General features: G+C 71.0%; 42 protein-coding genes and 3 pseudogenes. 16 read left to right on the top strand and 29 right to left on the bottom strand.

The genetic code is table 11. The features are described from left to right. Positions 1-257: 257 nt before the first annotated feature. Positions 258-404, top strand: a pseudogene (locus I8N67_RS44700) (hypothetical protein); the annotation flags it as partial. A 322-nt stretch (positions 405-726) separates the two neighbouring features. Here the strand turns inward: I8N67_RS44700 and I8N67_RS29255 are convergent. Together I8N67_RS29255 and I8N67_RS29250 are read right to left on the bottom strand one after the other, a co-directional pair. Beyond that, the gene (locus I8N67_RS29255; RefSeq protein ID WP_200307222.1) at positions 727-2,655 is read right to left on the bottom strand and encodes a pectinesterase family protein; all 1,929 of its coding nucleotides are present in this window, start codon (positions 2,653-2,655) and stop codon (positions 727-729) included. A gap of 417 nt (positions 2,656-3,072) precedes the next feature. Continuing rightward, positions 3,073-5,331: a helix-turn-helix transcriptional regulator gene (locus tag I8N67_RS29250; RefSeq protein WP_200307221.1), complete on the bottom strand. Its 2,259-nt coding sequence runs from the start codon at positions 5,329-5,331 to the stop codon at positions 3,073-3,075. Between the two features lie 334 nt (positions 5,332-5,665). Here I8N67_RS29250 and I8N67_RS44920 point away from each other — a divergent pair. Then, a pseudogene (locus I8N67_RS44920) lies at positions 5,666-5,939 on the top strand (transposase); the annotation flags it as partial. Between the two features lie 52 nt (positions 5,940-5,991). Here the strand turns inward: I8N67_RS44920 and I8N67_RS29245 are convergent. From I8N67_RS29245 to I8N67_RS29235, 3 genes are all read right to left on the bottom strand, one after another. After that, on the bottom strand, positions 5,992-7,041 hold the full coding sequence (locus I8N67_RS29245; RefSeq protein WP_200307220.1) for a Zn-dependent alcohol dehydrogenase: 1,050 nt from the start codon (positions 7,039-7,041) through the stop codon (positions 5,992-5,994). A 4-nt stretch (positions 7,042-7,045) separates the two neighbouring features. Next, positions 7,046-8,230, bottom strand: a complete 1,185-nt coding sequence (locus tag I8N67_RS29240; protein ID WP_200307219.1) for an acyl-CoA dehydrogenase family protein — start codon at positions 8,228-8,230, stop codon at positions 7,046-7,048. Positions 8,231-8,412: 182 nt separating this feature from the next. Continuing rightward, on the bottom strand, positions 8,413-9,327 hold the full coding sequence (locus I8N67_RS29235) for an SDR family NAD(P)-dependent oxidoreductase (RefSeq protein ID WP_200307218.1): 915 nt from the start codon (positions 9,325-9,327) through the stop codon (positions 8,413-8,415). A 105-nt stretch (positions 9,328-9,432) separates the two neighbouring features. On the opposite strand from I8N67_RS29235, the gene I8N67_RS29230 reads away from it, so the two are divergent. Then, on the top strand, positions 9,433-10,374 hold the full coding sequence (locus I8N67_RS29230) for a cyclase family protein (RefSeq protein ID WP_200307217.1): 942 nt from the start codon (positions 9,433-9,435) through the stop codon (positions 10,372-10,374). 715 nt (positions 10,375-11,089) lie between these two features. On the opposite strand, the gene I8N67_RS29225 is transcribed toward I8N67_RS29230, so the two are convergent. The 4 genes from I8N67_RS29225 to I8N67_RS29210 all read right to left on the bottom strand — a co-directional run bounded on the left by I8N67_RS29225 (position 11,090) and on the right by I8N67_RS29210 (position 15,496). Further along, the gene (locus I8N67_RS29225) at positions 11,090-11,605 is read right to left on the bottom strand and encodes an ATP-binding protein (RefSeq protein WP_307835402.1); all 516 of its coding nucleotides are present in this window, start codon (positions 11,603-11,605) and stop codon (positions 11,090-11,092) included. Positions 11,606-12,110: 505 nt separating this feature from the next. Further along, positions 12,111-12,995: an acyl-CoA dehydrogenase family protein gene (locus I8N67_RS29220; protein WP_200307216.1), complete on the bottom strand. Its 885-nt coding sequence runs from the start codon at positions 12,993-12,995 to the stop codon at positions 12,111-12,113. A gap of 129 nt (positions 12,996-13,124) precedes the next feature. Continuing rightward, positions 13,125-14,285 (bottom strand): acyl-CoA dehydrogenase family protein, encoded by a 1,161-nt coding sequence (locus tag I8N67_RS29215; protein ID WP_200307215.1) that lies wholly within the window; start codon positions 14,283-14,285, stop codon positions 13,125-13,127. Beyond that, complete coding sequence (locus tag I8N67_RS29210; RefSeq protein WP_200307214.1) at positions 14,285-15,496, bottom strand: amidohydrolase family protein; 1,212 nt, start codon at positions 15,494-15,496, stop codon at positions 14,285-14,287. Before I8N67_RS29210 ends, I8N67_RS29215 begins: the two co-directional genes overlap by 1 nt. 214 nt (positions 15,497-15,710) lie before the next feature. Here I8N67_RS29210 and I8N67_RS29205 point away from each other — a divergent pair, with 214 nt between their 5' ends. After that, on the top strand, positions 15,711-17,207 hold the full coding sequence (locus tag I8N67_RS29205; RefSeq protein ID WP_200307213.1) for a class I adenylate-forming enzyme family protein: 1,497 nt from the start codon (positions 15,711-15,713) through the stop codon (positions 17,205-17,207). Between the two features lie 12 nt (positions 17,208-17,219). On the opposite strand, the gene I8N67_RS29200 is transcribed toward I8N67_RS29205, so the two are convergent. Together I8N67_RS29200 and I8N67_RS29195 are read right to left on the bottom strand one after the other, a co-directional pair. Then, the gene (locus I8N67_RS29200) at positions 17,220-17,732 is read right to left on the bottom strand and encodes an EF-hand domain-containing protein (protein WP_200307212.1); all 513 of its coding nucleotides are present in this window, start codon (positions 17,730-17,732) and stop codon (positions 17,220-17,222) included. Positions 17,733-17,929: 197 nt separating this feature from the next. Next, positions 17,930-18,334 (bottom strand): STAS domain-containing protein, encoded by a 405-nt coding sequence (locus I8N67_RS29195; RefSeq protein WP_200307226.1) that lies wholly within the window; start codon positions 18,332-18,334, stop codon positions 17,930-17,932. Between the two features lie 563 nt (positions 18,335-18,897). On the opposite strand from I8N67_RS29195, the gene I8N67_RS29190 reads away from it, so the two are divergent. Continuing rightward, positions 18,898-19,479, top strand: coding sequence for a sigma-70 family RNA polymerase sigma factor (locus I8N67_RS29190; protein ID WP_200307211.1), 582 nt, complete (start codon positions 18,898-18,900; stop codon positions 19,477-19,479). Next, positions 19,476-20,903 (top strand): zf-HC2 domain-containing protein, encoded by a 1,428-nt coding sequence (locus tag I8N67_RS29185; RefSeq protein ID WP_200307210.1) that lies wholly within the window; start codon positions 19,476-19,478, stop codon positions 20,901-20,903. The genes I8N67_RS29190 and I8N67_RS29185 overlap by 4 nt, the downstream gene beginning before the upstream one ends. Before the next feature lie 257 nt (positions 20,904-21,160). Here I8N67_RS29185 and purU read toward each other — a convergent pair whose 3' ends face one another. Continuing rightward, positions 21,161-22,042 carry a formyltetrahydrofolate deformylase gene (gene purU, locus I8N67_RS29180; RefSeq protein WP_200307209.1) on the bottom strand — a complete coding sequence of 294 codons (882 nt, stop codon included), beginning with the start codon at positions 22,040-22,042 and terminating at the stop codon, positions 21,161-21,163. Positions 22,043-22,153: 111 nt separating this feature from the next. Then, positions 22,154-22,654, bottom strand: coding sequence for an SCO4402 family protein (locus I8N67_RS29175; RefSeq protein ID WP_200307208.1), 501 nt, complete (start codon positions 22,652-22,654; stop codon positions 22,154-22,156). Between the two features lie 128 nt (positions 22,655-22,782). On the opposite strand from I8N67_RS29175, the gene I8N67_RS29170 reads away from it, so the two are divergent. Next, the gene (locus I8N67_RS29170; RefSeq protein ID WP_200307207.1) at positions 22,783-24,087 is read left to right on the top strand and encodes an ABC transporter substrate-binding protein; all 1,305 of its coding nucleotides are present in this window, start codon (positions 22,783-22,785) and stop codon (positions 24,085-24,087) included. Between the two features lie 52 nt (positions 24,088-24,139). Here I8N67_RS29170 and I8N67_RS29165 read toward each other — a convergent pair whose 3' ends face one another. Further along, positions 24,140-25,678, bottom strand: coding sequence for a hypothetical protein (locus I8N67_RS29165; protein ID WP_200307206.1), 1,539 nt, complete (start codon positions 25,676-25,678; stop codon positions 24,140-24,142). Between the two features lie 165 nt (positions 25,679-25,843). After that, positions 25,844-27,226, bottom strand: coding sequence for an NsdA family TPR-like regulatory protein (locus I8N67_RS29160; RefSeq protein WP_200307205.1), 1,383 nt, complete (start codon positions 27,224-27,226; stop codon positions 25,844-25,846). Positions 27,227-27,576: 350 nt separating this feature from the next. Here I8N67_RS29160 and I8N67_RS29155 point away from each other — a divergent pair, with 350 nt between their 5' ends. Both I8N67_RS29155 and I8N67_RS43060 read left to right on the top strand, forming a co-directional pair. Continuing rightward, a complete protein-coding gene (locus I8N67_RS29155; RefSeq protein ID WP_234046472.1) occupies positions 27,577-28,260 on the top strand; it encodes a bifunctional DNA primase/polymerase in 684 nt (227 codons plus the stop codon). Between the two features lie 275 nt (positions 28,261-28,535). Continuing rightward, positions 28,536-28,751 carry an LAETG motif-containing sortase-dependent surface protein gene (locus I8N67_RS43060; RefSeq protein ID WP_307835401.1) on the top strand — a complete coding sequence of 72 codons (216 nt, stop codon included), beginning with the start codon at positions 28,536-28,538 and terminating at the stop codon, positions 28,749-28,751. A gap of 73 nt (positions 28,752-28,824) precedes the next feature. On the opposite strand, the gene I8N67_RS29145 is transcribed toward I8N67_RS43060, so the two are convergent. Together I8N67_RS29145 and I8N67_RS29140 are read right to left on the bottom strand one after the other, a co-directional pair. Beyond that, a complete protein-coding gene (locus I8N67_RS29145) occupies positions 28,825-29,742 on the bottom strand; it encodes an alpha/beta fold hydrolase (RefSeq protein WP_200307204.1) in 918 nt (305 codons plus the stop codon). Between the two features lie 857 nt (positions 29,743-30,599). Beyond that, positions 30,600-31,292, bottom strand: coding sequence for an iron-dependent transcriptional repressor DtxR (locus tag I8N67_RS29140; RefSeq protein WP_200307203.1), 693 nt, complete (start codon positions 31,290-31,292; stop codon positions 30,600-30,602). A gap of 353 nt (positions 31,293-31,645) precedes the next feature. Between I8N67_RS29140 and I8N67_RS29135 the strand changes: the two genes are divergently transcribed. From I8N67_RS29135 to iscB, 4 genes are all read left to right on the top strand, one after another. Then, entirely contained in the window at positions 31,646-32,407 is a 762-nt protein-coding gene (locus I8N67_RS29135; RefSeq protein WP_200307202.1) for an SIS domain-containing protein, read from the top strand. A gap of 215 nt (positions 32,408-32,622) precedes the next feature. After that, complete coding sequence (locus tag I8N67_RS29130; RefSeq protein ID WP_200307201.1) at positions 32,623-34,095, top strand: PAS domain-containing protein; 1,473 nt, start codon at positions 32,623-32,625, stop codon at positions 34,093-34,095. Between the two features lie 85 nt (positions 34,096-34,180). Beyond that, complete coding sequence (locus I8N67_RS29125) at positions 34,181-34,834, top strand: maltokinase N-terminal cap-like domain-containing protein (RefSeq protein ID WP_200307200.1); 654 nt, start codon at positions 34,181-34,183, stop codon at positions 34,832-34,834. Between the two features lie 351 nt (positions 34,835-35,185). Beyond that, the gene (gene iscB / locus I8N67_RS29120; protein WP_200307199.1) at positions 35,186-36,823 is read left to right on the top strand and encodes an RNA-guided endonuclease IscB; all 1,638 of its coding nucleotides are present in this window, start codon (positions 35,186-35,188) and stop codon (positions 36,821-36,823) included. A gap of 289 nt (positions 36,824-37,112) precedes the next feature. Here iscB and I8N67_RS29115 read toward each other — a convergent pair whose 3' ends face one another. Beyond that, the gene (locus I8N67_RS29115; RefSeq protein ID WP_200307198.1) at positions 37,113-38,213 is read right to left on the bottom strand and encodes a citrate synthase 2; all 1,101 of its coding nucleotides are present in this window, start codon (positions 38,211-38,213) and stop codon (positions 37,113-37,115) included. Between the two features lie 220 nt (positions 38,214-38,433). Here I8N67_RS29115 and pdxH point away from each other — a divergent pair, with 220 nt between their 5' ends. After that, positions 38,434-39,063 carry a pyridoxamine 5'-phosphate oxidase gene (gene pdxH / locus I8N67_RS29110; RefSeq protein WP_200307224.1) on the top strand — a complete coding sequence of 210 codons (630 nt, stop codon included), beginning with the start codon at positions 38,434-38,436 and terminating at the stop codon, positions 39,061-39,063. A gap of 52 nt (positions 39,064-39,115) precedes the next feature. On the opposite strand, the gene I8N67_RS29105 is transcribed toward pdxH, so the two are convergent. The 11 genes and pseudogenes from I8N67_RS29105 to I8N67_RS29055 form a co-directional block, all read right to left on the bottom strand. Continuing rightward, positions 39,116-39,724: a TetR/AcrR family transcriptional regulator gene (locus I8N67_RS29105; protein WP_200307197.1), complete on the bottom strand. Its 609-nt coding sequence runs from the start codon at positions 39,722-39,724 to the stop codon at positions 39,116-39,118. Further along, positions 39,712-40,449 (bottom strand): enoyl-CoA hydratase family protein, encoded by a 738-nt coding sequence (locus tag I8N67_RS29100; RefSeq protein ID WP_200307196.1) that lies wholly within the window; start codon positions 40,447-40,449, stop codon positions 39,712-39,714. The genes I8N67_RS29105 and I8N67_RS29100 overlap by 13 nt, the downstream gene beginning before the upstream one ends. Beyond that, a complete protein-coding gene (locus I8N67_RS29095; RefSeq protein WP_200307195.1) occupies positions 40,446-42,014 on the bottom strand; it encodes a 4-coumarate--CoA ligase family protein in 1,569 nt (522 codons plus the stop codon). The genes I8N67_RS29100 and I8N67_RS29095 overlap by 4 nt, the downstream gene beginning before the upstream one ends. Positions 42,015-42,134: 120 nt before the next feature. Further along, positions 42,135-43,301 (bottom strand): acyl-CoA dehydrogenase family protein, encoded by a 1,167-nt coding sequence (locus I8N67_RS29090; RefSeq protein ID WP_200307194.1) that lies wholly within the window; start codon positions 43,299-43,301, stop codon positions 42,135-42,137. Positions 43,302-43,386: 85 nt separating this feature from the next. After that, positions 43,387-45,246 carry an acetyl/propionyl/methylcrotonyl-CoA carboxylase subunit alpha gene (locus I8N67_RS29085; RefSeq protein ID WP_200307193.1) on the bottom strand — a complete coding sequence of 620 codons (1,860 nt, stop codon included), beginning with the start codon at positions 45,244-45,246 and terminating at the stop codon, positions 43,387-43,389. Positions 45,247-45,539: 293 nt separating this feature from the next. Beyond that, positions 45,540-47,138: an acyl-CoA carboxylase subunit beta gene (locus tag I8N67_RS29080; protein ID WP_200307192.1), complete on the bottom strand. Its 1,599-nt coding sequence runs from the start codon at positions 47,136-47,138 to the stop codon at positions 45,540-45,542. Continuing rightward, positions 47,135-49,012, bottom strand: a complete 1,878-nt coding sequence (locus I8N67_RS29075; RefSeq protein ID WP_307835400.1) for an acyclic terpene utilization AtuA family protein — start codon at positions 49,010-49,012, stop codon at positions 47,135-47,137. The genes I8N67_RS29080 and I8N67_RS29075 overlap by 4 nt, the downstream gene beginning before the upstream one ends. Further along, a complete protein-coding gene (locus I8N67_RS29070) occupies positions 49,009-49,806 on the bottom strand; it encodes a TIGR03084 family metal-binding protein (protein WP_200307191.1) in 798 nt (265 codons plus the stop codon). Before I8N67_RS29070 ends, I8N67_RS29075 begins: the two co-directional genes overlap by 4 nt. Before the next feature lie 79 nt (positions 49,807-49,885). Beyond that, positions 49,886-50,302 (bottom strand): annotated as a pseudogene (locus I8N67_RS29065) (GntR family transcriptional regulator); the annotation flags it as partial. A 2-nt stretch (positions 50,303-50,304) separates the two neighbouring features. Further along, the gene (locus I8N67_RS29060) at positions 50,305-50,862 is read right to left on the bottom strand and encodes a GntR family transcriptional regulator (RefSeq protein WP_200307190.1); all 558 of its coding nucleotides are present in this window, start codon (positions 50,860-50,862) and stop codon (positions 50,305-50,307) included. A 54-nt stretch (positions 50,863-50,916) separates the two neighbouring features. Then, a complete protein-coding gene (locus I8N67_RS29055) occupies positions 50,917-51,180 on the bottom strand; it encodes a GntR family transcriptional regulator (protein ID WP_200307189.1) in 264 nt (87 codons plus the stop codon). A 144-nt stretch (positions 51,181-51,324) separates the two neighbouring features. On the opposite strand from I8N67_RS29055, the gene I8N67_RS29050 reads away from it, so the two are divergent. Beyond that, the gene (locus I8N67_RS29050; protein WP_200307188.1) at positions 51,325-51,633 is read left to right on the top strand and encodes a hypothetical protein; all 309 of its coding nucleotides are present in this window, start codon (positions 51,325-51,327) and stop codon (positions 51,631-51,633) included. Next, on the top strand, positions 51,633-51,947 hold a 315-nt coding region (locus I8N67_RS29045; protein ID WP_200307187.1), incomplete at its 3' end, for a hypothetical protein. The genes I8N67_RS29050 and I8N67_RS29045, both read left to right, overlap by 1 nt.

The following is a 51,947-nucleotide window of genomic DNA, read 5'->3' as shown; positions in this document are numbered from 1 at the left end:
TGAGCTCAAGGCTGTAGTGTGATCACCCTCGGAGGCTGCCCCGCCGCTGTCACTACCTGCGGCGTTGTCGCACGATCGAGGGGCGGTCCCCGTGAGACCGCCCCCGCACGATCGAAGTCCCGCTACACTCCCGCCACCCGGCGAAAGACCAGGCCAGACAGCGAAATCCTGCTGGAGTACCAGGGCCTGTACGGAGTCGTGATCTCGATTTCCGTGACCAGCCCTGCCGATCGCGATCGAACTGGTAGGACACATGCGTGGTGCGACGTGAACTGAACCACGACAGTGACCGCGAGTTGATCCACCCCCACCTGTCGATCGGTCAGTACGGCCCCTGCCCGGAGCGCCTGCGCGATCAGATGGAGGGGATCATCTGGTTCCGTACCGGCAGTCCGTGGCGGGACGTGCCGGAGGCGTTCGGCTCCTGGTCCACGGTCTGCGACCGGTTCGCCCAGAGGCGCGACGCCTCCGAAGACGACCGAGGTGGCGACGGGGAAGGACGAGCACGGGCCGATGTTGGACAGGTGCCCGTCGAACTCGACCCCGTTCAGCGCCATGATCGCGGTCGCCTCGCGCAGGGCCTTCAGCTCCCGCTCGGTGACGTCCGGGCTGGGGATGGTCCCGTACTCGTCGCGGAAGAGGTACGCGGCGATCTGACAGCCGGCCTCCAGCACCTTCGCCGGGTCGTGGTGGCCTGCCCGTGGGCCTTGACGAACTCGGCCGCGGTCAGTCGAGCGGGTTCCAGCCGTCGGTGCCGGCCAGGTACTTCTGGGCGGTGTACTCGGCGGCTTCGGCATCAGTCAGTTGTGGTGAGTTCTCGCCGAAGCCTGCTCCGGGGCCGAAGTTGTGGTACTCCCTGAAGCGGCCGAACAACCGCCAGGGCTGGTCGGGGAGCATGTCGACCCAGGGTTGCGCGTCCGCGACGCCCGCCTGGATCTCGCACGAGCGCACGATCGCCTGGGGCCATGCGTCCTCCGTGTTGTTCCACGGCCGGCCGAGGTGCATCGTGTCGTTCGCGACACCACTGGTGCTGATCGTGCAACTGCTGAGCAGGATCCCGTACTTCTTGGACAGGTCGGTGTTCGGCGCCAGCACAGTGCCGTTGGGCCACGAGAGCGCCTGGACCGTGGACCGGTCGATCACCGCGGTGGCGTTGCCGAAGATGAAGTCCACGTCGCCCCGGATGTGGCAGTTGACGAAGTACTGCCGGGCCTGCGACGTGGGCGTCTGTCCCTTGACGTACAGGGTGTCCTGATGGCTCCAGATCGCCACGTTCTCATACACCTGCCGGTCCCCCATGGCGACGACCGCGACGGCTTGGGTCTCGTACGGGCTGATCTCCTGGTGGGCGTTGCGGTCGAACGTGTTGTTGATCGTGAGGTGCCGGACGGTGAGGTTGGGCGCTCTGAAGGTGGCCACGGCGCTGCCCTGGGTGCCCCACTTCGTGCCGGTCGCCGAGTTGATCATCCCGTTGCACCTGGTGTTGTGGATGTAGACGTCCCCTCTATTACCGGTGATGCCCGTGATCGTCAGCCAGGACTTGTTGGTCGGGACGGAGAGGACCTCGTGGTAATCGCCCTTCTCGATGAGGATGGTGTTCGCGCCGTAGTCGGGAGCGGCGTTGATCGCCTCCTGGATGGTCCAGAAGTCACCGGTGCCCTGCGGGTCCACATACATCAGGGCGCCCTCCAGGTTTTTCTTCATGTCCTTGGTGAACAGGTTCGAGTGGTGGACTGTCATAAGCCAGGTTGAGACTGCCGCCGCGGTACCGATGGTGATTCCGGCGATCACGATAGGAGCCTCCAGCGCGACGGCTCCCGCGAGCACCGCGACGAGGAAGACCCTGCTGAGGTTGCCCCAGTTGTTGTGGAACGCCATGTGCGTCGCGGTGAGCCCGAAGGCCACTCCTGCCGCGAATGCCCTGTGAGTGTCCCTCGCCTGCGCCCGGAAGCGACCGGCTTCGGCGACTCCCACGATGATCTGCAGGATTGCCGGCGCCGCGGCGGATATGGAGGGGACAGCCGTGCCGCCGAGGGTGCGCACGGCGTTCTCGAGCGAGAAGGGGGATATGCCCATGTTCGTGCGGGATGCCCCCCGGTTGCCCAATTCGACGTAGGACGCCATCCCGTTGAAGCGCGTGTCCGTGCTCTGTGCCGTGATGTCGGTCAGCGGCGATGCCCCGCCTTCCTGTGCTGCGGGCTCCAGCGTGAAGAAAGTGCGCCATGTCACGGCGCCACCGCTCTCGGTGCCGGCTCGGTATCCCATGAAGTAGAGATCCGAATGGCGCAGGAACACGCGGATGACCTCATCGCCGAAGCTGTAAATGTCAAGTATGACGTACGTCCCGGTTCCATCGATCCGGGTGACGTTGACCGGGGAGGCGGACGAGCCGGGCATATTGGGGTCCGGCGCAGCAAGGAGGGAGCCGGCGGTGACCGCGTCCTTGATGGCCTTGAGCATGTTGGCGTAGCCCCGCGCGTCTGTTTTGGGGTCGCCGCTGATACGCCAGGTGGCGTTCGGGCCCTTGTCCTCGGCGCTGGCCACGGGGGCGGAGGCGAGCACCGTGCCGCCGGCCATCGCGGCGCCGGCCGCCACAGCGATGGCGCGGGCGAGAAATGATCTACGGGGGAGCTGTCCCTGCGTTTCGGTTGTCACGCGAGTTCCTTGTCGTGATGAGCGGCCCGCTGATGGACTGCTATGTGGCGCGGCGATTGGGCTGCGGTGTGGGGTGGTTTCCGATATCGACAGTGATCTTCATGTCCACACGGGGCACTCACGCACTGTCGGCGGCCTGGTCGGCGGTCGCTTCCGGGTGCCGTCTGCGACGGGGGAAGCGGTAACCGGCATCGGTCGGGCGCGGGGTTGTCAACAGGCCCGGTTGCCGACCGCCCTCGGTATGCGGCGGCGGGTTCGGGCGCATCCCCCTGGGCACGGCTCCGAGGCCCGCAGCGCAGGAGAGGGGCCGTGGTGTGTCATGCCGACGAGCATCGGCGCAGGGTCCGCCCCGAGGCCATGGGTACTTATACGCAGTGGGCCTGAGCCCCTGGAAGTGGGTAGTTCTACGGACTTGTCCTACGGGGTGGGTGCCTGGTTGGCTGTCCACCAGGAAGCGATCTGGGCGCGGCACTTGAAGCTGAGCTTGGCCAGGATGTTCTCGACGTGGCGGTCGGCAGTGCGGGGGGAACGTCCTAGCGCTGAGGCGATCTGCTGATTGCTCATGCCCTTGGACACCAGCGCGGCGACCTCTCGCTCCCGGGGGGTCAGCGGGTTGGGGGCGGAGATCGTGACGGGAAGATCGGACCCGGCACGGGCAGGGACCGTGTCGGGGGACTCGGGTCTGATGCGCAGGGCGAAGGTGATGGCGTGGTCGGGGCCGCGGTGACCGGCGCCCTCGGCGAGGGCCTTCTCGTACACGGCCTGGCCCAGGCTTTTGACGATCTCCTCCCCGCACCGGGTGTGCTGCTCGACCATGTGCGGGCCGAACGCGGCGATGGTGGTGCCGGTGTCCCGCCACAAGGTGCCCGCGGCACCGAGCAGACGTGCCGCCTCCTCCCGGTCGCCGCGTGCGGCGGTGACCCAGGCGAGTTCCTCCAACATCAGGGCGACCCGGACAAAGTCGTGGAAGCCCTGCTCCTTCTCCAGCGCGCCCCGGATCTGGGTCCATGCCTCCTCGTGGTCGCCGCGCAGCCAGGCGTCGTAGCCGAGGGTCCACAGGGCATGCGCGTGCGCCAGCCGCTCACCGTGCGCCTCGGCCAGGGCGACGGCCTGCCGACAGCTCTGGGTGGCGCGCGGATCACGGAGGTGGGACTGGACGGTGCCCAGCTGCAGCAGCGCGTAGACCGCGCCGATCTCCTCGCCCGTCTCCAGGTGGGCGGCGGCCGCGGTCTCGAAGAAGGACAGCGCCTCTTCCAACCGGCCGTTGAACATCGCCAAGGTGCCACGCAGACTCACCGCATTGGCGCACACGACCGGGTCGTCCAGCTGCTCGCCCAGCGCCGCGGCCTCGTCCAGCCACCGGTACGCCGCCGCGTGGTCCTGCTGCAGCGCCGCTACCCAGGCCGCGACCCACAACGCCCTCGCCCGCGCCAGGCCGGGTTCGGGAGCGGCAACCAGCGCCTGGTCGAGCCAGCGGCGTCCCTCACCGAGGAATCCGCCCTCGCACCAGTGGAAGCGCAAGGCCGCGGCCAGTGCCAGGGTGGCCTGCGGCTCGCCGCCGCGGTCCAGGGCGACGCGCAGATTGGCGTGCTCGGCGCGCATCAGCGCCAGGCTCTCCAGCTGGCCCGGACCGTAGCAGCCGTCGGCGATGCGTTCGGCGAGGGCGAGGTAGAAGGCGTGGTGCCGTCGCCGCGTCCGCTGTTCCTCGCCGGACTCGGCGAGTCGCTCCCGCCCGTACTGGCGGATGGTCTCCAGCAGCCGGTAGCGCGGCGTGCCCTCGCATTCGGTGGGTACGACGACGGACTGCTCGACCAGTTGGTCGAGCAGATCGAGTACGTCGTGCCGGCCGATGCCGTCACCCGCGCAGACGGCCTCGGCCGCTTCCAGGGCGAAGTCGTCGGCGAAGACCGACAGCCGGTGCCACAGCAACTGCTCGGCGGGGGTGCACAGCTCATGGCTCCAGTCGATCAGCGCGCGCAGCGTCCGCTGATGCGGCCGGGCGACACGGCTGCCGCCCGTGAGCAGCGCGAAGCGGTCCTCCAAGCGGTTGACCGCCTCGCGGACAGTGAGGGTCCGCAGCCGTGACGCGGCCAGTTCGATGGCGAGGGGCAGCCCGTCCAGACCGTCGCAGAGCCGGAGGACCTGGGCGCGGTTGTCATCGGTGACCCGAAACTCCGGGCGTAGGGCACAGGTCCGCTCCGAGAGCAGTTGCACGGCCTCGTCCGGTGCCAGCGGGGGGACGGTGAAGACGTGCTCCCCGCCGATCCCCAGCGCCCGGCGGCTGGTCGTCAGGATGCGCAGCCCGGGGGAAGCCGACAGCAGGGCGTGCACCAGCTCGGCGCAGGCGTCGACGAGGTGCTCGCAGTTGTCCAGCACGATCAGCGGAGCGCGGTGCGCCAGAAAGGCGGCGAGCTGGTCGACGACCGGCCTGACCCCCAGGTCCGGCACCCCCAGGGCGGCCGCAGTAGCGTTCGCCACCAGGGACGGGTTGCGCACCGCTGCCAGATCCACCAGCCATACCCCGTCGGTGAAGTCCTCCGACGACGCGGCGGCCGCCTGCAGCGCCAGCCGGGTCTTGCCCGCCCCGCCCGCGCCGGTGAGCGTCAGCAACCGTGTCGCCCCCAGACGACGGCGCACTTCGTCGAGGTCCTTGTGCCTGCCCACGAACGTGGTCATGGGCGCGGGCAGATTCCCCGCGTCTGTGCTCCGGAGGGTCACGTCCGGTATCCGGATGGTCACTTTCTTTCTCGCCTTCCAGCGGCTCGCAAGTGTTCGGGAGCCGCGCGTACGCCTGTGCGATGGCAGCACTCTTCATCGCGGGCGGTGGGAAATCAGCCAGGCGTTCGACATTGAGCGCCGAGGAACGGACAAGGCTGCCCGTAATATCACTGAAGAGTATCTATCGGACCTCGGATTCCGGGCAGGACCTGTGGTCAAGGTCTCACCTCGACGGGGTGAGATCCTGCCCGGACTGTGTCCGCGGGTCGCACCCCAGGCTCGTCGTCTCGTCCGGTGGCGACTGGCCTTGGGCGCCCTGGATGAACTGGCCGGATGGCATCTGGTGCCGCCGGTGGTCGTGGCGGATGCCGGCTACGGCCGGAACGCGGACTTCCGCGTCGGCCTGGCCGCGCGGGACATCGCGTACGCGGTCGGCATCCGTGGCGCTATCACCATCCAGCCGCATGACGCAGTTCCCGCCGGACTCGCCTCGTCCGGCAACGGCCGCCCGCCGCTGCCCCGTCACCGGCAGCCCGCCGGTGCCCGTGGCGGAACTAGCCAGAGGAAAGTCCCGCCCAGCACCCCCTGGCCACAGATCCGGACTCGGCCACCCGGCAGTCAGAAAGTCAGCACCGCCCGCGCCACCCGCCCCTCCCCCGCGTCCTGCGCCGCCTTCGCGAAGTCCTCCACGGGATACGTGGCCGTGACCAGCTCGTCCAGCAGCAGCCGGCCCTCCCGGTACAGGTCGGCGTAGAGCGCGATGTCCCGCTGCGGCCGGGAGGACCCGTAGCGGCAGCCCAGGATGGACTTGTCCAGGTACAGGGAGGAGACGAGGAAGGAGGCCTCGGCGGTGGCCGCCGGGACGCCCAGCAGCACCGCCTGCCCCCGCCGGTCCAGCAGGTCGACCGCCTGGCGGATCAGCTCGACACGGCCCACGCACTCGAACACGTGGTCGGCCCCCGTGGGCAGGATGTCCCGCACCCCCTCCACGGACGTCAGAAAGTGCGTGGCCCCGAACCGCCGCGCCACCGCCTCCTTCTCCGGATTGGCGTCCACGGCGACGATCCGTACGGCCCCCGCGATCCGCGCCCCCTGGACCACGTTGAGCCCGATCCCCCCGGCCCCGATCACGACGACGCTGTCCCCCCGGTCGACGCGCGCCCGGTTGAGTACGGCCCCCACGCCGGTCAGCACCCCGCACCCGATCAGCGCGGCGGACGGCAGCGGAATGTCGTCCGGTATCCGGACGGCCTGCACGGCCTTGACCACCGTCCGCTCCGCGAAGGCGGAGTTGGCGGCGAACTGGAACAGCTCCCGCCCACCCCGGGAGAACGGCCGCGTGGGCCGCCCGATCGCCCGCCGGCACATGGTCGGCCGACCCCGGCCGCAGTCGGCGCAGGTACCGCAGTTGGCGAGGGTGGACAGCGCCACATGGTCCCCGGGCCGCACATGCGTGACCCCGGCCCCCACCGCCTCGACGACTCCCGCCCCTTCATGCCCCAGCACCACCGGCACCGGGAACGGGATCGTCCCGTCGACGACCGACAGGTCGCTGTGGCAGAGCCCGGCCGCCGCGACGGCCACCAGCACCTCGCCGGGCCCCGGCTCCCGCACCACCAGATCATCGACGACCTCGACCCGTACGCCGTCGAACACCACACCTCTCACGACCTCAACCCCTCGGCTCCCTAGGCAGACCGAGCACCCGCTCGGCGATGATCGTGCGCTGCACCTCGTCCGAACCGCCGTAGATGGTGTCGGCCCGGCTGAACAGGAACAGCTGCTGGAACGGATCGATCTCGTACGGCGTCTTCGCCGACCACTCCCGCGGCCCCACGACCGCCCCCGCTCCCCGCACCTCCATCGCCAGCTCCCCGAGCCGCCGATGCCAGCTCCCCCACAACAGCTTGGCCACGCTCGGCGCACCCGCCTCGGCGGCACCATCGCCGGAGCCACCCACCGACCCACCCACCGACCCACCCAACGTCCGCAGCGCGTTCCACCGCATCACCCGCAACTCGGCCCACTGCCGCACCAGCCGGTTCCGTACGACGGGATCCTCCGCCGCGCCACTCTCCAGGGCCGCCCGTACGACCGCCCCCAACTCCTCCGCGAAGCCGATCTGTTGGGCGAGGGTCGACACACCCCGCTCGAAGCCGAGGAGCCCCATGGCGACCTGCCAGCCGTTGCCCTCGCCCCCGACGACGTGCTCCGCGCGCGCGTGTGCCCCGTCGAAGAACACCTCGTTGAACTCGCTCGTCCCGGTCATCTGCCGGATCGGCCGTACCTCGATCCGCCCGGGCTGCTCCATGGGCACGAGCAGGAACGACAGCCCGTGGTGCCGCCTGGACCCCGCCTCGGTACGGGCCAGTACGAAGCACCAGTCGGCCTCATGGGCGAGCGAGGTCCAGATCTTCTGCCCGGTGATCCGGTACGACGCCCCGTCCGCCGAGCGCTCGGCCCGCGTCCGTATCCCGGCGAGGTCCGACCCGGCCCCGGGTTCGCTGTACCCCTGGCACCAGAGTTCGTCGCCGCCCGCGATCGCCGGCAGAAACCGCCGCTTCTGCTCCTCGCTCCCGAAGGCGATCAGCGTCGGCGCGAGCAGTTTCTCCCCGATGTGCCCTGACCGGGCGGGTACGTCGGCCCGCGCGTACTCCTCCGCCCACACGACCTGCTGGGTGAGCGTGGCCGTCCGATTCCCGTACCCGCCCTCACCCCACCCGAGCCCGATCCACCCGGCGGCGCCGAGCGTCCGCTCCCAAGCCCGCCGGTCCTCCCCCACCCCGGCGTGCGCCCCCAACCAAGCCCTGATCTCCCCCCGGAACACCTCGTCCTCGTCCCCGAACCCGAAGTCCATGCCACCTCCAAGATGACCGCCGCGGTGAAGTTCCCCGCGCCCCTGAAAGACACGGCCCCTGCGGGCCGAAAAGCATGGGGCGCAGCCCCTGCTTTTCAGGGGCGCGGGGAACTGCGCGACCAGCCCCCACCCACCCGCACCCGCCAACGCCCCCCACGCCCCCACGCCCCACGCCCACCCCCTTACGCGTTCGGCCGTTCCCCAGAAGCCGCCGCCCGAGCCATCCCCTCCACCCGCTCCAACATCGGCATCGGATCAACCCCCACCACCCCCGGCAGCACCTCCGCGATCCGCTCCGGCGTCCAAGAACCCCCCTCCGCACAGGCCGAGCGCAGCTCCCGCGGCTGCGCCCACACCGCGATTTTCGGCCCCGCCACGGTGTACACCTGCCCCGTGATCCGCTCCTCCCGAGCCCGGTCGGACAGCAGATACACCACGAACGCGGCGACCTCCTCCGGCTCACCGATCTCGGTCAACTCCATCGGCACCCCCGCAGACATCCGCGTACGTGCGACGGGCGCGACCGCGTTGGCCGTCACCCCATACCGGTGCAGCCCGAGCGCCGCGCTCCGCACCAGCGAGATGATCCCGCCCTTGGCCGCGCTGTAGTTGGCCTGCGAGACGGACCCCTGATGGTTCCCGCTGGTGAACCCGATCAACGTGCCGGCCCGCTGCTTCCGCATGACGGCCGACGCCGCCCGGAACACCGTGAACGTGCCCTTCAGATGGGTGGCGATCACGGGATCCCACTCTTCCTCGGACATGTTGAAGAGCATCCGCTCGCGCAGGATCCCGGCGACGCACACGACCCCGTCGATCCGCCCGTACGTCGCGACCGCCGTGTCCACCACCCGCTGTCCGCCCGCCATCGTGGAGATGTCGTCGGCGACGGCGACGGCCTCGCCCCCGGCCGCCTCGATCTCCTTGACGACGGTCTCGGCGACGGAACTCGTGGGTTCGGAGCCGTCGACGCAGACGCCGTAGTCGTTGACGACGACCCGCGCGCCCTCGGCGGCGGCGCCGAGGGCGACCGCCCGGCCGATCCCCCGCCCCGCCCCCGTGACGGCGACGACCTTGCCTGCCAAGAAGTTTCCCACCCCGGCCCCTTCCCCTCATCCCAGTTTCTGACGGACCGTTAGATTTGCACGCACGGCGATTCTACGACCCGTCGGATACACCCACACAAGCCCCGGGGAGGGCCGATGTCATCGCCCACGGAGTTCACCGCGTTCACCGACATCGCCAAGCGCGTGAACAACTGGGGCCGTTGGGGACCGGACGACGAGATCGGCACCCTCAACCTGATCACCGACGAGGTGGTACGGGAGGCCGCGGCCGGCGTCCGCTCCGGGCGCCGTGTCCCGCTCGCGCTACCCCTCCAACAGGACGGTGTGCAGACGGGGATGATGCCGGGCCGGGTGAATCCGCTGCACGCCATGGTGCAGATCAACCAGGAGATCTTCGGTCCGGGCACGGTCGCGTGCAGCGACGACGCCGTGACGATGGGGCTCCAGGCGGCCACCCACTGGGACGCCCTCACCCATGTCTCGCACTCGGGCCGGATCTACAACGGCCGCCCGGCCGGCACCATCACCCCGCACGGCGGCGCCGCCTTCGCCGGCATCGACAAGGCCGGCCCCATCGTCTCGCGGGGCGTACTCCTGGACATCCCCCGAGCACTGCGTCTGAGCGACGACCGCCTGCCCGGCGACCACGCGGTCACTCCCGAAGACCTGGAGGCCGCCGAGGAGTTGGCAGGCACCCGGGTCCGCGCGGGCGACATCGTCCTCGTCCGCACCGGACAGATCCGGAGCTACCTCACCGGCGACAAGCACGGGTACGCGTACCCGTCCCCGGGGCTCTCCCTGCGAACCCCGGAGTGGTTCCACGCGCGTGATGTCGCCGCCGTCGCCAATGACACCCTGACCTTCGAGATCTTCCCGCCGGAGATCGAGGGCCTGTGGCTGCCGGTGCACGCGCTCGACCTGGTCGAAATGGGCATGCCCCAGGGGCAGAACTGGAATCTGGAAGAGTTATCCACAGCCTGTGGACAAGTTGGGCGGTTCGACTTCCTGCTCTCGGCGATGCCCGAGCCGTTCGCCGGCGCCACGGGAACCCCGGTGGCGCCGGTGGCCATCCTCTGAGCCGACCGCCCTCCAGGCCCCCGAGCCACCCCCGGACCTCGATCGACTGGCGGCGCGCCTCCGCCCGCCCCGAGCACGACACGGCGCGCCGCCATCCGGCTTCGGCGCGCCCGCCCCGCCCCACCCCCTGGGCCGTGTCGGGCGCCGACACCGAAACACGACCCACACTCGCCGAGGGCTTCCGTCACCGAAACCCTCGTCGTCCCCTCGCGGCGAATCGATGAACACAAGCGTGATCAAACGGACACGGCACGTCAACACCCCTTCGGGGATCAGCCTCTCAAAGCCCGCATTCCGGCCGCGCGTACGGAAGCACGTCCCGGCGCACGTTCCGACCGCCACAGCGACGGCGGCTCGCCCCGCGCCCCGACGCCCCGGCGTATGCGTCGCGAACACGACGAGGGTCGCGAGACGGCGCACGCCGAGTAACTCGGGAACCAGATCGCCGTCCGGAACCAGATCGCCGTACGACTTACGGCTACGGACCGCTCGCGACCGCCCGACCACCCGGCTCCCCGCACCCCAACACAGGGCGCGGCACCGGCTCGTACGGCTCCACAGAGCGCGGCGACACCTCGCACCGCCGTGCGGACGCCACCTCGCACCGCCGCAGGGACGCCACCTCGCACCGCCGACCAACGGACCCGACCCCCGCCCGGCCCCGCCTCCGGCCCACAAGGAACCCGGTTCCAGAAGCCCAGCCAGGAACCCGGCCCTAGACGACCTCGTACGCCACCACGGCGACCCCGGTGACCGCGCTCCCCGCCGGATACACCGCGGGCGTCATCGCCCCGCCGCCCACACCCGCAGCCCCGGCGGCCCCCGGCGTCTCCCGGTCCAGCTCGCACCAGATGCGCTTACCGACGCCCTCATGGGTCCAGCCCCAGCGGTCGGCGAGGCACTCGACAAGGGCGAGGCCCCGGCCGCCCGTCTCGTCGCCGTCGGCGCAGCGCGGGGCCGGCGGACACGCGCTGGCGTCGGCGACCTCCAGGCGGAGCCGGCCGACGGAGCCGTCACGGTGAGCGGACAGCAGCAGTCCGAGGACCGCCGGGCGGCCGGTGTGGACGACCGCGTTGGTGACCAGCTCCGAGACGAGGAGGGTCAGTGTCTCGACGAGCGGATCGTCCGCTCCTATCCCGGACCCGGCGAGCCGTGAACGGGCCCATCTCCGTGCCCGACCCACCTCTGCGGGGTCGGGCCGGATCTCCAGCTGCACTTGAAGCACCTGCACCGCTCACACCATCCGAACCGGCGGACACATCGCCTCGTACCCCTGCGGGGCCACGATCGTGGTCATCTTCTGCCTGGCCGACTCCACCGTCGTCGGCACCGGGATCACGGAACGTGATCCCCTTACAAGACAGCATGGTTGACGTACAGTCACCCCAACAAGCGCTTCGGGCATATTCCAGCGCGAAGGAGTACGTGTGGGGGATACTGTGCGACGCTCATTGCGGGGAGTCGAACAGACCGGAGCCAGGTGACTCCGGCCCACTTCACGCACGGCGGGCATCGCCGGAACCGGGGCCGCCACAGGGACAACACCGGGTTGGCTCGACCTCGGAACCGCTCGCATTCACCAGAAGGTACCGGAGCGCGACTCCGACTCCAGGCCGTGACAAGTCACACGTAGGACACAACCCGGTATCAACGCTCGGTAACTCCGGTATGCCACGTTCCGCGACATTCGGCCGGGGTCCTGCCACACATTTCCACCCACCCCTGGTCAGCGTCGGTCATCCCGCCTCGACCAGCAGTTCCCCCGCCAACAGCTCCTCACTCTCCGTAATCGATCCGCCACGTTCCGCCCGCACCCATGCCCGTTTCAGACACAGATGTACGTCGACCTCCCAGGTGAACCCCATGCCGCCGTACACCTGGAGACAGTCGCGCGCGCCGCGCACCGCCGCCTCGTCGGCCGCCAGCCGCGCCGCCGCGATGTCCACCGGGTCGGCGGTCACGGCCGCCGCGTACACGGCCACGCGCGCCACCTCCACCCGCACCAGCAGTTCGGCGCAGAGATGCTTGACGGCCTGGAACGCCCCGATCGGCCGTCCGAACTGCTCACGCGTCCGGGCGTGTTGCACCGCCGCCTCACACGTCCGTACCGCCGTACCGAGCTGCTCGGCGGCGGTGAGCAGCACGAAAAGATCATCAGGGCCGGCGGCCGCAGGAGCCCCCGGTACCCGGTGCAACGGCGTCAGCGGGTCCACCGACCGCAGCGCGACGGCCCCGCTCACCTCCCCCACCACCACGTCCGCCTCGTCCAGCCACTCCACCAGCCCCCCGCCCCCTACGGCGGTCACGACGGTCTCCCCGGTCGCCGCCCCCGGCACGGCTCCCGCCGCGAGATGCGTGGCCACCAGCGGCCCGGGCAGCAGCGCCCGCCCCGCCTCCTCGAACACCAACACCGCCTCCGGCACCCCGAGTCCGACCCCGCCCGCCGCCTCCGCCAACCGCAGCCCGAAGAACCCGGCCTCGCCCAGCTCCCGCCACAGCCCCCGGTCCAGCCCCGGCCGCTCGACAGCCCCCCGCAACACCTCCCGCCCGAAGCGCCGCGCCAACAACTCCCGCACCCCACCCCGCAAGTCCCGCTGATCGTCCGTAAGTTGAAACCGCATTCCCAAGGCTCCCTTGTCAGCTCCGAGCACAACAGCGCGCCCCCAAGGGGGCGCGGGGAACTGCGCGACCAGCCACACACCACCCGCGGCCGCAAACCGACACCACCCCCGAGCCACCAGGCGCCTCCGTCACCCTTTCGGCAGCCCCAAAATCCGCTCAGCCACAATGTTCCGCTGAATCTCCGACGTCCCGGCCGCGATCGTGTACGACAACGAGCTCAACCGATCAACCACCCACGGCTGCTCAAGATCCAACGCCCCCACCCCCAACACCTCCGCCGCCGAGTCAAAAAGCTCCTGACGCGCGCGCGAGTACCTGAGTTTGAAAACCGAACCCCCCACACCCGGAACCCCCGGCACCCCAGGCGCCCCCGGCCCACCCCCGGAGGGGGCCTCCCCCTCACTCACATTCCACTGCGTGAGCCGCCACAGCGCCCGGAACTCCGCGTACAGCCGCCCCAGCCGCCGCCGGACCCCGGAGTCGTCCCAGCGCCCGTTCGCCCGCGCCTCCCGCGCGATCTCCCCCAACACCCGCCGACAGGCGACCACTTCACCCACGAACGCGGTCCCGCGCTCGAACGACAGGGTCACCATGGTCACCCGCCAGCCGTCGTTCTCCTCCCCGACCCGGTTGGCCACCGGCACCCGCACCTCGTCGAGGAACACCTCGGCGAACTCGGTGGAGCCGGCGAGGGTGCGCAGGGGCCGTACGGTCACACCGGGCGCGTCCATGGGCATCGCCAGCCACGAGATGCCCCGATGTTTCGGCGCCGCAGGATCGGTCCGCACCAACAGCTCGCACCAGTCGGCGACTTCGGCGTGGGAGGTCCAGATCTTGGACCCGGTGACGACGTACTCGTCGCCGTCCCTGCGCGCGCGGGTGCGCAGGGACGCGAGGTCGGACCCGGCGTCCGGCTCGCTGAACCCCTGGCACCAGACCTCCTCACCGCGCAGGATCGACGGCAGCCAGCGGTCCCGTTGCCCGGCGGTGCCCTCGGCGGCGATCGTCGGCCCCGCGTGCAGCAGCCCCACGAAGTTGGCGCCCACATAGGGCGCGCCCGCCGTCTCCGTCTCCTCCAGGAAGATCAGCCGCATGGTGGGCGAGGCGTCCCAGTGGACGTCGGCGTACCCGGCGTCGTACAGCGTCCGCTGCCAGCCGAGGTCGTACGCGCGCCGCCCGGGCCAGTCGTCGGGCGACGGCTTCGGCGGCAGCGCGGGGAGCGCCTTCACCAGCCACTCCCGCAGCCGCGCCCGGAACTCCTCCTGCTCGGGCGTGTACGACAGATCCACTAGCGATCCCGGTCCCGGTCCCGGTCGAGATCGAGACCGAGCATGCGGATCGCGTTGCCGCGCATCAGCTTGTAGACCGTCTCGTCGTCGAGGCCCTTCACATGCTCCAGGGCGACCTCCTTGGTGTGCGGGAAGGTCGAGTCGACGTGCGGGTAGTCCGTCTCGAAGGTCGCGTTGTCGCGTCCCACCACATCCAGCGAGGCGACCCCGTGCATGTCGCGGAAGAAGCAGCAGAACATCTGCCGGTAGTAGTACGTCGACGGCGGCTCGGGGATCAGGTCCCGCACCCCGCCCCAGGCGCGGTGCTCCTCCCACACGTCGTCGGCCCGTTCCAGGGCGTACGGGATCCAGCCCATCTGCCCTTCGCTGTAGGCGAGTTTGAGGGTCGGGAACTTCACCAGGACCCCGCTGAAGAGGAAGTCCATCATCGAGGCCATGGCGTTGTTGAAGGAGAGCGAGGCCTGGACGGCGGGGGGCGCGTCGGGGGAGGCGGCCGGCATCTGGGAGCTGGACCCGATGTGCATGTTGACGACCGTGCCGGTCTCCTGGCAGACGGCGAAGAAAGGGTCCCAGTAGCCGGAGTGGATGGAGGGCAGGCCCAGGTAGGTGGGGATCTCGGAGAAGGTGACGGCCCGGACTCCCCGGGCGGCGTTCCGCCTGATCTCCGCGACGGCCAGCTCCACGTCCCACAGCGGGATCAGGCACAGCGGGATCAGCCGGCCGCCGCTGTCGCCGCACCACTCCTCGACCATCCAGTCGTTGTAGGCGCGCACACAGGCGAGGGCGACCTCCTTGTCGTGCGCCTCGGCGAAGGTCTGCCCGCAGAAGCGCGGGAAGGTCGGGAAGCAGAGCGAGGCCTCGACATGGTTGAGGTCCATGTCGGCCAGCCGCGCCTTCGGATCCCAGCAGCCGCGCCGCATCTGCTCCCGGGTGATCCCCTCCAGCGTCATCTCGTCCCGGTCGAACCCGACGGCCGCGATGTTCCGCTTGTACGGGAACTTCAGGTCCTCGTAGATCCACCAGTCGGTCTGCTGCCCGTCCGGGTCCATCGTGATCTGGTACTTCCCGGCGACGTACGCCAGCTCGCCGATCCCGGCGGTGAGGGGCTTGGGGCCTCGGTCGCGGTACCTCTCCGGCAGCCAGGTGTCGAAGAGATGCGCGGGCTCGATCACATGGTCGTCGACGCTGATGATGCGGGGCAGTTCGGTCATGGGTCCCCTCCACCGTGCCCGGTCCGACGGATCTGATGAATCCGATGAATCCGATGAATCCGATGAATTCCACACACGAATCTGATGGGTCGTCAGATTCTTCTTCTGCAAGCAGGCTAGTGGCGCACCTCTGGACCGACAAGGCGCCCGGCCCTACGCTCTGCCCACGATCTGACAACCCGTCAGGTAAGCCGGAGTCGGCGAGGGGGCCGCTGTGAACGACACCGCACACGCGCTCGGTACGTCCCGCACCCTCTGGGAGCTGCTCGCCCGCCGCGCCGACCTCACCCCCGACCGGCCCGTCCTCCTCCAGGACGACCGGACGCTGAGCTTCGGCGAGCTGCGCGCCCGCGCCGAGCGGGTGGCGGCCGGGCTGTACGACATGGGCGTACGCCCCGGCACCGTCGTCGCCTGGCAGCTGCCCACCCGCATCGAGACGGCCGTGCTCTCCTTCGCCCTGGCCCGCCTCGGCGCCGTCCAGTCCCCGGTCATCCCCTTCTACCGCGACCGCGAGGTCGGCTTCGCGCTCAGGGAGTCCAAGGCGGAGTTCTTCGCGGTGCCGGGCGAGTGGCGCGGCTTCGACCACACGGAGATGGCGCGGCGGCTGGGCGCCAAGGGAATCTTCGAGGCGTACGACGCGCTCCCGGACGGCGACCCGTCGGCACTGCCCGCCCCACCGGCCGACGGCACCACCGTCCGCTGGGTCTACTGGACCTCGGGCACCACCTCCGACCCCAAGGGCGTCCTGCACACGGACCGTTCGCTGATCGCGGGCGGCTCCTGCCTCGCCCACGCACTGCGGCTCACCCAGGACGACGTCGGCTCGATCGCCTTCCCGTACGCGCACATAGGCGGCCCGGACTACATGGTGATGCTGCTGCTGTACGGCTTCCCGGCGGTGATGTTCGAGCACTTCGCGCTGCCGGCCGCGCTGGCGGGCTACCGCGAGCACCGGGTGACGGTGGCGGGCGGGTCGACGGCGTTCTACTCGATGTTCCTCGCCGAGCAGCGCAAGCAGCCCGGCTCCCCCGTCGTCCCGACACTCCGGCTGCTCGCGGGCGGCGGGGCGCCGAAGCCGCCCGAGGTCTACCACTCGGTCGTACGGGAGATGGGCGTGCAACTCACCCACGGGTACGGCATGACGGAGGTCCCGATGATCACGATGGGGGCGCCGGACGACTCGGCGGAGAACCTGGCGACGACGGAGGGGCGGCCGCCGGAGGGTATGGAGATACGGATCGTGGACGGGGAGGTGCGGCTGAAGGGGGAGGCCGTCTGCCGGGGGTATCTGGATCCGGCGCAGTCGGCGGCGGCGTTCGACGCGGACGGATTCTTCGTCACCGGTGACCTCGGGCAGGTCACCGGCAGCGGTCATCTGGTGCTGACCGGCCGGCTCAAGGACGTCATCATCCGCAAGGGCGAGAACATCTCGGCGAAGGAGATCGAGGACCTGCTGCACCGGCACCCGGCCGTCCGGGACGTGGCGGTGATCGGGCTGCCGGACGCCGAGCGCGGGGAGCGGGTCTGCGCGGTGGTCGAACAGCCGCCGGAGGCGGGCCCCCTGACGCTGAAGGACGTCACCGGCCATCTGCGCGCGGAAGGGCTGTCCGTCCACAAACTGCCGGAGCAGGTGGAGGTGGTGGACGCCCTCCCGCGCAACGAGACCCTGCGCAAGGTCCTCAAGTACAAGCTCAGGGAGCGCTATTCATGAGCTGGCGCGATCTCATTCGGGCACGGTGAAGTAGCGCGCGAACGCCGTCACGATCTCCGACTCGCTTACGTGGCCGTCGCCGTCGGTGTCGAGGGCGGCGGCGGACGCTCCGGCGATCTCCTCGGGGACACCGAGGGCCTTGAGGATCCGGCCCGTCTCCTCGACCGTCATCGAGCCGTCCCCGTCGGTGTCCGCGACGGCGAGGGCCGCGTGCAGGAAGGGGCGGGCGATCTCGGCGAAGCGGCCGGGGTTGTCGCGCAACCGCTTGACCGCTCCGTTCACGAACTCGTCCCGGGTGATGCGCTGGTCGCCGTCCCGGTCGGCCATCCCCGCCATGCCCTGCCAGAAGGCCTCGGCGCCCATGTACAGCGCCTGGCCCTTGTCGGACCGGGCGGTGGTGCCGAACTCGCTGAGAACCGCCTTGCTCGCCGCACTGAAGTCCTCGCGGTCGATCCAGCCGTTGCCGTCCTGGTCGAAGGTGGCGAACCGGGCGGCGATCCTGCGCTCGTACTCGCTGCTGACCATGTCTTCTCGGGCCCGCCTTACGTCAAGTGGGGTGCTTCTCGGACGGAGCGTACGACGTCGGGGGCCGGGTCGGCGCGGGAAAGCGGCGCTTGTACCAAGACTGCGCGAATTCCGGGACATCAGTGTGGCCGCTGTGGCGGTACCGGGAGGAAACCACGCGGTCGAGCCGCCGATCGGACCCTCCGTAGAACCAGAGGTCAGGCCGACAGCGGGTCGGCCTCGTCCTCGGGCTCCGGTGCGACCGCCGAGACGACGTCCGGGTGCACGTCGAAGAGGCGGCGGACGCCGAGGGCGGCGAGGACGCGGTTGACGTGCGCGCCCTCGGCCGGGCCGCCCGTCCTGCCGTCGGCGGGGAGGATCAGCCTGAGGCGGCCCCGGCAGGAGCGCATGAGCCGCCGGGTGGCGATGAGGACGCCCACCCCGCTGGAATCGCAGAAGACGACCCTGGAGAGGTCGAGGACGATACTTCGGCGGCCGTCGGCCACCGCGTCGTGCACCCGCTGGCGGAGCACCGGCGACGTGACCAGATCCATCTCTCCCGACACGCGCAGCACGGCCCACTCGCCCTGCCCGCCGTCGGTCACTTCGAACGTCACCGCGATGCCTCTCAGTCGCCGAACCGGAAGCCACTGCACCGCTTCCTGCTGCGCGGCTGCCCCGCCGTCGTTCCATGAAACACCCGCCCCGCACCGAAAGCGCGTGGTAACCGAGCCATTTCAGGGGCCTTTTCGGTGCGATTTCCATCCAGTACGGTCACATGTGATCGACTAGTGATCACCAACGGGTCAAGACAGATCAAGGCAGACCAGACATGGATCGAGCTCGATCCGGAGTGGTCGGATTCGCGCAGGGTAGGCGTTGTACGACTTCGCACAAGGATGCTAAAGGTGGTCAGACGCCCACGTGGGCGGCCTGAAAACGAGGACGGAGGAGGTCCATACCACCTTCGACCTCGGGAGGGGCGCACATTGCCATAAAGGGGCGTGCGCGGTCAGCGGTGCCGACTACATTCGGGTCGGCAGTGCGCACAGGCTGGGATCCGGACCGGAATCGGGCCGGATCAGGGCCGGGATCAAGGGCCGGGATCAAGGGGCCGGGCCGACAGGGGTCCACGGCCCGGCGGTCGACAGGAACGGCGCAGGTACGAGCAGGGTGAGGGGACCGTATGGCGGCGAAGGACGCACCGCCCCGCTGGGACCGCAAGATGCAGCAGCGGCTGGCGCGCGGCGAGGCCGCCGCGCTCGGTGAGCTCTACGACCGGTTCTCGTCCCTCGTGCACGGCCTCGCCCACCGCGTCCTCAGCGACGAGCGGGCCGCCGACGGCATCACCCGCGAGGTGTTCGTCCACCTCTGGGAGAACCCCGAGTCGTACGACCCCAAGCAGGGCCCGCTGCGGTCCTGGGTCGCCGCGCTGACCCACCGCCTGGCCGTGCAGCGGCTGCGCGCCACCGAGACCGCCGCGCTCGCCCGCAGCGGCGAAGGCACCTCGGAGGACCTGGAACGCAAGGTCCGGCAGGCCTCGGTCGCCGCCCGCGCCGACTACATAGTGCAGGCCATGCCGGCGCCCCTGCGCGCCGCCCTCGAACTCGCCTACTTCCAGCGGCGCGACTACCGCCAGACCGCCACCGACCTCGGCGTCACCGAGGACGAGGCCCGCCGCCGCCTCCGCCTCGGGCTCCAACTCCTCGCCACCGCCCACGACACCCGCCCCTCCGGGGCCCCGCCCGAATACGGGGGTGCGGTGTGACCGGCGGCACGAGCCCTTTCGACGCGTACGACGACGATCCCGAGGACCGCTCCGGCGGCACGGGCGGTGACGCCGGCGGGGATCCCGGCGCACCCGGCGACTCCGGCACGCCCGGCGGCCCCCAGGCCCCGACAGGCCCCACCGGCCCCACCGGTCCCGACGGCGACGACCCGGGCGGGCCGCCGCGCATACCGCTGCCGCGTTCGTCCGTGGAGGACACGGGCCTGCCCCTGCCGCACCCCACCACGGCACCCGTACCGCCGACGCCCCCGCCACCCCCGCCCGCTCCCCTCGTCCTGGAGCACCGGGTGCTGAAGGCGCTGCTCGGCGCGTGGGCGCTGGCGGCGTGTTCGGCGGAGGAGGCGCTCGCGGTGGAGGAGCACCTCGGTACGTGCGGCTCGTGTGCGGACGAGGCCCGGCGGCTGCGAGAGGCCGTGGGCCTGCTGCACCCGGCGGAGAGCCTCGACCTGGCCCCGTCCCTGCGCACCCAGGTGCTGGAGACCTGCCTGGGCCGGCGCCCGCCGCGCGTCCCCGTACCCCGTTGGGCGGCCCCGTACGACGCGGAGGCCGCCCGCCTGGACGCGCTGCTGCAGGACATCGGCGACGCCGACTGGCACACCCCCGTACGGCTGCGCTGGTTCGAGGGCGGCGGTCCGGTGAGCCGTCGTACGACCGTCGCCGGGGTCATCGCCCACCTGCTGACCGTCGACGGGCTGGTCGCGACCGCGCTCGGCCTGGACGACCCCCTGGACGGGCTCGAACCGCACCCGGACGACGGCACGCCCACGGCCCGCACCGAGGCGTACTGGAAGGCGTCCCACTTCCCGCCCACCCGTGCCGTGCGCGCGCCCTGGCGGGAGCAGAGCCACAACATCGTCCGTACGACGGCGTTCACGGGCGGCGGCGCCGACGACTCCGACACCTCGGGCCGGCCGGCCGTCTCGTACTGCGCCTTCGAGCTCCCGCTGCGGGACGCGCTGCTGGACCGGGCGTTCGAGTGCTGGATCCACGCGGAGGACATCGCGGAGGCCGTGGACTACCCGTACGAGCCGCCCTCCGGGCGCCATCTGCACGGCATGATCGACCTGGCGGCCCGCATGCTGCCCCTCTCCCTGGCCGAGCGCCGCCGCACCGGACTGGCGTCCCCGCCCCGCCGCCACCTCGCCGCCGCCGGCGCCCCCGGCCGCAGCCTCCGCCTGGAGATCGAGGGCTCCGGGGGCGGCGAGTGGCTCATCCCCCTCGACTCCCCCGCCGGCGTGGGCTCCGCCGCCCACGAAGTAGCCCACGTAGCCCTCGACGGGGTCGAATTCTGCCGCCTCACCGCCGGCCACGTCCCCCCGCAAGAAGCCGCCGCCGGCCAGAACGGCGACCGCCAAGCCATCCAAGACGTCCTCTTCGCAGCGGCGGCCCTGAGCCGCATGTGACACCACGATCGTCGTGGCTGGTCGCGCGGTTCCCCGCGCCCCTGAAAGCGAAAAGCACGGGGCGCAGCCCCTGCTTTTCAGGGGCGCGTGGAACCGCGCGAGCAACCCACCACAACCCGCACCCGCCGGACAACAAGCACGCCCACCCCCCTAGGCGCAAAAGGGGCGCGGGGAACTGCGCGACCAGCCACGACGCAGCCGCACCCGCCACACCACACGCACCCCCGAGCTATTAGGCACCCTCGCCCGGCGGAGCCCTACGCGAAGACGACCGTCCGCCGCCCGTTCACCAGAATCCGCCGCTCCGCATGCCACTTCACGGCCCGCGCCAGCGCCTGGCACTCCACATCCCGCCCGACCGCGACAAGCTCCTCGGGGGTCACCCCGTGCCCCACCCGCTCGACCTCCTGCTCGATGATCGGCCCCTCGTCGAGGTCGGCGGTGACATAGTGCGCCGTCGCCCCGATCAGCTTCACCCCACGCGCATGCGCCTGGTGATACGGCTTCGCACCCTTGAAGCTCGGCAGGAAGGAGTGGTGGATGTTGATGATGCGGCCGTTGAGCTGCTTGCAGAGGTCGTCGGAGAGGACCTGCATATAGCGGGCCAGCACCACCAGCTCGACGTTCTCCTCGCGCACGATCCGCAGCAGCCGCGCCTCCCCCTCCGCCTTGGTGTCCTTGGTCACCGCGATGTGGTGGAAGGGGATGTCGTACGAGCCGACCAGCTCGGCGAAGTCGGTGTGGTTGGAGACCACGGCCGCGATCTCCACCGGCAGCGCCCCGATGCTCGCCCGGAAGAGCAGGTCGTTCAGGCAGTGGCCGAACTTGCTGACCATGAGGACGATGCGCATCTTCTCGTCGGCCCGGTTGATCTGCCAGTCCATCTGGAAGGAGTCACCGATCGCCGCGAAGCTGGCCCGCAGCTTCTCCACGGTCACCGGCGCCTCCGCCGAGAAGTGGACACGCATGAAGAACAGACCCGTGTCGTGGTCGCCGAACTGCTGACTGTCCTCGATGTTGCAGCCAGTCATGAAGAGGTAGCTCGACACGGCGTGCACGATGCCCTGTTTGTCGGGGCAGGCGAGGGTGAGGACGTACTGGGCGGCGGGCGCCGCGGCTCGGGTGGACTGCTCGTTCATGCCCGACAGGGTCCCATAGGGCGTACCCATGTCGGCAACCGTCCCGAAGACCGGACGACCCGAAGCGACCGGGGACGGAGGACGGACCAGCCCCGACCCCAGCAGCCCCGCCTACGCCGCCCGAGTCATGATCCGCAACACCTCGAGCGTCCGAGGCGGCTCGTCCGGGTCGTCCCCGTCGCTCGCCGAGAGGCGCACATGGGCCTCCCGGGCGGCGCGGACCGCTTCGGGCCAGGCGGGGTGTTCGAGGTACGCGGCGACGACGGCGTCCGGGCCGACCTGGTGCATGATCCGGAGCACGCGCAGCACGGCGGAGTCGACGAGGGCCGCCTCCTGGGCGTCCCGGAAGATCGTGCCCACGTACTTCTCGGCGGACCAGCTGTCCAGCCAGGTGTCCTCGACCAGGCGGTACACGGCGTCGGTGACGTCCCCGTACCCGTCGACACCGGCCAGCCAGACGTCCCGCTGGAACGCCGGGTCGGAGAGCATGTGCAGCGCGGAGCGCACATTGCTGCGCCAGCGCCACCACGGCATGTCATTCAGTGGCATGCCGCCCATGGTGGATGAGCGACGCCCGCGACGGGAAGGGTTCTCCGAACCTTGGACGGTCATCGATCGTGTGTTCCTCTCTGAAATCACTCGAAACTACGATCGTAGCTCCCCGTAATTCACCCCCCGATCACCTCTCGTCGACCGTCCGGCACGCCCGGGTTGGCCATGTGGCGGAATCGTGCGGAGCCATGACCGGCTTCCAGGCACGACGGACCCTCCTCCCCCAAGGCCCCGCGAAAGGTCTCGCGAAAGGCCTGGTCAGAGCCACCACACTGGCGGCGTGTGTGTCGTTCGTCGCCGGGTGCGGGGTCATCCCCGGTGCCACGGGGGGTTCCGGGGACGGCCCCGTCACCGTCATGACCTGGGCGCCGGAGAAGACGGCCGCCACCAACAAACCCGGCATGCCGGCCATGGCCAAGGCCTACGCCCGCTGGGTCAACGCCAACGGCGGCATCAACGGCCGCGAGCTGAAGATCCTCACCTGCAACGACAAGAACGAGACCGTGGCCGCCGCGAAGTGCGCCCGCCGCGCCGCCGCGGAGGACGCCATCGCCGTCGTCGGCTCCTACAGCCAGCACGGCCGTTCCTACCTCGCCCCGCTGGAGTCCGCGGGCATCCCGTACATAGGCGGTTACGGCGTCACCGACGACGAGTTCTCCAGCGCCCTGTCCTATCCGGTCAACGGCGGCCAGGCCGCTCTCATGGCCGGCCTCGGCGAGCAGCTCGCGAAGGCCTGCGGCCCGGTCGCCCTCGTCCGCCCCGACTCGATCGCCGGCGACCAGCTGCCGCTGCTGCTGAACTCGGGGCTGGAGTCGCGGGGGCACGGCGCCGCGGAGGACCAGCTGGCCGCCGAGGACGCGACCGAGTACTCGGAGCACGCCCAGGAGGCCCTGCGCCGGGCGACCGGCGACGCGACCCAAGAAGGCTGCGTGGTGCCCGCGCTCGGCGACCGCACCTTCACCTTCATGGACTCCTTCCGCCGCGACCGCGCCGACTACCCGGACGTGAGCACCGCGACCGTACTCGGCAGCATCGACCAGTCCCTGATCGACTCGAACGGCGGCGGGTCCAGCCCGTACGAGGGGGCGTACGTCACCGGCTGGTACCCGGTGGAGACGGACGAGCGCTGGGACGGGATGAAGAAGGTGATCCGGGAGCACGCCTTCGGCGACAACCGGATCGACCCGGCGGACCCCGGGGTGCAGACCACCTGGATCGCGTACACCGTCCTGACGGCCGCCATCGAGGCGATCGGCGGCGGCGAGGTGACGTCCACCGCGATCCGCCGCGTCCTCGACGACGGTCTGAAGGTCTCCACGGGCGGGCTGACCCCGACGCTCAGCTGGCGCTTCGAGGACCTCATCGCCTCCACCGGCTTCCCCCGGCTGATCAACCCCGAGGTCACCTTCCAGGTCGTACGCGAGGGGCAGCTGGTCGCCGCGCGGCGGGGGTTCGTGAATGTGGAGAAGACCCTGGTGGAAGCGGGGGCGTGAGCCGCCGCCGGCGAAAGCCCGAGCGCGGCCGCACCGGCTGCGGCCGCACCCGCTAGAGCTGCACCGCCTGGCGCGTGGTCAGCCCGTAGGTGGAGGCGATCGAGTTCCACAGCTGGGCGGCCTTGTTCTTCTGGGTGCTGGCCGTGGCGCTGGCCTCGTTGCCGGCCTGGGTCTGCCCGGTGGAGCGGGCCTGGCCCTTCTTGCAGCCCTTCTTCCCGGCGGCCTGGTCGGCCCACGCGGCATAGTGGTTGTCGGCGGAGGCGGAGGCCTGCCAGGCCTTGGTGAGCGCGGTGGTCAGGGCCGCGTGGTCCGGCAGCTTGTCGACCGACAGCTCGCCGAGCCTGGTCACCAGGTCGGTGCGCTGGGTGGCCGCGGCCCGGAGGTCGGTGGCGGCCTGGCCCAGGTTCGTGCAGGCCCTGATGTTCCCGACCGCCTTGATCACACTGCTCCGGCTGTCGCCGCTGTCCGCCAGCAGCTTGTCCAGCGCGACCGCCTGCTCCTTCGCCGGGTCCGCCGACGCGGCCGCCGACTCCGCGGGCTCGGCCCCCGTCGCCGCCACGGGCTTGTTGTCGCCCTGCGACTGGGTGTCCCCCGACCCGGTCGCCATCAGGGCACCCGCCCCTATGCCGAGCACGGCGATGCCCACCCCGACGAGCGCGATGAGCGGCACCTTGGACCTCGTACGGCCCCCGCCGCCCCCGCTCTCCCGTCTCGCGGCGGCCCGCCCACCGGGACCCTGCGGCGGCTGCGCGGCGTACGGAGCCTCGACCCTCGGCAACTGCTGCGTGGCCCCGCCGACGCCCTCGCCCCCCGGCTCGCTCCGGAAGAGACTGTCGAACACGTCCGGCTGCTGCTGCGGCATCCCGTACGGCTGTGACTGCTGCTGGGGCCGCGGCTGTGCGGCCGCCACCGGCGGTATGTACTGCGTGGCCTGCGCGTCCGGGTTCCCGGCGGGCGGCAGGGGCCCGGCGCCGCCGTTCGGCACGCGCCCCAGGAACGTCGTCGCGTCGGACGCCGCCTCCGGCGGCAGCGCACCCGGCCCGACCGGCGGCAGGAACTGCGTGGCCGCCTCCTCGACGGGCGCCGCCGCGGCCACCGGCGGTATGTACTGCCTCACCCCTTCGTCCATGGGCGCGGACTTGGACGCGGGCATCGGCATGCCCCCGGCCGAAGGCACCGGCGGAATGTACTGGGTGACCCCCTCGTCCAGGGGCGGCAGCGGCGCGCTCTGCGGCTGCCGCGGCGGCACGGCGGCCGACGACAGGGACACCTCACCCGCGACCGGCGGCAAGGGCGCCCCGCCCTGAGTGCCTTGAGCACCCTGAGCGTTTTGAGCGCCGTACGCACCGTATGTGTCGTACGTCCCCTGCTGGCCGCCCCACTCCGGCTGGGGAGCGTTGTTCCAGTGATCGGCGGGCGGGGCGGCGGGCGGCGCGGGGGCCTCCTGCGGCTCCCACTGCCGCGTCCACGGCTGGACCGGGGCCGGCGGCAGATCGCTCGGCAGCAGGGGCGCCCCACCGTCCGAGGGCAGCACGATGCCTTCGTGCGCGGGCCGCGCCGAGGGCTCCTCGCCCTGTCCACTCTGCGTCACCGAGGCTCCTACGAATGGGGGATTTCCAGAATCGTCGACTCACGCTACCGGGTCCGGATGACAGGCAACGCACCACCCGCGCCTGAAGGGGCGCGGGGACCCGCGCGATCAGCCACGGCCGACCCGCGGCCCGCGACAAACCGCGATCAGCGCCCCCGGCGGGAGCTACGCCGCCTGGAGATCCATCCGCGCCCCGAACTCCCTGACCACCGCCTCCTCCCGGAACGGCTCCAGCCGCTGCTGGAAGTCCTCCAGATACTCGGCGCCCCGGTTCGACCGCAGGGTGCCCAGCAGTTCCACGGCCTTCAGCCCCGTATGGCAGGCCTGCTCGACCTCCCGCCGCTGTACCTGCGCCGTGGCGAGCAGCACATAGCCGATGGCCCGCCGCCGGGCCCGCGACTCCGGATGCTTGGCCAGCGACTCCTCGGCCCGCCGTGCCGCGGACTCCGCCTGCCCGAGGTCCCGGTGGCAGTGCGCCAACTCGTCGGCCAGATAGGCCTCGTCGAAGTGCTTGATCCACGCCGGGTCGTCCCCGGACGAGGGGTCCGCCGACTCCAGCGCCTCGACGGCCCGCCCGGCCGCCGCCTGCGCGGCGTGCGCGTCGCCCATCAGCGCGTGCCCGCGCGCCTCCGCCGCGTGGAACATCGACTCCGCGCGCGGGGTGGCCCGCCCCCGCGCCCCTTCCTGCGCCGCGCGCGCCAACTGCGCGATCTCCCGCGGGTTTCCGAGCTGCGCGGCGAGATGGCTCATGGACGCGGCGAGCACATACCCGCCGTAGGAACGGTCGCCCGCGGCCTGGGCGAGCCGGAGCGCCTGGATGTAGTACCGCTGGGCGAGTCCGGGCTGACCGGTGTCGACGGCCATGTACCCGGCGAGTTCGGTCAGCCGGGCGACCGCGGCGAACAGTTCGCGCCCCACCGCCTCCCGGTACGAGCCGGCCAGCAGCCCCGAGACGACACTGTTCAGGTAGTGCACGACGACCGGCCGTACATGACCGCTGCCGTACTGGTGGTCGAGGTCGACGAGCGCCTGTGTCATCGCGCGCACGGCCCCGACGTCGGCGAGCCCCACGCGGGGCCCCGCCGAGCGGGCCACCTGGGAGTCAGGGGCTGAGATCAGCCAGTCCCGGCTGGGCTCGACGAGCGCGGAGGCGGCGACGGACGATCCGGAGAGGAAGTCCCGCCGCCCCACGTCGCTGCGCCACAGCTCGCAGACCTGCTCGATCGCTCCCAGCACCGTCGGCGAGAACTGCAGGCCCACGCCGGACGCGAGGTTCTTTCCGTTGGCCATGCCGATCTCGTCGATCGTGACCGTACGGCCCAGCTTGCGGCCGAGGGCCTCGGCGATGATCGCGGGCGCCCGGCCCCGCGGCTGCTGTCCACGCAGCCAGCGCGCGACGGACGTCTTGTCGTAACGGAGGTCGAGACCGTGCTCCGCGCCGCACATGTTGACCCGCCGGGCCAGCCCCGCGTTGGAGCAGCCGGCTTCCTGGATGAGCGCCTGCAGTCGTTCGTTCGGCTGCCTGGCGACGAGCGGCCTTGCGGCCATGGCGTACCCCCTGTGGCTGTGGTGCCTTGCCCACGCACCGAGTTGACGTGTCCTCAGCAGTCGGAACCCTTCGCACACGCGGCCACGCGGCACCCATGCACACCCGAACACGCGTACCGAAAGCGCGTACCCACATATCGAAAGGATCCGGCCTCGAAGATCAATGCCCCGCCGACATACCGAAGATGCGAGACATGCCAGGATTGCCGGGGTAAACACGCATGCTGTACCCCACACGTGGCTACCCGGCTCACTCCGTGATCCCGCCCGCGCGCCCCCGCCCGTGCACCCATGCGCCCCGGCCCCGAGAGCGATGCTCTCCCCCGCGCATGTGACTTCCGTAACCCCTGATGAACGCTAGAGTTGTGTTCATCGTGGAAGAGACCATCGCGGGCCCTGAAGCTGCCCAAATCCCGAAGCAGCGTGGTGAATCGCTGCTGGACACCGCCGTTCGATACGCCGAAGAGCGCCACTGGGACGTTTTCCCGGGGACATGGCTGGAAGCCGTCGACGGGGTGCAGCGCTGCTCATGCGGCAGCGCGGTGTGCGCCACCCCCGGCGCACACCCGGCGCGCGAGGACTGGGCGACCCAGGCAACAGGCAGTGCGACCGTCGCACGCCGTCTGTGGTCCAAGCAGCCCACCGCGTCGATCCTCCTGCCGACCGGCCGTACGTTCGACACGATTGATGTTCCCGAGACCTCGGGACTGCTGGCGCTCGCCCGTATGGAGCGCATGGAGCTGACGCTCGGCCCGGTGACCTGGACACCGGACCGGCGCATGCAGTTCTTCGTCCTGCCCGGCGCCTCCGCCAAGGTCACCGATCTCGTACGCAAGTTGGGCTGGTCCCCGCTCGCGCTCGATCTCAAGGCCCTGGGCGAGGGCGAGTACGTCGCGGCTCCGCCGACGCGGTACGGCTCCCGTGGGGCCGTGCAGTGGGCCCGGCGGCCCACCCCCGCGAACCGGTGGCTGCCGGACGCGGAGGAACTGATCTCACCGCTCGCGTACGCCTGCGGCAGGGACGGGCGCCGGTAACGCTCCGGGCGGGGGCTGCGGGTCGGTTTCACGACTGCGGGTCGGTCGTGGTCGCTCACGCAGTTCCCCGCGCCCCTCAAGGTCGTCGACTTCGGCGCCCAGCACCTCCATTCGTCCGCCCCGGACCAGCTCGACCCGGTGGCGGACGTCCTCGCGTGACTCGCCCCGCCGGCCCCTTCTGATGAGGGGTCGGCGTGTGTGTCGTGCGGGGCTTGTGTGGTTCTGCCGACAGGGCTGGTGGGGCTTGTCGGGGCGGGGCTCCGGCGGGTCGGGGGGTGAAAGCCCCGTCGACCCCGGCACCCGATCCCTCCACCCCCGGCGGCGGTGACGAGCAGTCCCCGCCGGCCAACCGGCCCGACCCGGACGGCGACCTCGCCGACACCGGCTCCGACACCCCGGTCGGCCTGCTCTCGGGCATCGCCGCGGCGGTCGTCGCGGCGGGCGGGGCGCTCGTGTGGTGGATGCGGCGACGGAGGGCCGCGCAGGGCTGAGCCGGCGCGATGTCGTCGTACGACGTGGAAGGGCCCCGGAAGGCCGGTGAATTCCAGGGGCCCTTTCGCTCGCTCAGTCCGAGAAGCCGTCCAGGAACGGCTCTATCGCCGCGCGCCACGCGTCCGGCTGGTCGTAGTGGACGAGGTGGCCGGCGTCGGCGACCTCGGCGTACTGGCCGTGGGGCAGGACGCGGACCATCTCCTGGGACTCGGCGCGGCCCAGCTCGCCGTCGAGGCCGCGGACGACGAGGGCGGGGCACCTGACCTGGGTCAGCTCCTCCCAGTGGGCGTCGTACACCCAGGTCTCGCGGGTCTTCAGCATCTGCTCGGGGTCGAAGACGGGCCGCCAGCCGTCGGAGCCCTCGTGCATGACCTCGGCGTAGAACTCGCCGCGGGACGGATTCGGGCGTTCCACCCAGGGGTCGTCCTCGCCGAACCACTTGCGGACGTCGGCGAGGGTGGCGAAGGGCAGCGGCCAGGCCTTGAACCAGCTCTCCCACTCGCGCTGCGAGGCGGCGCCCAGCGCCGAGGCCCGCATGTCGCAGATGATCAGGCCGCACACCAGGTCCGGGCGCCTGGCGGCCAGCTGCCAGGCGGTCAGCGCGCCCATGGCGTGGCCTATGAGGACCACCGGGTCGAGGCCCAGCTGTGCGACGGCGGCCTCGGCGTCCTCGACGTAGGCCTCACGGGTGTACGCGGCCTGCTCGGGCTTCTGGCTCTGGCCGTGGCCGCGCTGGTCGAGTGCGACGGCGCGGCGCCGCTCGGAGAGCCAGCGGGCGGTGGGGGCCCAGTGCGAGGCGCGGCCCATGAGGCCGTGCAGCAACAGCACTCCGGGCCGGCGTGCGCGCTCGCCGCCGCTGTCCTCGGCGGCCTCGCCGGCCCTCGCCCCCATGGGGTCGTCGGGCATTTCGCCGGTCTTGGGAGGGTCGCCGTACTCCCAGGCAGCGAGACTCACGCCGCCTGCTCCCGTCACGTCGCTGCGCCGCACCATTGGCACCCCCCAGACTCCCGCCCGGACCGCTCGCTCCCGCCTCTCGCTCCCGCTTCGAGCCGGCCGGTCCACTCGTCCTAACCGCTGTCGTACCGCTGTACCGCTGTCCTGCTGTTTCACTCCTGCTCCGGCTGCGGTGCCGCCGCCGTGCCCGCCACTCGGACGGCGGGCACTTGTGTTACAGCGTGCATATCGGTCGGCACGTTACGTGTGGGGTGTCCGCGTCACTTCTGGCAGGGGTCGCGCGACGCCACGCCGTACACGTTATCGAATGAACATTCGAAGATGCCGTTCTCGGCGACTACACCCCTCATTCGAGTGACCTCCCTCAAGGATTGCCCGCCGTCGCCGAGGGGAGATCTTCAAAGGGAGGCGGACCGCTCGGGGAAAACGGTCCGAGGGGGATGACCCTGGGAGCTCGGGGCTCCGGGTCAGCACAGGGGAGGACAGGCCCCGGCGCCACACGGCGCCGGGGCCCTCCCCATGTCCACGGCACATCCGCCCCGCCCCTCCCCTGCCCGCACGGGATCACCGTCCCGGGCGGCAAAGAGTCCCTCAGGTCATATGCCTCACGCGCAAGCCTCGCACGCGAACGGCCCGAGCGCTGCGATTCGGCGCACTGAATCTTGGATTCGGCGGGATCGCGACAGGGGCCCCACCGCGCCGCAACTACCCCTCCCGCACCGGGAGTTGGCGCACGATGCGAACATCCGCCGACACGTGTCGAACACCGGCCGACAAGGGGTGACCGGGAGCGACACGGGGCGGTCGAAATCGGTCAGCTGATGCCGGTCAGCCGATGGTGGTCGGCCGATGCCGTCAGCCGATGGTGGTCGGCCGATGAACAGTCACGCGCCTCAGCGCTTGGCGACGAACACGTGGGATGCGACGTCCGCCTCCAGCTCCGCCGCCTCGCCACCGCTGCCCACGAGGACACCGCCGGCCGACTCCGTCACGCTCACCACGGAACCGGGCTGCACGCCCGCCCGCCGCAGCGTGTACATCAGCTGGGCGTCCGTCTGGATGGGCTCGCCGATCCGGCGTACGACGACGGTCTTGCCCTCCGTGCCCGGGTCGAGGTCCGCGAGCGAGACCATGCCCTCGTCCAGGAAGGGGTCCGCGCCGTCCTTCTCGCCCAGCTCTTCCAGCCCCGGGATCGGGTTGCCGTACGGCGACTCGGTCGGGTGGCGCAGCAGCTCCAGTACGCGGCGCTCGACGGCCTCGCTCATCACGTGCTCCCAGCGACACGCCTCCGCGTGGACCTGCTCCCACTCCAGGCCGATCACGTCGACGAGCAGACACTCCGCGAGGCGGTGCTTGCGCATCACGCGCGTCGCGAGCCGGCGGCCCTCCTCCGTGAGCTCCAGATGGCGGTCCGCGGCGACGGACACCAGGCCGTCACGCTCCATGCGCGCGACCGTCTGGCTCACCGTGGGGCCGCTCTGGTCGAGCCGCTCGGCGATCCGGGCGCGCATGGGGACCACACCTTCCTCCTCCAGCTCGAGGATGGTGCGGAGATACATCTCCGTCGTATCGATCAGTCCGGACATACGTGCCCCTCGATGAGATTCAGCCGGAGGCTTCGTCGGCCACACCGGCTTACTGCGCTGGCCCTGGACCCAATTCTTACGCATCCGACTGACAACCGTGCGGTGCCGGGGGAACGACGGCGTTACGACGGCGGTCCACTGGCCGATTTCCACCGGGGCGTCCCGCTTGTCCTGGACCCACCTACGAGCTCGGGGGGGCAGGTTGCCGGGCGGATGCGGGTGGGTCGTGGCCTGTCGCGCGGTTCCCCGCACCCCTCATGGGGCTTCGCCCCCACTTATTGACACCCCACTGGTCCAGACCTCTAACGTGATCCGCGACACTCAGGACTCGGCGAAGGCGAAGGGGTCGGCGGATGGGACAGGGCGGCGACACGGTGGGCGGGCGGTTCTTCGACGCGGCGATCGGGCTGCTGGAGCGGGTTCGGGACGAGGAGGGCGAGAGCCTCGCCGCGGCCGGGGAGCTGATCGCGGACACGGTCGCCGAGGGGGGCCGCCTCTTCGCGTTCGGGGCCGGACACTCGTCCCTCGCCGCACAGGACCTCGTCTACCGGGCCGGCGGCCTCGCACTGATGAACCTCCTCGCCGTACCCGGCGCGGTGGGCGTGGACGTACTGCCCGCGACGCTCGGCTCGGCACTGGAGCGGGTCGACGGACTGGCGACCGCCGTGCTCGACACCAGCCCACTGCGCGCCGGCGACCTGCTCGTGGTGATCTCCCTCTCCGGCCGCAACGCCCTGCCCGTCGAGATGGCCTCGCACGCCCGGGAGCTGGGCGTCAAAGTCATCGGCGTCACCTCGGTCGCGTACGCCGCACAGACCAGTTCGCGCCACTCTTCCGGCACCTTCCTCAAGGACCACTGCGACCTCGTCCTCGACTCGAAGATCTCCGTCGGCGACGCCGAACTCACCCTCGACACCATCCCCGCCCCATTCGCCCCGGCCTCCACCGTCGTCACCTCCGCGATCCTCCAGTCGGTCATGGCCACCGCCGCCGCCTCCCTCGCCGACCGGGGCATCGAACCGCCGCTGCTCCGCTCCGGCAACGTGGACGGCGGGCTCGACTGGAACGACCGGGTGATGCGGGAGTACGGCGACCGGATCTTCTACCTGCGCTGACGGCCTCACCCGGAGAACCGTTGGAAACGGCTGCGGATCGTTGAGTACGGTTGAAAACAGCTGAGATCCGTGAGGAGGAAATCCGGCGTACAACGATTTCGTCCAAATCTTGCGTGAACCAGATGTGGGCCGGGTCACGTTCGAGTTGAATGATGACGAGTGAGCGAACCGACGCGCCGTACGTGCGGACGCAACGCAGCCTGCAGGGGGTTCAGGTGAGTGCTTCCCGGCGTAGTGGGACCACCGACGAGCTCGGGCCCGACGAGCCCGAGCAGGACGGTCCGACGGACGAGGACACCAACGACATCGAGAACACAACAGGCCCGGACTCCGGCGGCCCGGACTCCGGCGGCTCGGACTCCGGCGGCTCGGACCTTCTCGCCGCGCTGCTGGACGGGATGGACGCGGCCCTGTGCGCCTTCGACGCCGACGGCGTCGTCACCCACTGGAACCGCGAGGCCGAACGCATCCTCGGCTGGACCGCGGACGAGGCCGTGGGGCGCCACGGCTTCGCCGGCTGGGCCGTACGCACCGCCGACGCCGAGGAGGTCGAGGGGCGGCTGATGGCCGCCATGCACGCCTCCGGACGGCAGGTGCACGAGTTCGCCCTCGTCACCAAGGACGGCGGCCGGGTCCTCGTACGCACCCAGTCCGCCGCCGTACGCGGACCCGACGGCAAACCCGCCGGCCTGTACACCGCCTTCAGCGAGGTCCACGCGCAGATCGACCTCGAACGGTCCATCGCCCTCAGCGAGGCCCTCTTCGAGGACGCGTCCTGGGGAGTCGTCCTCGTCGACGCCGACCTGCGCCCCGCCGTCGTCAACGCGCACGCCGCCCGCTCCCTCGGCATCGGCCGTACGGCGGTCCTCGGGCGCCCCCTCGGCGAACTGCTCGCCCAGGGCGTCGAGGAACTGGAGAGCGCCCTCACCCACGTACTCGCGGAGGGCGCCCCGCCCGCACCCGCCGAGATCTGGGTCGGCGTCCGCACCCCCGACGGCGAGAAACGGCGCTGCTGGCGCAGCGGCTTCCTCCGCCTCGCCTCCCCCCTCGCCGAAGAACCGGTTCCCCTCGGCGTCGGCTGGCTCTTCCAGGACGTCACCGAGTCCAAACAGACCGAGCAGGAAGCCTCCCTGCTCCGCTTCCGCATGAACCAGCTCCACCGCGCCGCACGCGCCGCCGCCGAGTGCGAGGACCCCGGCGAGGCCGCCACCGTCCACCTCGACTTCGCCCTCGCCGGCTTCGCCGACCACGCCCTCATCGACCGCGTCGCCGGCGGCTCCCTCGCCGACGGCGAAGGCCCCGCCCGCCTCGTACGCGCCGCCGCCACCCCGAGCGGCGCCCCCGGCCCCAGCCACCTCGCCGGCCACGCCGGGCTCCCCGTCCGCTACGGCCCGGGCCACCCCGCCCTGCAATGCGTCGAACGCGCCGGCTCCGTCCGCGCCAGCGCCGGCACCGCCGCCCCGGAAACCGCCCGTGACTGGGCCACCGGCCGCCAATGGCCCCCGGACACCGTCCACGCCCTCTGCGCCGTACTGCGCAGCCGAGGCCGCACCCTCGGCGTCGTCACCTTCCTGCGCGGCGCCGGCCGCACCCCGTTCGAACGCACGGACGCGGTGTACGCGGAGGACGTGGCGGTACGGATCGCCACGGCACTGGACCTGGAGGCGCTGGAGAGGTCGTCGGAATAGCCGCAGTAGCCGGAACAACCAGAACAGGCGGAACAGCCGAAAGGGGGTGGGCCGTCGGGGCGCGCCGTCCGACAGAATCCCCACCATGGCTGTCATCCACCGCACCACCCTCAAGCCCACCAAGCTCGAACTGCTCACCACCTGGCTGCCCACCCGCCCCTGGTACACCGGCGGCCCCACCGCCCCCAGGCTGACCAAGGCCGGCGGCTTCCGCCTCGACGACCCGGCCGGCGAGGTGGGCATCGAATTCATGGTGGCCACGGACACCTCGGGCCCCACCCCCGTCCACTACCTGGTCCCCCTCACCTACCGAGGCGCCCCTCTCCCCGACGCCGACCACGCCCTCATCGGCACGATGGAGCACGGCGTACTGGGCGAGCGCTGGGCCTACGACGGCTGCCACGACCCGGTCCTCCTCACCCAGCTCCTCGCCCTCTTCGAAGGCCGCACCGAGCCCCAGGCCCAGAGCCTCACCGACACCCCGGACCCCGAGATCACCCACGCCTACACGGGCACCGACCCGCTGTCCGCCGATCCCACCACCCCCACCGACGACCACGACGGCACCCGGATACCGATCCCGCCCACCACGACCCTCCACCTGAACCGAACCCTCCGGCCCGGCCCCGACGACCTCCCGGCCGGCGCGAAGGGCCACGTCACAGGCCACTGGGACCTGCCGGACGGCAGCCGGGCCCGCGGGGTGTTCGCCGTACTGCAGCCGGGCTCTCAGATCTGAGACAGAGCGAGGAGCGACGCACCCGCAGACCGGCCCGAACGGGCCGGTCCAGGCTCATCTACTGCCTCCGGCGGTGCGGCTCGCCCAATCCATGACAGCCCGCGCCGCGTCGGAGAACCGTCACTGCCGACCGTGCAAGTAGTCCGCTTAGCAGCAGACACGGCTACCCGTTCGAGGAATTGGATGGATTCGCACAGATGAGGGCTTTGCGCAGAGATCGGCACCGCATCGGCACTTGATCGCTAGCGTCTTGAGGGCACCGAGGAAGGGAGGTCACTCGCTCCCCGACCACACGGTCGTCGAGTGACCAGCCCCAGTCATCACGATCTCAACGATCAGGGAGGTGCCCCGATGACTACGTTGCCCGCAGGCGAGAACACCCACCAGGCTGTGCTTCCTCAGCAGCCTGCTCTGGAATCCGTGGGAGCAGACACCCCCGGGAGCAGGGACGAAACGGCTCACGGACACCCCGCCACCGCGCGGGGCACCGGCGGGAAACATGGGCGAGGGGAGACCGGCGGGCACAGCACCACAGCCCGTCGGCGACACGCCAAGACCACTGCCACGGCAGCGGAGACGGCAGAGAACGGGGACGGTGACGTCCCCACACACGGTGACACCTACGCCGGCGGAGTCGGTGCGGGCAGAGTTTTCGTCCTCTCCAAGGACAGCAAGCCCCTCATGCCCTGCCACCCCGCCCGCGCCCGCGAACTCCTCGGCAAGGGACGAGCCGTCGTCGCCCGGCAGGTTCCCTTCACCATCCGGCTCAAGGACCGCACACTCGCCGAATCCAAGGTCGACGGCGTGCAACTACGCATCGACCCCGGATCCAAAGGGACAGGCCTCGCCCTCACCGACGAGAAGAAGGAAACGGGCAGGGAAGGGATCACGGTCATCGCCAGACGGGGCCTGATCTCCGTCGAACTACAGCATCGCGGCGACCAGATCCACATGTGCATGCAACAGCGCGCCGGATACCGAAACAGACGACGCTCCGCCAACTGCCGCTACAGAAAACCACGTTCACACAACCGCACCCACCCCCCAGGCTGGCTGCCACCCTCACTGCACCACCGCGTCGACACCACCGCCTCAATCGTGACCCGCATGTGCCGCTACGCACCCGTCACCGAGATCCACGTGGAAGTCACCGCCTTCGACACCCACTCCATGAGCGCGGGCAGAACCCTCAGCGGGACCGAATACGAGCACGGCCCCCTCGCGGGCACCAACGCCCGCGCCCACCTCCACGAGAAATGGGGCAGCGCCTGCGCCTACTGCGACGCCACCGGCGTACCACTCAACATCGACCACCTCCGGCCACGCAGCCGGGGAGGTTCGAACCGCATCTCCAACCTCGTCCTCGCTTGCATCCCCTGCAACCAGGCCAAGGGAAACCGACCCGTCGACGCCTTCCTCGCCCACCGGCCGGAACGCCTCACCAAGATCCTCCAGCAGGTCAAGGCGCCGCTCCAGGACGCCGCCGCGATGAACGCCACCCGCTGGCGACTGCTGGAAGCCCTGGAGGCTCTCGGGAGACCCGTTCACGACTGGCCCGGCACCCTGACCAAGCAGAACCGCACCACGGCCGGGCTGGACAAGACACACACCCTTGATGCCCTCTGCGTCGGCGCGCTGGATCGCGAGGGCGGGGATGCCATCGTTCGGGTGCCGGGGCAGGTCCTCGTCGCCAAAGCCACCGGACGCGGCTCTTATGCCCGCACCACACCCGATCGGTTCGGATTCCCCCGGCTGCGGAGGGCTCGCGCCAAGCAGCACTTCGGATACGTCACCGGGGATCTCGTTCGCGCCACCATGCCCTCGGGTAAGTGGGCGGGCACATGGACCGGGCGTATTTCTGTCCGAGCCAGGGGGCAGCACAGTCTCGCCACACCACACGGCCGGATCAACGTCAGCCATTGGAATCTGCGGCTGCTGCAGCGGGGCGACGGGTACAGCTACACGATCCGGACGGTCATCGCCGAGTGATCGTTTCGGAAAATCGCTTGAGCGCCTCCCGGTCCCTTCCTAGTGTGGGACGTACGCAAGAAAGGGAGGTGATCGGGTACATGTATGAAACCCGGACGTGCGAGGTGGCTGCGGGCTAGCAGCCCAGCACCACACACAGTGCGGTGCCGGAGCAGCGCGTGAGTTGAGCGTGCAGCCGGCCCAATCTCAAGCAGTCACCCGACCCGCAGACTCGCCGGTACGTCCGGCCGGCTTCTCCGCCCTGGTGGTGGAGGGACCCAGAGCCTGCGGGTCGTCTGCGTTTGCGGGGCTAGCGGGTGATGCCGTCGTAGCCCTCGATGTCCCTGGGGTCTCGTGAGCCGGGGCCGGTGTAGCGGGCGGAGGGGCGGACGAGGCGGCCGGTGCGCTTCTGTTCCAGGATGTGCGCCGACCAGCCGGCCGTGCGGGCGCAGGTGAACATGGAGGTGAACATGTGGGCCGGGACCTCGGCGAAGTCGAGGACGATGGCGGCCCAGAATTCGACGTTCGTGGCGAGGACGCGGTCGGGGCGGCGGGCGTGGAGTTCGGCCAGGGCCGCCTTTTCCAGGGCTTCGGCGACCTCGAAGCGGGGGGCGCCGAGGTCGCGGGCGGTGCGGCGCAGGACGCGGGCGCGGGGGTCCTCGGCGCGGTAGACGCGGTGGCCGAAGCCCATGAGGCGTTCGCCCTTGTCGAGGGCTCGTTTTACGTAGGCGTCGGCGTCGCCTGTGCGTTCGATCTCTTCGATCATGCCGAGGACCCGGGAGGGCGCGCCGCCGTGGAGGGGGCCCGACATGGCTCCTACGGCGCCGGAGAGGGCCGCCGCCACGTCCGCGCCCGTCGACGCGATGACCCTCGCCGTGAAGGTGGAGGCGTTCATGCCGTGCTCGGCCGCTGAGGTCCAGTAGGCGTCGACCGCTGCCACGTGCTTGGGGTCGGGTTCGCCGCGCCAGCGGATCATGAAGCGTTCGACGACGGACTGGGCCTTGTCGATCTCGCGCTGCGGGACCATGGGCAGGCCCTGGCCGCGGGCGGACTGGGCGACGTAGGAGAGGGCCATGACGGCGGCGCGGGCGAGGTCGGCGCGGGCCTGCTGCTCGTCGATGTCGAGGAGGGGCTTGAGGCCCCAGACCGGGGCGAGCATGGCGAGCGCGGACTGGACGTCGACGCGGATGTCACCCGAGTGGACGGGGATGGGGAAGGGTTCGGCGGGCGGCAGGCCGGGGTTGAAGGCGCCGTCGACGAGGAGGCCCCAGACGTTGCCGAAGGAGACGTGGCCGACCAGGTCCTCGATGTCGACGCCCCGGTACCGCAGGGCGCCGCCCTCCTTGTCCGGTTCGGCGATCTCCGTCTCGAACGCGATGACTCCTTCGAGCCCGGGTACGAAGTCGGACATCAGGCGGCTCCTCTTGATGTGAGCGACAGGGGTTCGTGCGGCGGAGGGGCGTGCGCGGCTGGCGGCCCCCACCAAGAATGTTCCAGCACCATACCCCTGAGTGCCAGGTTTGGGGAGGGCGTGCGGCACTCAGTGCCACCATCCGTCCTGTCTGCCGTCGATACGGCAGGATGACCATGTGAACGATCCCGGTCTCGAACCCGTGCCTGATCCCGCTCTCATGCGCAAGCAGTACCGGGCCGACGGACTCGACGAGGGCGAGCTCGCCGGTGGTCCGATGGAGCAGTTCGGGCGGTGGTTCGGGCAGGCCGCTCAGGAGGGCGGGGTGTTCGAGCCGAACGCCATGGTGGTGTCGACGGCGGATGCCGAGGGGCGCCCCAGTTCTCGTACGGTGCTGATGAAGGCGTACGACGAGCAGGGCTTCGTCTTCTTCACGAACTACGACTCCCGTAAGGCTCGTGACCTGGCGGAGAACCCGTACGTCTCGTTGCTGTTCCCGTGGCATGCGGTGGCCCGGCAGGTGATCGTGAGCGGGACGGCGCGGCGGACGGGGCGGGACGAGACGGCGGCGTACTTCCGGACGCGGCCGCATGGTTCGCAGCTGGGGGCGTGGGCGAGTGTGCAGTCGTCGGTGATCTATTCGCGGGCCGAACTGGACGCGGCGTACGCGGAGTTGCTGGCCCGGTATCCGGAGGGTGAGCAGGTGCCGGTGCCGCCGAACTGGGGTGGTTTCCGGGTGGCGCCGCGGAGTGTGGAGTTCTGGCAGGGGCGGTGGAACCGGCTGCACGACCGGTTGCGGTACGTGGCGGAGCCGGACGGGTCGTGGCGGGTGGAGCGGCTGAGTCCCTGAGCGGCTGAGTCCCTGAGGAGCTGAGTCCCTGAGCGGCTGAATAGGGAGTGGCTCAGCCCAGGGTTTCGTCCAGCAGGGCGGCCCATTGGGCGACGACCTTGTCGCGGCGGCCGGTGTCGTCGGTGAGGAGGTTGGCGAGGCCGAGGCCGCGGGCCATGTCGAGGAGGCCCTGGACGGTTTCGCGGACGCCGGGGACGGTTTCGTCGGCGCGCAGGAGGTAGACGGCGATGCGGTGGGTCTCGCGGCCGACGTGGCCTTCGAGCTCGGTGACGCGGGGGCGGAGCTGGTCCTCGTTGGAGGCGGCGACCCAGAGGTGGAGGGCGGCGCGGAAGAGGGGGCCGGTGTAGAGGTCGACGACGGCGGCGACGACGGCGCGGCGGTCGGGGGTGCCTTCGGGGAAGAGGGCGCGCAGGGCGAGGGAGCGTTCTTCGGCGACGTATTCGACGGCGGCGGTGAAGAGGTCCTCGCGGGTGCGGAAGTGGTGTTGTGCGGCGCCCCGGGAGACGCCGGCGCGTTCGGCGACGACGGAGACGGTGGAGCCGGCCCAGCCGTGTTCGGCGAGGCAGGCGACGGCGGCCTGGAGGAGTCGCTGCCGGGTGGCCCGGCTGCGGTCCTGCTTCGGTGCACGGTCGAACGCGCCGACCATGGTCACACCACCCATTGCGGATCCCGTCTTTCTCGGAAGGCCCTCATCCCTTCGTCCGCCTCGTCGGAGTCGAACAGCCGGGCCGAGAGCCTGCTCAGCCTGCCCGCGTCCTGGTCGAAGGATTCCAGCACCTTAGCTGTGAGCAGCCGTTTCGTCTCCGCCAGGGCCTTCGGGGAGGCTCGGCGCAGGCCGTCGAGGACGGGTTCGAGTACGTCGTCGACGTCCGCGCCGGTGGCGGTGAGCAGGCCGATGCGGGTGGCCTCGGCGGGGTCGAACTTCTCGCCGGTGAGGTAGTAGCGGGTGAGGGCGCGCGGGTCGGTGCGGGGCAGCAGGGTCAGCGAGATGACGGCGGGGGCGACGCCGATGCGGACCTCGGTGAAGGCGAAGGTGGCCTCGGGGCCGGCGGCGGCGATGTCGCAGGCGGCGAGCAGGCCGAGGCCGCCCGCCCGGACATGGCCGGTGACGCGGGCGACGACGGGCTTGCGCAGCTTGACGATCTGCCGGAGCAGCCTGACCAGTTCCTCGGGGTGGGGAGGGTGGCGCAGGTCGGCGCCCGCGCAGAAGGTGTTCCCGGTGTGGGTGAGGAGGACGGCGCGTACGTCGTCGTCGTTGCCGCAGCGGGTCAGCGCGTCCGACAGTTCGCGCACCAGCTGGGCCGACAGGGCGTTGCGGTTGGCCGGGGAGTCGAGGGTGAGGGTGGTGACGCCCCGGTCGTGGGCGTGGCGGACGAGGTCGGTCACAGGCGGTCCCGTAGTTCGCGGCGGAGGATCTTCCCGGAGGTGGCGCGGGGGATGCCGGCGATGAAGGTGACGTGGCGGACGCGTTTGTAGGGGGCGACGCGTTCGGCGACGTACATCATGATCTCGCCCTCGGAGAGGTCGGCGGCCGTGGGGTGGCGGACGACGAAGGCGTGGGGGACCTCGTTGCCGTCGTCGTTGTAGTGGCCGACGACGGCGGCGTCGGCTATGCCGGGGTGGGTGACGAGGAGGGCTTCGAGTTCGGCGGGGGCGACCTGGAAGCCCTTGTATTTGATGAGTTCCTTGACGCGGTCGACGATGTACAGCCAGCCGTCGGCGTCGGTGTACCCGACGTCTCCGGTGGAGAGCCAGCCGTCGGTGTCGATCATGTCGTCGGTGTCCTGGGGGCGGCCCAGGTAGCCCTTCATGACCTGGGGGCCGCGCAGGACGATCTCGCCCTGTTCGCCGGCGCCGAGCTCCTTGCCGGGGTCGTCGAGGGAGACGATCCGCATCTCGGTGCCGGCGATGAGCTTGCCGACGGTGCCGGGGGGCGCTGTGGCTGCCTGGGCGAGGGGCACCAGGTGGGAGCAGGGGGAGAGTTCGGTCATGCCGTAGGCCTGGACGACGGGCGGCAGGCCGAGGCGGGTGGAGCAGGCCGCGGCCAGTTTCGCGTCGAGGGGTGCGGCGGCGGAGAGGATGTGGCGGACCGTGGAGAGGTCGTAGCGCTCGGCGGCGGGGTGTTTGGCGAGGGCGAGGACGATCGGCGGGGCCACGTAGAGGTGGGTGATGCGGTGCTTGGCGATGGCCGCGAGGTAGGTCTCCAGGTCGAAGCGGGGCAGGACGACGACTGTGGCGCCGAGCCGCAGGGGGGCGTTCATGAGGGCGGTGAGGCCGTAGATGTGGAAGAACGGCAGGACGGCGAGGATGCGGTCGCCGGGGCCGGCCGGCATGACGTGTTCGAGCTGGGCGAGGTTGGTGGCGATGGACCGGTGGGTGAGCATGACCCCCTTGGGGACGCCGGTCGTGCCGGAGGAGTACGGGAGGGCCGCCAGGTCTGTCACCGGGTCGATGTCGACGGCCGGTTCGGGGGCGGCGGAGGCGAGCATGTCGATCAGGGAGCGGTGCCCGGGGGCGCTGTCGCAGACGAAGATCTCCCGTATGCCGCCTACGCGTTCGGCGGCGGCGCGGGCGCTTTCGAGGAGGGGGGAGACCGTGACGATCCAGCTCGCGCCGGAGTCCCTGAGCTGTTTGGCCAGCTCGCCGGGGGTGGCCAGCGGGTGCACGGTGGTGACCGTGGCGCCGGCGCGCGTGGCCGCGTAGAAGGCGGTCGGGTAGGCGATCGTGTTGGGGCTGTGCAGGGCGAGGACATCGCCCTTGCGGACACCGGCCTCGGCGAACGCGGCGGCCAGCCGCCGGTGGAAACGGTCGACCTGCTCGTAGGTGAGGGTCGTGCCGTCGACGCCGTCGATCAGCGCGGGTGTGTCGCCGAACCGGGCGGCGTGGCCCAGTACGGCTTCGTGGATGGGGAGTTCGACGGGCGGGATGTCTGCGTACTCGCTGCGGAACATGGTTCCTCCAAGGCGGCTAGGGGGTGTTGTGAACGTCCCGTGCGGTGCCCGCGGTGTTCGGTGCGTGCCCTCGGCGTGCCGGGCGCCGTGGGTGCTGTGCGGGACGTTCGCAACACCCCCTTAGTACGACTTCGGGAGGCCCAGGGTCTGGTGGGAGACGTAGTTGAGAATCATCTCCCGGCTCACCGGCGCGATACGAGACACGCGCGCCGCCGTAATCAGCGAGGCGAGGCCGAACTCGGCGGTGAGGCCGTTGCCGCCGAGGGTGTGCACGGCCTGGTCGACGGCCTTCACGCAGGCCTCCCCCGCCGCGTACTTGGCCATGTTGGCGGCCTCGCCTGCCGCCGCGTCGTCCCCTGCGTCGTAGAGGTGGGCCGCCTTGTTCATCATCAGGCGGGCCAGTTCGAGTTCGATGTGGGACTGGGCGAGGGGGTGGGCGATCGCCTGGTGGGCGCCGATGGGCCGGCTCCATACGGTGCGGTCGCGGGCGTACTCGACGGCCTTGGTGAGGGCGTAGCGGGCCATGCCGATCGCGAAGGCGGCGGTCATGATGCGTTCGGGGTTGAGGCCGGCGAAGAGCTGGAGCAGGCCGGCGTTCTCGTCGCCGACGAGGGCGTCGGCGGGGATGCGGATGTCGTCGAAGGTGAGTTCGAACTGCTTTTCGGGGGCGCGGAGTTCCATGTCGATCTGGCGGTACTCGAAGCCGGGGGTGTCGGTGGGGACGATGAAGAGGCAGGGCTTCAGGGTGCCGGTGCGGGCGTCCTCGGTGCGGCCGACCATGAGGACCGCGTCCGCCCTGTCCACGCCGGAGATGAAGACCTTGCGGCCGGTGAGGAGCCAGTCGCCGGTCTCGTCCTTGCGTGCTGTGGTGGTGATGCGGTGGCTGTTGGAGCCGGCGTCGGGTTCCGTTATGCCGAAGGCCATGAGGCGGGTGCCGTCCGCGAGGCCGGGGAGCCACTGTTGTTTCTGGGGTTCCGTGCCGAAGCGGGCGATCACTGTGCCGCAGATCGCCGGGGAGACGATGAGCATGAGGAGGGGGCAGCCTGCGGTGCCGAGCTCTTCGAGGACTATGGAGAGTTCGGCTATGCCGCCGCCTCCGCCGCCGTATGCCTCCGGCAGGTTGACGCCCAGGTAGCCGAGCTTGGCGGCCTCGGACCAGAGTTCGTCGGGGTGGCCGCCCTCTTTGTTGATCTTGGTGATGTAGGCGCGGCCGTAGCGGTTGCCCAGGGCGGATACGGCGGCTCGTAGGGCTTTGTGTTCTTCGGATTCCACGGTGGCTGGGGGCATGGGGGCGGACTCCTAAGGGGGAGGGTGGGTTCGTCTGTTGGAGGGTGCGGGTTGTGGGGGCTTGTCGCGCAGTTCCCCGCGCCCCTTAAGCCCCCTCCACCACCGCCAGCAGCATGCCCGGCTCCACCTGTTGGCCAGGTACGGCGTGCAGAGCCGTGAGCGTGCCGGTGACCGGGGCTGTGATCTTGTGTTCCATCTTCATCGCCTCCAGCCAGAGGAGGGGTTGGCCGGCTGTCACGGGGGTGCCCGGGGTCAGGTTCTCGGCGAGGCGTACGACTGTGCCGGGCATGGGGGCGAGGAGGGAGCCGGGGAGTTGCTGGCTGGTGGGGTCGGGGAAGCGGGGGAGGGGGGTGAGGACGGTGGTGTTCACGTGGATCTGGTCGTCGGCGTAGCGGGTGACGTCGAACTTTCGGCGGACGCCGTCGGCTTCGAGGACGACCAGGGTGGGGGTCGCGGTGATGACGCGTACGCCGTCCGCCGTCAGGCCCTCGCGGGTGTGGCGGTAGTGGACCTCGGTCTCCTCCCCGGACATCGCGTAGCGCTTGGTCTGGGGGTGGGAGGGGAGGTTGCGCCAGCCGCCGAAGCGGGAGCGGCCGTGGGCGTCGGCGAGGGCGGCGGCCAGGGGGGCGTACGGGTCGGGGGCGGGGGTGGTGAGGTCGGTGAGGTGGCGGTCGTAGAAGCCCGTGTCCATGCGGCCGGAGGTGAACTCCGGGTGGCGCAATGAGCGGACCAGGAGGTCTCTGTTGGTGGTCGGGCCGTGGAGGGTCGTGCGCTCCAGGGCGGCGGCCAGTTTCCGCAGGGCCTCCGGGCGGGTGGGGGCGTGGGCGATGAGCTTGGCGAGCATGGGGTCGTAGTGGACGCCGATGTCGTCGCCGTCGGTGTAGCCGGTGTCGAGGCGGATGCCGTCGGGGGTGGTGAGGCGGTGGAGGGTGCCGGTCTGGGGGGTCCAGTCGGTGGCCGGGTCCTCGGCGTAGAGGCGGGCCTCGACGGCGTGGCCCCGCGCGCGTGGGGGGTCGGTTTCGAGGGCGTGGCCCTCGGCGACGCGGAGCTGGAGGGCGACGAGGTCGAGGCCGAAGACGGCTTCCGTGACGGGGTGTTCGACCTGGAGGCGGGTGTTCATCTCCAGGAAGTGGGCCGTGGGGGCTGCGTCGGGGCCGTCGGCGATCAGGAACTCGACCGTGCCGGCGCCGACGTAGTCGACGGCTCGGGCGGCCCGTACGGCCATGGCGTGGAGGGAGTCGGTCAGTTCGGGGGGCAGGCCGGGGGCGGGGGCCTCCTCGATCACCTTCTGGTGGCGGCGCTGGAGGGAGCAGTCGCGGGTGCCGAGCGGCCAGATGGTGCCGTGGGTGTCGGCGAGGATCTGCACCTCGACGTGGCGGCCGACCTCGACGTACGGCTCGACGAAGACCTCGCCGTCGCCGAATGCGCTCAGGGCCTCGGCGCGGGCCGCCGTCAGTTCGTCGGCCAGGGCGGCGAGGTCGCGGACGACGCGCATGCCGCGTCCGCCGCCGCCCGCCGCGGCCTTGACGAGGACGGGCAGGTCGTTCTCGGTGACCTTGGTGAGGGGGGCGAGGCCCATGAGTTCCTTGGCGCGTGTCTTGGACGCCATGGCCTCGATCGCCTCGGGTGGCGGGCCGATCCAGAGGAGGCCGGCGTCGTGGACGGCGCGGGCGAAGTCGGCGTTCTCGGAGAGGAAGCCGTAGCCGGGGTGGATCGCGTCCGCGCCTGCGGCGAGGGCGGCCTTCACGATCAGGTCGCCGCGCAGGTAGGTGGCGGCGGGGGTGGCGCCCGGGAGTCGCACCGTCGCGTCGGCCACGCGCGCGTGGAGGGCGTTCTCATCGGCGTCGGAGTGCACGGCGACCGTTCGGATTCCCAACTCACGGCAGGTGCGGAAGACGCGGCAGGCGATCTCGCCCCGGTTGGCCACGAGGAGTGTCGCAATCATGTGGTCCCTCACGTTCCTTACATCCGGCCTTGCATCGGGCCGCACATCGGGCCTTGCGTCGGGCTTTGCCTCGGGCCTTGCGTCGGGCCTTGCGTCGGGCCTTGCCTCGAGCCTTGCCTCGAGCCTTGCCTCGAGCCTTGCCTCGGGCCTTGCCTCGAGCCTTGCCTCGAGCCTTGCCTCGAGCCTTGCCTCGAGCCTTGCCTCGAGCCTTGCCTCGAGCCTTGCCTCGGGCCTTGCCTCGGGCCTTGCCTCGAGCCTTGCCTCGGGCCTTGCCTCGGGCCTTGCATTCGGCCTTACATTCGGAAGACGCCGAAGCCTCCGCGTGCGCCCTCGTAGGGCGCCGTGTGGATGGCGGACAGGCACAGGCCGAGGACGGTGCGGGTGTCGCGGGGGTCGATGACCCCGTCGTCGTACAGCCGCCCGGACAGGAACATGGGGAGCGACTCGGACTCGATCTGCCGCTCCACCATCGCGCGCAGGGCGGCGTCCGCGTCCTCGTCGTACGGCTGCCCCTTCGCGGTCGCCGACTGCCGGGCGACGATGGAGAGCACGCCGGCCAGCTGCTGCGGGCCCATCACCGCCGACTTGGCGCTGGGCCAGGCGAAGAGGAAGCGGGGGTCGTAGGCGCGCCCGCACATGCCGTAGTGGCCGGCCCCGTACGAGGCGCCCAGGAGGACGGACAGGTGGGGGACCCGGCTGTTGCTGACCGCGTTGATCATCATGGCGCCGTGTTTGATGATGCCGCCCTGCTCGTACTCCTTGCCCACCATGTAACCGGTGGTGTTGTGGAGGAAGAGGAGGGGGATGTCGCGCTGGTTGGCGAGCTGGATGAACTGGGCGGCCTTCTGGGACTCCTCGCTGAAGAGGACGCCCCGGGCGTTGGCGAGGATGCCGACCGGGTAGCCGTGGAGGGTGGCCCAGCCGGTGGTAAGACTGGTGCCGTAGAGGGGCTTGAACTCGTCGAAGTCGGAGGCGTCGACGATACGGGCGATGACCTCACGGGGGTCGAAGGGCGCCTTGAGGTCCTGCGGGACGATCCCCAGCAGGTCCTCCTCGTCGTACTTGGGGGGCGCGGCCGGGGTCGGATCGGCGTACGCCTTGCGGTGGTTGAGGCGGGCGACGACGCGGCGGGCCTGGCGGAGGGCGTCGTGCTCGTCGACGGCGAAGTGGTCCGCGAGGCCCGACACGCGCGCGTGCATCTCGGCGCCGCCCAGCGACTCGTCGTCGCTCTCCTCACCGGTGGCCATCTTCACGAGCGGCGGCCCGCCGAGGAACACCTTCGCCCGCTCCTTGACCATGATCACGTGGTCGGACATGCCCGGGATGTAGGCCCCGCCGGCGGTGGAGTTGCCGAACACGACCGCGATCGTCGGGATACCGGCGGCGGAGAGCCGGGTGAGGTCGCGGAAGATCGCGCCGCCCGGGATGAAGATCTCCTTCTGCGAGGGGAGATCGGCCCCGCCGGACTCGACGAGGCTGATGCAGGGCAGGCGGTTGGCGAGGGCGATGTCGTTCGCGCGCAGCGCCTTCTTCAGGCTCCACGGGTTGCTCGCACCGCCCCGTACGGTCGGGTCGTTCGCGGTGATCAGGCACTCGACGCCCTCGACGACCCCGATGCCGGTGACGAGGGAGGCGCCGACCGCGTACTCGCTGCCCCAGGCGGCGAGCGGGGACAGCTCCAGGAAGGGCGTGTCGGGGTCGAGGAGCAGCTCGATCCGCTCGCGGGCGAGCAGTTTGCCGCGTTTGCGGTGCCGCTCGACGTACTTCTCGCCGCCGCCCGCGAGGGCCTTCGCGTGCTCGGTGTCGAGTTCGGCGAGCTTGGCGAGCATGGCCTCGCGGTTCGCCGTGTGGTCGGGGCCGGCCGGGTCGAGGGTGGAGCTGAGGACCGTCACAGGAGGATCTCCGGTATGTCCAGGTGGCGGGAGCGGAGCCATTCGCCGAGGGCCTTGGCCTGGGGGTCGAAACGGTGCTGGGAGGCGACGCCCTCGCCGAGGATGCCCTCGATGACGAAGTTGAGGGCGCGGAGATCGGGGAGGGCGTGCCGGGTGACGGTCAGGCCGGCCGTCTCCGGGAGGAGTTCGCGGAGGCGGTCGGTGGTGAGGGTGTGCGCCAGCCACCGCCAGGCGTCGTCCGTACGGGCCCAGACGCCGATGTTGGCGTTGCCGCCCTTGTCGCCGCTGCGGGCGCCGGCGACGAGGCCGAGGGGGGCGCGGCGGGTGGGGAGCCCGGCGGGGAGGGGCTGGGGCAGGGGTGGTTCGGGGGCGGCGGCGAGTACGAGGGTGTCGCCGGCCGGGGACACCGGGACCCGGCGCCCGTCGTGGAGGACCGCCGTGTGCTCGACGGCATCCTGCTCGACGTACACGTCCTCGAAGACGCCGTAGGGGGCGCCTTTCCCGGGTGGGGCCAGGACGTGGAAGCCGGGGTAGCTGGAGAGTGCCAGCTCTACCGCTGCTCCGCTGAGGGCGCGGCCGACCGCGTCCTGGTCGGGGTCGCGGACGACGAGGTGGAGGAGGGCGCTGGCCGTCTCCTCGGTGGGGGCGTCGGGGTGGTCGGTGCGGGCCAGCTCCCAACTCACGTGCACGGGGCGGGACTTGGCGGCGGCGAGCGCACTCTCCATCTGGTCGCGGACGAGGGCGGCCTTGCGCTCGATCTCCAGTCCGGTCAGGACGAAGGTGACCTCGTTGCGGAAGCCGCCGAGGCGGTTGAGGCCGACCTTGAGGGTGGGGGGCGGGGCCTCGCCGCGTACGCCGTCGATGCGGACGCGGTCGGGGCCGTCCTGGGTGAGCCGGACCGTGTCGAGTCGGGCGGTGACGTCGGGGCCCGCGTACCGGGCGCCGCCCGTCTCGTAGAGGAGCTGGGCCGTGACTGTGCCGACGTCGACGAGGCCGCCGGTGCCGGGGTGCTTGGTGATGACGGCGGTTCCGTCGGCGTGGAGTTCGGCGAGGGGGAAGCCGGGGCGGCGCAGGGCGGCCGGGCCGGATTCATGGAGTTCGGGGGGTTCCTGGAGTTCGGGGGGTTCGTGGAGCTCATGGAGTTCGTGGAGCTCATGGAGCTCGTGGAGCTCGTGGAGCTCGTGGAGCTCATGGAGCTCGTGGAGCTCATGGAGCTCATGGAGCTCATGGAAGAAGGCGTAGTTGCCGCCGGTTGCCTGGGCCCCGCACTCCAGTACGTGGCCGGCGACGACGGCGCCCGCGAGGCGGTCGTACTCCCCCGGGCCCCAGCCGAAGTGGGCGGCGGCGGGTCCGGTGACCAGGGCCGCGTCCGTCACCCGGCCGGTGACCACGATGTCGGCGCCCGCCCGCAGACAGGCCGCGATGCCGAAGCCGCCGAGGTAGGCATGGGCGGCGAGGCTGCCGGGGTGCCTGGCGGTGAGGTCGTCGCCCTCGACATGTGCGACGCGTACGGGGATGCCGAGCCGGTCCGCCAACTCCCTTACAGCGGTGGCGAGTCCGGCCGGGTTGAGGCCGCCCGCGTTGGTGACGACGCGGACGCCCCGGTCGTGGGCGAGGCCCAGGCACTCCTCCAGCTGGCGGAGGAAGGTGCGGGCGTACCCGGCGGTGGGGTCCTTCAGGCGGTCGCGGCCGAGGATGAGCATGGTCAGCTCGGCGAGGTAGTCACCGGTGAGGACGTCGAGTTCACCGCCGGTGAGCATCTCGCGCATCGCGTCGAAGCGGTCGCCGTAGAAGCCGGAGGCGTTGCCTATGCGGAGGGGGTTCGGCGGTGGGCTCGCCGGGGCGCCGGCCGATGCGCTCACCGGCGCGCTCACCGGGACTTCTCCTGGGGGCGGCGTCCCTCGCCGGGCGGGCCCGCGAAGGCCTGGGCGATGTCCAGCCAGCGGTCCGCGTCGGAGCCTTCGGCGCGGAGGGTGAGGTCGGTGCGGTGGGCCCGCTGGGTGACCAGGAGGCAGAAGTCGAGGGCGGGGCCGGCGACGTGGTCGGTCGCGTCCTCGGGGCCGTACGTCCACAACTCACCGGTGGGTCCGGTGAGTTCCACACGGAACTCCTCGAAGGGCGGGGTCAGTCCGTGCACTCCGAAGGCGAAGTCGCGGGTGCGGATGCCGAGGCGGGTGATGTGCCGGAGCCGGTCGGTGGGAGCGATTCGGGGGACGCCCAGGGCGTCGGCGATGTCCAGGCCGTGGGCCCAGGTCTCCATGAGGCGGGCCGTCGCCATGGAGGCGGTGGACATGGGCGGGCCGTACCAGGGGAAGCGCGCGCCGTCCGGTGCGGCCCGGAGAGCCTCCGCCAGGGCTTCGCGCCCGGCCCGCCAGTCCGCGAGCAGCCGCTCCGGCGGCTTCCCCGCGCCCTCCTCCGCGCCGTTGTCCACGAAGTCCCCGGGCGACGTCAGCGCGTACTCGACCTCACGGGCGAACGCGGCCTGATCCGTCACCGCCAGCACGGAGGAGTGGTCGGTCCAGGCGAGGTGGGCGATCTGGTGGGCGACGGTCCAGCCGGGGGCGGGGGTGGCGGCCGTCCAGCGATCTGGGGACAACTCGGTGACGAGCAGGTCGAGTTCCTCGCTCTCGGCACAGAGATCATCGATCACGGGCTTCCGGTCTGCCATGGGGGGAGCATGACAGCGGGGCGATAAACAAGCAAGCGTGCTTGCATTTTCGGCCGCGCGTTGCCAGCCCCGCAGATCCGCCGTCCTCCGAAAGGCCGAGGGCCGCACGTACGTCGGCGGGCGGGCGGCTCTCCGCCACGTCGAGGAGCGCGCTGCGGGCGCTCGCGCTGTGCTTGGCCGCTTCCGTGAGCCAGCGATACGGCTCTCCGGGCGGGGCCGGCGCCATGAAGGAGGCGGGCCGCATGGTGCGCTGCCGGTGCTCCCGTACGGTGACGGCCGAGCCGGCCCGGCCGACCACCAGCCCTTCGTCCTTGAGGAGTTGGAGCGCCTTCTGCACGGTGGCGTTCGAGGCGTCGAAGCGAGTCTTGAGGTGGGTATTGGAGGGCAGTTTGGCCCCGGGCGGGAGTTCGCCGCTCATGATGTCGTCGCGCAGGTCGGCCGCGATGCGCTCGTGGAGGGAACGGCGATCGGGGGCGTCGGGTTCGGCCTTGGGCATCGTCACCCGACTCCGTTGTCGAGCACGATCCCGTAGCGCAGTCGCTGCCGTAGCGCCGGCATCACCATGCGGTCGAGTTGGATCGGCCGGTTGTCGCGATCAAGGGTGAGCCTGGTCAGGCGTAGCACCGGCTCTCCCGGTGCGGTCCGAAGGGTCGCCCGCTCCTCGCCGTCCGGGTTGTCGGCCGTCACGTCCTCGCGGACGAGGGCACCGACGTACCCCAGCTCGGCGAGCAACGTGATGGCTCCGCCCCGGATCTTGGCGGTTCCGGCGAGGGGCGTGCCTCGGGCGATGTCGACCGGGTAGTAGGTGTCGGTGAGTTCGTTCGGCTGATCGTCGAGGAGGATCAGGCGGCGGCGTACGACGACGGACTCGCCCTCGGCCAGCCCGAACAGCCGCGCCACCTCGTCGGGCGCCGGCACCTCACCGGCGTACAGGATCCGCTGGGTGCCCCGACGCCCCTGGGCCGCCGCGTCGGCAGCCCAGGCGTCGCCGCCCTGCCCTTTCTCACGTGGGGTCAGATACGGCATCGAGGTGCTGACCCACTTGTTCGCGCTCACGAAGCCTCCCGGACGACCGACATCTCCGCGGACACTGCCGCACTCGGCCCAGGACTATGCCTCGCCCTGCCCCGAGGACGGCGCCGGCCGCTCGGCGACGAAAGAACCGAGGCCGACCTCGGCTCGAATCAAGCCCTCCGCTTTGAGATGGGCCAGCGCCTTCTGCGCCGTGGAGGCGGCGATGCCGAACTCGGCGGACAGTTCCACGACGGACGGCACGCGGGCACCCACCGGATACTCGCCACTGGCGATACGGGCTTCGATGGCTGCGGCAACCTGCCGCCAGACGGGCCGGGTGCGGTCGAGCTCGGTACTCATACGGTGGACGCTAAAACTCTGCGGTAGACCGCGCGACCGCAGTAGACTGCAATAGACCTCGACTGCAAAGCGCGAAATGCCCCCGCGACGGGTGGAGCCGTCCGGGGGCGTGGTCATCAGCGAAGAGTGAACGGAGCCAATGACATGACCGACCCTATCGGTCGCCTGCTCATCTGGGCGGGCTTCCTTCCCAAGCCGCGTGGCAGGCATCGATCCGCCACCCTCGGCCCACGCCCTGAACTCGCCGCCCCGCCCCCGACCCTCGACACCTCACTCCCCTCCCACCGCAGCCCCTACGGCCTCGACACTCCCCTCGACGGCGCCGCCACCATCGCCGTACGCCCCTACGTCACCGCCCACGAGCAACGGCTGCGACGCCGTGAACTGGCCATGGCGGCAATGGGGTTGGACATGGCCGGTCCGTACTGGATCCATGGGATGGAGGTCGCTTGATGGAAGCGGAGTCCGAAGCCGAAGTCGAAGCCGAGGCGTTCGGGCCGCGAGGCGACGTACGCCTGCCGCCCTGGACCGGCCCCGAAGGCAAACGCTGCTACCTCATCACCGACGACCAGGGCGGACCGGTCTCCCGGCTTGCCGACACCACCGAATCCATTCAGCTCGGCATGGGCACGGAACTCCTGGCCCACGCCCAGGATCTGCTCCCGGACACCCCACGTGGCGAACTCCGTTTCCTGGCAGAGAGGTTGGCCGAGGCGCTCGGCGACGCGCTTCGGGTAGCCGAGAGTCGCGGGCAGCGGTTACGGCGG

Origin of the sequence: Streptomyces adelaidensis (assembly GCF_016598475.1) — a bacterium.
Lineage (GTDB): Bacteria > Actinomycetota > Actinomycetes > Streptomycetales > Streptomycetaceae > Streptomyces > Streptomyces adelaidensis.
The sequence above is the reverse complement of the archived record's forward strand: the minus strand, read 5'-3'. Positions and strand labels throughout refer to the sequence as shown.

Bases quoted from the DNA above. Each gene is read 5' to 3' on its own strand.
- I8N67_RS29250 (WP_200307221.1), bottom strand. From the start codon at position 5,331: ATGACCACGTTCGTGGGCAGGCACAAGGACCTCGACGAAGTGCGCCGT.
- I8N67_RS29240 (WP_200307219.1), bottom strand. From the start codon at position 8,230: ATGGACTTCGGGTTCGGGGACGAGGACGAGGTGTTCCGGGGGGAGATC.
- I8N67_RS29230 (WP_200307217.1), top strand. From the start codon at position 9,433: ATGTCATCGCCCACGGAGTTCACCGCGTTCACCGACATCGCCAAGCGC.
- I8N67_RS29220 (WP_200307216.1), bottom strand. From the start codon at position 12,995: ATGCGGTTTCAACTTACGGACGATCAGCGGGACTTGCGGGGTGGGGTG.
- I8N67_RS29210 (WP_200307214.1), bottom strand. From the start codon at position 15,496: ATGACCGAACTGCCCCGCATCATCAGCGTCGACGACCATGTGATCGAG.
- I8N67_RS29200 (WP_200307212.1), bottom strand. From the start codon at position 17,732: ATGGTCAGCAGCGAGTACGAGCGCAGGATCGCCGCCCGGTTCGCCACC.
- I8N67_RS29190 (WP_200307211.1), top strand. From the start codon at position 18,898: ATGGCGGCGAAGGACGCACCGCCCCGCTGGGACCGCAAGATGCAGCAG.
- purU (WP_200307209.1), bottom strand. From the start codon at position 22,042: ATGAACGAGCAGTCCACCCGAGCCGCGGCGCCCGCCGCCCAGTACGTC.
- I8N67_RS29175 (WP_200307208.1), bottom strand. From the start codon at position 22,654: ATGACCGTCCAAGGTTCGGAGAACCCTTCCCGTCGCGGGCGTCGCTCA.
- I8N67_RS29170 (WP_200307207.1), top strand. From the start codon at position 22,783: ATGACCGGCTTCCAGGCACGACGGACCCTCCTCCCCCAAGGCCCCGCG.
- I8N67_RS29160 (WP_200307205.1), bottom strand. From the start codon at position 27,226: ATGGCCGCAAGGCCGCTCGTCGCCAGGCAGCCGAACGAACGACTGCAG.
- I8N67_RS29155 (WP_234046472.1), top strand. From the start codon at position 27,577: ATGAACGCTAGAGTTGTGTTCATCGTGGAAGAGACCATCGCGGGCCCT.
- I8N67_RS29145 (WP_200307204.1), bottom strand. From the start codon at position 29,742: ATGGTGCGGCGCAGCGACGTGACGGGAGCAGGCGGCGTGAGTCTCGCT.
- I8N67_RS29140 (WP_200307203.1), bottom strand. From the start codon at position 31,292: ATGTCCGGACTGATCGATACGACGGAGATGTATCTCCGCACCATCCTC.
- I8N67_RS29135 (WP_200307202.1), top strand. From the start codon at position 31,646: ATGGGACAGGGCGGCGACACGGTGGGCGGGCGGTTCTTCGACGCGGCG.
- I8N67_RS29125 (WP_200307200.1), top strand. From the start codon at position 34,181: ATGGCTGTCATCCACCGCACCACCCTCAAGCCCACCAAGCTCGAACTG.
- iscB (WP_200307199.1), top strand. From the start codon at position 35,186: ATGACTACGTTGCCCGCAGGCGAGAACACCCACCAGGCTGTGCTTCCT.
- I8N67_RS29115 (WP_200307198.1), bottom strand. From the start codon at position 38,213: ATGTCCGACTTCGTACCCGGGCTCGAAGGAGTCATCGCGTTCGAGACG.
- pdxH (WP_200307224.1), top strand. From the start codon at position 38,434: ATGCGCAAGCAGTACCGGGCCGACGGACTCGACGAGGGCGAGCTCGCC.
- I8N67_RS29105 (WP_200307197.1), bottom strand. From the start codon at position 39,724: ATGGGTGGTGTGACCATGGTCGGCGCGTTCGACCGTGCACCGAAGCAG.
- I8N67_RS29095 (WP_200307195.1), bottom strand. From the start codon at position 42,014: ATGTTCCGCAGCGAGTACGCAGACATCCCGCCCGTCGAACTCCCCATC.
- I8N67_RS29090 (WP_200307194.1), bottom strand. From the start codon at position 43,301: ATGCCCCCAGCCACCGTGGAATCCGAAGAACACAAAGCCCTACGAGCC.
- I8N67_RS29085 (WP_200307193.1), bottom strand. From the start codon at position 45,246: ATGATTGCGACACTCCTCGTGGCCAACCGGGGCGAGATCGCCTGCCGC.
- I8N67_RS29070 (WP_200307191.1), bottom strand. From the start codon at position 49,806: ATGGCAGACCGGAAGCCCGTGATCGATGATCTCTGTGCCGAGAGCGAG.
- I8N67_RS29055 (WP_200307189.1), bottom strand. From the start codon at position 51,180: ATGAGTACCGAGCTCGACCGCACCCGGCCCGTCTGGCGGCAGGTTGCC.
- I8N67_RS29050 (WP_200307188.1), top strand. From the start codon at position 51,325: ATGACCGACCCTATCGGTCGCCTGCTCATCTGGGCGGGCTTCCTTCCC.